Below are 57671 nucleotides of genomic sequence, written 5' to 3' on the forward strand. Positions count from 1 at the left end.
ATCAGAACTTTTATAATCATTGTTTAGAAGTAAATAAAATTGAGAATATAAAAAAGCCCTGTAGTCTCTCCCAAAACTACAAGGCTTAGCGGCTGTAAGTTTCCTCTTTATACACCTACGTCATTGTAAGTTCGCAGTCTCTCGACTTAAGCTATTATTATTGTGCGATTTTGCCCGACATTCCTTGCCAAGCTCTTTGTGCGTTTATAATCTCAAAAACGTGGGGTGTACTCTAGCAGCAAATATCTCGAATCTATGTAAGCTTTTTCTTACAAGGGTGAAAATATTAAGTTTGGCTTAACGAACTAACCGATTAACTTTCTGAACTAAACCACTTTTCCGTGTCGTACGAACTGTAAAAGACTGTAGTAAAGCTTCGGGATGAACCAAAAGACTTACTACTTTTTTAGCGCGTGTAATCGCAGTGTAAATAAGCTCTTGGCTTAATAAATTCTTTGCAGCCTGATCTAGAACGACAGCAGTGTGTGTAAATTCAGACCCTTGCGATTTATGAATCGTTAAAGCGAATGCACTTTGAATACTTTTAGGTAATCGATTTGCAGCGACCCATTTATTCAAACTTGGAAAATATACTTCAAACTGCTGAGGCTGAGTTCTATGTTCAAAACACAAACCAATGTCACCATTTGAAATACCAAGTTGATAGTCGTTATAAGTCATCATTACCGGACGGCCGACATACCATCCCCCAGCGGTAACTATTGATAACTGTTGCTGTATCCAACGCTGCGCATATTGATTTAACTGCTGCAACCCAAATGGACCATGACGAACAGCCGTTAAAATGCGGTAGTCATCAAATGCTTTTACTACGTTTTGGACCTGTTCAATCGAGCGTTCATCTTTTAAATAATTTTTTAGGCTTTTTACATATCCTTGGAAACCGAGCATGAGCTTCTGATAATAAATTTCAACTTCTGCGTGATTCCCTTCTGGCAAATACTCAAGCTGAACCACATCTGGCATGTCACTTTGTAAAACTATAGGCTTTAATTCAGCAACCTCAACAATATCAATTTCAAACCGCTGCAAAACCTGCTCATGATTGATCTGACTGGTTTGCATTTGAATAAAACGTGCCACCTGCCCAATTAACGCCCCTTCCGCAAAACGGCGACTGGTTTGTAATTGTACTCTGTTGTCAGCCAATGCCTGTATTTGTTGCAAGTCAGCAAGTACTGCACCTACATCAACGGAAGCGAGCTGATTTGCATCTCCTAATAAAATAATTCGACAAGACTCTGGCACAGCCTCAAATAGAAGAGTAGCCAGATTTAAATCCAGCATGGAAGCCTCATCCACAACAATCACGTCATAAGGAAGTGGCTGTTTTTGATTAAACCGTGGTGTTTGGCTATGTCCCATCCCCAATAATCGGTGAATTGTTTGTGTTCCTTGATTCCTTAGTTCTTCACTCACTAATCCAGACTCAAGCAATTTAGGGTCATTAAACGAGTTCTGTAAGGCCTCTTGCATGCGCTGTGCGGCTTTACCTGTTGGAGCAGCCATCGCCACACGAATATTCGGAATTGCTTGGCTAAGCACTGCAATAATACGTGCAAGCGTGTAGGTCTTACCCGTACCTGGCCCACCCGTAATAATACTCAGGCTCTGCCGAGCAACCATTTGTAAAGCTGCCTGTTGATGCGGGTCTGTGAGGAGGCTTATATAGTCTTCACAAGATACTGGTTGAATTAATTGTTGCTTTAATCGACAAATTTGTTCTGCAAGTCGTTGCTCTAGGTGCCAATATCGGTATAATGCCAACCCCTGCTCATCATAGACGCATGGGGCAACATTTGAGGTTGCTTGATCGGCAGATATAGCAAGCTGACCAAGTGCTGCAATTTGCTCAGAACTGACATCGATACAGCTATCGCCTTGTAAGCTCGCTTCAATAAGCTGCTGCAAGTAAGAAGTGGCTTCTGGCACTTGTGATTGCTCAGTAAATGGAGCCTGATTTAAGAAGTTACTCCACGTTGTTAACCAGCTTAAATCGGATTGTTCAGAGCTATTTATATTGTCCACACACTTATCCACCTAGTTTTCCACACGCTTGTCCACATGGTTGTAGACAGGTTTATCCACATGCCAAATATTTGTTAATATTAAAATTACATACTTTATCAGCATTTTTCATGCAATTTTATCCTCAGCAAAATACCCTAAAATGGCATCAAGACGCAGAATAAACTCAATGCTAGGCTGCCAGTAATAATAGCCCTGCTCAGCTTCACCATTCATGCCACGTAAATAAAGATAAGTTGCCCCGCCCAAGTGTTGCTCAATTTGGTAATCCTGCATTTTGACTTGCAAATAGCGATGTAATGCAACGAGATATAGACCTGCCTGTAGCCAATAACTTGCTAAAGACATACTTTGAGCAATGCTATCGCTACGATAATCTGCAAGATCATCCCCTAAATAATTACTTTTATAATCGGCAATGTGGTAACGCTGCCCATCAAAATAAACCAAATCGATAGAACCATTGAGATAGCGTGCCGAACGAGCTTCAAGTAATTCAGGCATATTCAAACCATACTCAGCAAAGAGTTGCTGAACACGTGTCATCGCTAGAACCCGATCTGACAAAGCCAAATAAAAAGGAAATTCTGACAAATGCTGTTCTTGTTGGAGCTGATTTAGTCGAAAACCTTGATAAAGCGGTGTTCGCAAGACATCTTTCAGCCACTCTGCAACTGACTGGTAAAGCAGATTCTCAGCATCTTCTTGCTCTGGGAAGCTCTCTATATATTTATTAAGTAAATCTTGCCAAAGACTACTATAATCATTTTTAAAACGACGACGTATTTCACTTACCCAGTCATCTGAACATTGAAAATCGATATGCTCAAATATTTCATGTAGGAAATTACCAGCAAGCGTTCCTCGAGGGAAATTGCTCTTGATCCAATCAATCGGCTGAGCACTGATTACTTCAGCAGTGTTGATTAAGTCCAACTCATCTTCTGCCAATACAGCATCATTGCTCTGACTCGCCAATAAATCTGTGCCAGCCTTATGTTTTAAATGCTGTGCCAAGTAACTGAAACTGGTTTTCCCTCTTGAATAAAAACGTTGTTCAGGAAACCGTTGTGCTTGTATTTCAATAATACTTGTTTGTTTGGCTAAATGAATTGCCTGTGGAATCTGCTCCAAAACCATTTCATCCGTGCAGCAACGGTGTTGAAAAGGCTCAGTCCTATTTTTCCAAAACGCGAGGCCTGATACTGATTTACCGTCTATATCTTGTAAAAGTGCATAGACGCGGTGACTTGCTCGCGTTAAAGCGACATACCAAAGGCGATTCTGTTCAGCAAGCGCTCGTTCTTCGTGTTGCTTAAGTTCAACTTCATTCAAATAAGTTTTATCAGCAATCGCAACTACACGTTGAGTCAAGGTCTGGCTTGAGTCTGGTTGAACTACATCTTGTGTCGAAAAATTCAGAGTTTTGTTATTTTCTCGAAAGGGCTTGTCTGCACCTAATAAGAAAACAATCTTAAATTCCAGTCCTTTTGACTGGTGAATTGTCATGAGCTGAACACCAGCTTCACTCGACAATTTACGTTCTAACTCCCAATCACGATCAAGAGGAGAACCCAACTGTTTAAGATACCAGTGATAGAGGTTTTGCGCGCCTGAGTATTTCTCACTGTGCTGACTCAAAATTTCAGTTAAATGACGCAAGTTCACCACAACCCGTTCATTATCTTTACTTTGGGCAGCGACCAAATTTTGCCATATATCAAATTGGATGAGACATTGCTGCCACGCTACTAAAAAGCCTTGAGCGGACCACAACTCTCTAATGCTATCAAAACCAGTCATAAACTGGCTTAACCCTTCGGCTGTCTGCTCAAGCTGTAAGAGTTGTTTTAAATCCATGGCAAATAGACGGCTAATTAAAGCTCGCTTCACTTTTGCCTCATCGTAAGGATGAAGTATAGCAGTCAACAAAGCACCAACATCTTGAGCAATCGTGCAATCGAAAACACTTCGTTTTGATGGCCTGTTAACCCGAATTCCTAAACGCTCTAGCTCAAATTGAACTTTATCAAGCCCATCATGATTACGAGACAATACCGCAATATCATCTTCATTTAAGGTTTGGGTCTGAGCATCTTTTTGAAAATATAGTTGTCCAGCATGTGACTGGTTGAGTAGATCTCGAATCTTCCAAGCAACTTGCTGAGTCTCTGTTTCTTTATCTTTGAGCAGGAGCCAGCGTAAAGGATGAGGATTATGATTGTTCTGCTCAATCAGTACTGGATGAGGCCGAGTTCCTGCTCGAATTGGGTCATATTGAACCTCTTCGCCGAAATCAATTTGTCGTTGAAATAAGGCATCGACCACTTCAACCAGATCAGCAACGGAACGATGGTTATGAATTAACTTATATTCGCGGCCGTGTTTAGCTTGAATATCTTTATAGGCATTTAAGAAGGTGAGCATATCCCCTCCACGAAAACCGTAAATTGCCTGTTTTCGGTCACCCACCATAATCATGCAGCCTTTTTGATAACGCTGCGGATGGCGCCAAATACTGGCGAGCATGTCGTCTTGATCTTGGTTAGTGTCCTGAAACTCATCGACCAAAATTAAGGGATAGCGCGCCTGAACAAATACTGCAAAACGTTGCCCCTGCTCGCCCTTTAAAGCATCAGACAGTGTACGGATTTGCTGAGAAAAGGTCGTTTCGCCTTTATTTTGTAAAACCTGCGGTAGTCGTTTTTTAACTTCGACACACAAATAAGCCTTCAAATAAATATGAAGCTGGTCGAACTGTTCGGCGTAGTTTTTCAATACACCAAAGAGTTGCTGGATCTGCTGAACTGTAGTGTGCTGATAAAACCCATCCGAAACTTCTGCCGGACATTTTTTAAAAACTTTCTGATCAGCAATTTGACCTAAAAACTTAAAAACAAGCTCACGCTGTGCTGATAGCGACCCATCAAAAACTAAAATACTGTCGCTTTGCGTTAAAACTTGCAGTAGCTGCGGTAAACATTCACTAAATAGTTTATTAAAAGCGCCGTTTCGAAATACCGTACCGCTCACATGCTTATAGTGTTCGCCATCGAGCTGGTAATAGTGCTCTAAAAGGCTTAAGTCAATTTCTGTGGCTAACTGTTTGAGCTGTGCAAGTTGTTCAAACTGAATGGTAGGTTTTTCGGGAAGTTTAAAATGAGCAGAACTAAAATTAAGTGAGTCTTCGACGAGTTTGACAAAACTATCAACACTCTTAAGTTCACCTGCCAGATACAAAGCATCAATTACAGTTTGAGGCTGAGACTGTATCCATTCACGTAGTACATCATGAATGAGTTGCCGGCTATAGGTTTTGGCATCATCGGTAATTTGAGCGCGTTCAATTTTGCCACTCTCAAAGGCAAACTCACGTAATAGTTTTTGGCTGAAGCTATCGAGTGTCCCTACAAATAGCTCATCGAACTGATCTATAACTAATTTTAAACGCTCACACGCATAGGCAATACGCGTCGCAAAGCTTTTTAAAATATGTTGGAGTAACAAATCAGGCTCTTGCTCGGCCTGCATAAGTAATTCATGTTCTGTAAAACTGCGTTTAGCATCTAAATAACGATACGTTTCAACCAAGCGGGCACGAATACGGCTTTTTAACTCGGCAGCGGCAGCACGGGTAAACGTGGTCGCAATCACTTGTCGAGGCAAGTACTTTTCAAGAAAAATACGGACCATCAAGCTCGATAAAGTATAAGTTTTTCCTGTACCTGCTGAAGCTTCAATTAAGTGTAATCCACTAAAATCAATATCAATAATAGGTTGATAAGACACCTGTACTCTTGAGTTCATGTCTTACTCCGAATGTTGAAATTGAAAAACTGGATGATACAAATCATACGCAAACTCATCACAAGCATGTTGAAGTAAAGCTTGTGCATCTTGTTCTTGTAAAATAAAGCTCCAATCTTTGTGCAACTTGCAAGCCTCATTTTGAGTCATATCCATCGTGGTAAATGACCCTGTTTCATTCCAGTATTTTAACAGCTCAGCATAGCTCTTCTCATCCAGTTTTGCTTTTTCTGCCTGATTTGTTGTTTCCCACTGATATGCTTTGGCTTTTTCTAATGGTTTTAATAATAAGGCTGCTGGTAGAACCAAGGGTTGTTGCTGTGCATGATGCCAGATTTTAAACCATGGTTGTAAATATTGCCGAGCCTGTTCAGAACTTACTCCACTACAAATCACGGTTTGATCGCTAAAAACTACAATACGGCGTTTTTCAGCTCCTGCACTTCCCTCATTAAGATAAGCTAACCAGAGTAGGTATTCTAACCAGACTTTCGCACGTCTTTTTGCCCGAGCGCTTGAAGGCTCCATACTGACCCAATCCTGATTTTCAGACTTTGGAACAGTAATATTCATATGAAGCTGTTTGGCAATTCGCCAAACTCGCTGGGTCGTTTCAGTTACCGCTGGCGCATAATGGTGAAGGCGTTCAAGCAAGCATTCTTGTTCAAAAACACCTTGTTGCCATGCGCTATATTTGACTTTGCCTACAGGCAATTGATCAATTAATACCTCAGGTTGTGCTTGTTGATCAGATTGCTGTAAAAAATGTCGAATTGCATAACGCCCTAAACCATCTAGTAACAAGGGTTCATTTTGGTCGAGCAGTCCGACACTTCCTAAGTTTTCGACACCCAAAGTTTTCAAATATAGTCGTGCGGGGAATGTCACATCCTGTATCCATTGCTGGCTATCTAAAACCAACATATCAGGGGCTTGTAGCGGATAGGTTGTATTTGCCCAAGGTTGACGGTTTCCTGAGACTTGCTGAATTTGTGAAGCAACCTTAAACCAATGATCTTGATAACGAACGACACTTTTTTCTACAGTAAAACCTTTCGGATCGAAGGGCTGTAAATGATGGAGGTGATACAGTTGTTTTAACTGAGCTGGAATCTCAATCCCTTCAACAACTACATTTTCAGGTACATCGTCTTCGGCTTTTACAATCAAAGCAAGGTGTTCACGGAACTCTTGAAGAATACTGGAAGGTTCCCTCACCTCACCATCATTCACATCAAATCCGTTATAAAACAGCCATAAATTTTCTTGGGCTAATAATAATGCATCTAAAAAAGCACCCTGATCATCTTCAAGACGAGAACGGTCTCCTAACTGTTGGCGCAATGCATCCATTAAATCAAATGGAACATGTGTATCACGGTTTGGGAATTGCCCTGCATCAAGATTTAACATCACCATTAAGCGATAAGGGAGCGGCCGAATATGTCCAATTTGAGCAAAGGTAATCTGCCCAGTCGGTTCCGCTTGTGCACTTTGGCTTTCTAAGGTCCGTTGAATTTCTTCAATAATATAAGGTAGAGGCAACGTAATTTTGCGCAAAGTTCCTGTTTCTGTCTCTGCGTAATAGCTTGCGAGCGTCAACATTCGCTCTTGTTTTTTTACGATTTCCCGAACAGCTTTTAAAGCAGCAATCCCAACCTGCTCAAATTCGACAATATCTTTACCCAACACTTGGAGCCAATATTCAACTGTATAAACTTGCCCCTGTTCATGCAAAGTTAACCAATCACGGCGCTCATTCAAATCTTGATAAATCTGAATGAGTGTACCCACCAATTCAAAATCACCTGGTTGAACTTTGGCATAACTCAGCACCTGATTAAATGTCGCATGCACAGGTACAGCAATGCCAAGAGCCAATCGCTCTAAAGCAAATTTAAAGCTATATCGGTAATCATCATCACCTTCACACAAACTGCGCTTGAGATGCTCTGCATCTAGCCCTCGTTTAAACCCTGCATCGGCCAGTAAATTTAAAATTCGTTCAACCTGAACATATTCAAGTTCGTATCGTTGCTGAGTCGCATGCAAGCTTAACCAGTCAGCAAAATCATCAAAGCTAAAACGTCCTTGCATTAGCTGAATACGCCCAATCACAGCACGCCATGCATTCAGTGCATCGAGCGATGCAACACCTGAAATTTTCACTGGTAAATGCACACCCTGCTCTGTGGCAGTGGCGGGAAATACACTCCGAATTAAAGGTTCTATGTCAGCCAAATTAGGAACTAAAACTAAAATATCATTTGGACGACGCGGCTGCTCATGTGCTTTGGCCAACCAACCAATCAATTGCTCTTTTAATACTTCAAGCTGACGTAAAGTAGAATGGCAAACATGGATCTGAATAGAGTCATCGTCTGAAGCAAGCTCATATTGCTTAGCTTGGGGTTCCACCAAATGCAAGATATCGGACTGAACTTTACCGAGTAAACTTTCAGGGAAATCATCCACAAAAGCATCTACCCATTTACCCTCTTCACCCGTAGATAAATTTGATAATAGTGAAAAGTGGTCGCGGGCTTGTTTACCCAATCTCGTTAAAAGCGGATGTCTGGACTCTCGCGCTTCAGCATTAAAATTAAGTGTGAATTTATTAAAGAAATCGCTAATTTCAGTATCAGTTGCCTTCGGATTTTTCGCAATAAAGCGCTCTTTCACCCCTAAGTCATACCGCTGTTTCCACAGTGGATCGACACTATCTGCCCAATATTCTTGTGAAGGATTATAGTGCAAAATTAGTACATCAATATATTGCCCTAAACGACGTAAGAACTGTAATTGGCTTGGCGGTAAATCCAATAATGTAAAGATCACTACCTGATGAGGTAAGCTTGAAATAGCGCGCTTACCGCGATCTGGATGTTCGATTTCTTGCCAAAACAACGCATCAATTTGCTGCATCTGTAAAAAGTCATCATGAAAATGTTGCTGCCACAACCACCGCTGCCAACGTTCTAGCTCTTGAGTTTGATGCAATACAAAAGCAGTCACTTCTTCATCTTTTTGCACAATATATTTTTCAATATCGAGCGCTCGCCCTTGCCCCCAAGCAGCCAACCAGTTTTCCGGACACGTACAGCTATTTTCACAACCACGCTGGCATTGCCCACGATAAATCATATAGTTGCTAAATAGGTCGGCAACCTGCTCAGCCACCCAATACAGCATTTTCTGTTTTTTTAATTGTTTATCTATACCTTGCTCAAGTCGGTCTGCGCTGTCATAAATGCGCTGAACAATAGAATGGAGAGGATGTGAGGTATCTATGCTAATTGCATCAGGTTGTATAAATTCATACAAAGCCTGATGAACCCGCCATTTAAAAATTAAACGTGGAATGTTCGCTTTACGGACCTGTTCTTTATGGGCAGTTAAAACTTGCTGATAGGCATACCACTGGAAACCTCGTACCCGTTGATGAAACTGGTAATTGGCACTCATGCCTTGCTGTTCTGCAAGTTTCTGTATTAGCCACTGCTCAACCGCAGGACTTGGAACAACAAAATGCTGTGTTTTCAAAACCTGTAACGGATGCGTTGAAGTTTGCGAGGTAGACGCTAATACACCTTGCAACAACACATCAATACGTTGACTTTGAATAACATGAATCCCCATTTATTTCATATCCTGCTTGCATAATTTATGCACAAAATCATAAACATTCATTACTATACAACTGAATCTGACTATGTCACGTTGGTTTAAACACAGCATAATTTAACTTTAGGTGTCACTTACACTTGGTTTGAATGACGCCATCAAGAAACTTACACAGGTAGACATTATGAAAATTGATAACATTCCTGACTATATTGATCCTAGCCTAAATCTGGAAAAAATTCGCGATGAGTGTCATGACCTCATCAAAAAAAGAGCTTACGTCTCAGCAGGAGCGGCAATTGTACCCATTCCTTTTTTAGACGTGGTGATAGATTTGGGAATTTTGTCGTACCTTATTCCAGATATCAATTCCCGTTTTGGTTTAGCACCTGAACACGTGAGTGTCTATGATCCAAAAACCAAAACAATTCATTGGGATGAATTACGCAAACGCGGTTTTGAATTTTCAGGCTTTGTGGTCGCACGGACTACCGTTAAAAAAACATTTAATGGCTTTTTTGGCAAAATCGTAACAAAGCAGGTGACTAAATTTATACCGCTAGGCGGACAAATTGTAGCAGCAAGTTTAGGCTATTTCATGATGAAAAAAATAGCAGAAACTCACATGCATGACAGTTACAATCTTGCAAAACGTATTCAGCAAAAAGATCGTAGCACCATTGTAAATTAATGCATGCGTTATGGCTGAGAGCTTAATCTGCTCTCAGCTGTTTTAAAACCGCCCTTAATACTTCTAAACGTGCCGTATATTTATCATCAGTTGCAACAACATACCAAGGTGCGTAGTCGGTACTGGTTCTCTCAAACATATCTGCAGCTGCTTTTAAATAATCATCCCACTTATCACGATTACGCCAATCTTCTGCGGTAATTTTAAAACGTTTATGCGGTGTCTCTTCTCTGGCTTTAAAACGTTGTTCTTGCTCATCTTTGCTAATTGCCAGCCAAATTTTCACTACAATCGTTTGACTATCAAATAAATCTTTTTCAAAACGATTTATTTCATCATAGGCACGCTGCCACTCTAAAGGCGAAGCAAAACCTTCAACACGTTCAACGAGCACTCGCCCATACCAAGTCCGATCAAAGATCGTGATTTTTTCAGCCTCATTAATACGGTTCCAGAAACGCCATAAATAAGGATGTCGTGCCTCGTACCGTTCAGGAGCGCCAATACAATGAATATCATATTCGCGCGGGTCTAAGTTTTTAACAATTCGCTTAATTGCTCCACCTTTACCGGCAGCATCCATTCCCTCAAAAGCAATGACGACATTTCGTTTATCGAAACGCATGGCATCAGCAATTTTTTTGCTTAATTTATCGAGCTCTTTTTTATATTCGGCTTTATCAAGTGGTTCATTAGAAGGTTTTAATAAACTCTCTGGAATTTTAGCCTGCTGCCATTTTCCTTTAACTTCGGTTTCATGATCAGGAAGTTGGCGCATGTGTTGTAAAAGGTACTGAGCAAAAAACTGATCACGCTGGTTTTCATCTTCACCATCAATAATGTACCAATCGTCGGTAAAGCGACGGCGTAACTTTTGCAAAGTGTCATATTGTTTTTTATTACGCCAGTCTAAGCCGTGAAGCTTATGCCAGTGTTGCTCAGACGGGTCAATTTTGTCTAACCGTTTTTGTAGTGATTTCCATGGAAGATCGAACCAGACTTTAACCACATCGACATAGTTATTTTTCAAATCTTGCTCAAATGCCCGCATATTTTCTACGTAAGCATCAAATCGCGCCTCATCTAAAGGTTCAGATACATGCGTTGCTGTGACGAGCAAATCGCTATACCAATTGCCAAACATCACCACAATTTGACCTTCGGTAGGAATAAAACCCGAATAAGATTGCCAAAATGCTTCTGTATCTGTGAGCACACGTGGCGCATCTGCTTTTACTCGCAAATATCTAGGGTCTAACCACTCGCGAAGCTGCTTAACCGCTTCCCCTTTACCTGCCAGCTCAATACCACTCATTAAAATCAGCGTGCTTTTAGCATTGGGCTTTCCCCGACTTTCTTTTAACGCATATTGGGCTTCAATCAAGTCAACTGAAAGCAGTTCTTCATCTCGAATTTCAAATTTTGGTTGTTGTTCACTCATAGTCCAAGGCTCTAATATTTTATTGTTTAATTTCGATGATCTTTAACTTATGCGGTTAAATGATGAATTGCTATACAAATTATGTCATTGCGACAAAATTCCATCTAAAAATTGACGCATGAATCATTTTTTTTACATCTTCTCGCCATAGTACAAGGTTACAATGCCTTTTATGATTTTTTGCAAATAGCCCAATATTAGAGCCTTAAATGTCTAAACTCGCTGCTTTTGATGAACTTTTACAACAATATAAAACATTTAATTATCACGACAATCCAGTGCTTGCCCAGCGTTTGCAAGATGTACAAACATGGCTAAAAGAGCGGATGAAAGATACGCATCACGACTTTTTTAATCTGCCTGAACACAAACTCATGTCAGAGTATTTTTTAAATCGTTTATATGGTGGTCCAGAGTTTGATGCTCTTGCAGCTCAAATTGAACGCTTATTGAAATATGCTCATAAAGCAGAAAAAGTATTGCCTGAAAATGCAATTAAAACTGGAACTAAATCGGTAAGTTTGGCTGTGCTTGCCACTCAGCTTGATGAACAAGTAGCGATACAGCTTCTTGAGGATTATCCAGCAGATACAGTGTTAACCGATGAGATTATGCGTTTAACGCTAACCAAACTTGATCAGGCAGAAGCGCGTTATCAACAACTTGCTCTTCTTGATGATTTAGGCGCAGCACTAGATAAATATATGCGCTCATTTATGATGTTTACGGCTTTTAAAATGTGTAAAGGTATTGCCCAAAAATATCATTTCGAATTGATGTATGATTTTATCCAAGATGGTTTTAGCGCAATGAAACCGTTAAAATCAGCCGAGAACTTTATCAAGACTTTTACTGAAAAAGAACGCCAGATTATTGAAAATGTACATTCAGGGCATCCGAATCCGTTTAGAGTGTGATAAGGTCGGCACAGAGAAAAAATCAACCTTACGAAGTTGAGATTTTATTCATTATATTTGCATGATGATGCCTGTAAAAATAGACAAAATCTGTCATCATGCAGAACTTATTCCGTTTCACTTGAGTTTGAGTCTAGGAGAGACAATATGTCTAACGAAAACCAAAAGCCAACATCTCCAACTGAGCAGGCACAAAGTTCAGACAAAGTTAGCCCATTCCTAAGCTCACCTTTACCGCAAGGTACCCCTCAAGGGCAACAACAAACTTTACAACAAACCCTAACTGATACACCGGTTAACGGTTCTGTACCAAAATATAATTTACCACGTGGTGCTAGCAATACTGGCAACGTGGGAGAAACCACACACTTTGGTTTCTCGACTGTTAAAACTGAAGATAAAGCTCAAAAAGTTGCAGAAGTATTCCACTCGGTTGCAAGTAAATATGACTTGATGAATGACTTAATGTCATTTGGTATTCACCGTCTATGGAAACGCTTCGCAATTAACATGTCTGGCGTACGCCGTGGTCAACACGTATTGGATATTGCGGGTGGTACAGGCGACTTAGCAAAAGTATTCAGCCGTGAAGTTGGTCCTCAAGGTCATGTCGTTCTTTCAGACATTAACGAATCTATGCTCAATGTGGGCCGTGACCGTCTAATTGACGCAGGCTGTACAAATGTTGACTTCGTACTTGCCAATGCAGAAACATTAGAACCTTTTGCAGATAACAGCTTTGATCTACTCACCATTAGTTTTGGCCTACGTAACGTGACTGATAAAGATGCAGCGCTTGCATCTATGTTCCGTGTGTTGAAGCCAGGTGGTCGTTTACTTATTCTTGAGTTTTCTAAGCCTGTATTTGAGCCATTTTCAAAACTTTATGACCTCTATTCATTCACTGCGTTACCAATTATGGGTAAGTTGGTTGCCAATGATTCAGAAAGTTATAAATATTTGGCTGAATCAATTCGTATGCATCCAGACCAACGTACCTTAAAAGGTATGATGGAAAATGCTGGCTTCCAGAACTGTGACTATCACAACCTTACTGCTGGTATCGTTGCCGTTCACCGTGGCTTTAAACTGTAAGGGATAACGATATGTGGTCGATTCTGGCACTCGGTGCAGTCGAACGTATCATTCATCATCTGATCGATCTGGATGCGGTTACGCGCATTCAGCTTAATCAGTTACAGGGCAAAATGTTGCGTGTTGTGATTGATAGCCCGCAACTTTCTGTCGATGTATTCTTTGACCAAGAAAAAGTACGTCTTGAACCTACTGCAACAGGGCACAGTGAAAAGCCTTCTATTTTTGAACAACGCCCTTTTGATGCGCAATTCAAAATTTCTGAAGCAACAGCAACTTTGCATGTTAAAGATGTCGTCGAACTGATTAAATTATTGGTCAGCGATCCAGATCAGATTGGCAATATTCCATTGCAAGGTGACTACCACCTACTACAAGATATTCAAAAGATTATGCAGCAAGCTGAACCAGATTTAGCTGCGCACTTATCAAGATGGGTAGGTCCTCAACTCGCCCACGAAATTGGCAAGATTCAACTTGCACCAAAACATTTAAAACGCTCTCTTCAAAGTCATCTATTTTTTGCAGAAGATGCATTAAAAGAAGATAGCGGTCTATTTGCCCCTCGTTGGGAAATGGATGATTTAACTCAAGCAACTCGCAAGCTTAATCAAGACATTGACCGTCTAGAAGCAAGATTGCAGCAACTCAACACACAACTACAACCCTCTCAATACTAGGTAAGACTGTATATGATTCCGCACGTTTCACGGTTACTCGAACTTTGGCGTATTGCAGCGCACTATAGACTCGATACGTTGTTCCCTGCGGATGAATTACCAGTTAAAGCTCAACGTGCATTAAGTGTTATTAAAATGCACCCAGCTGCATGGTCTAGTCGCGAACGTAAAAATCCTTTAAAGCTCAAAGAAGCTTTAGAAGAGATGGGGCCGCTCGCAATTAAGCTTGGACAATTACTGTCAACTCGACGTGATTTGATTCCACCTGAAATACTTGCTCAATTGGTCTTACTTCAAGATCAGGTAAAACCGTTTGATATCAATGTTGCCAAACAACGTATACAAGAATCGTTAAAAGCTGACGTAAATACCTTGTTTGCACGATTTGATGACCAGCCATTAGCAGCTGCTTCAATTGCACAAGTTCATACTGCTGCTTTACACGATGGTCGAGAAGTTGTTGTTAAAGTGACTCGCCCCGACATTCGCAACCAAATTTTGCAAGACTTTGAGATTTTGGCATGGTTAGGCAACACACTAGAAAGTCGCCTTGAAGCTGCTCGTGCCTTACATCTCTCTGAAATTATTCAAGACTACCGCCAGATTATCTTAAATGAGCTGGACTTGAGTATCGAAGCAGATAACACTCGTCGTATGCGCCATTATTTTACTGGCTCAACCATGATGTATGTGCCTGAAGTCTACATGGACACCAAAGATGTCATGGTGGCAGAGCGTATTACAGGTGTTCCTATTTCAGATACGGCGACTTTCGACCGTCTAGGCATGGACCGTGCACAACTTGCAGAAAAAGGATTAACCATTTTCTTTACGCAAGTATTCCGCGATAACTTTTTCCATGCCGACATGCACCCCGGCAATGTCTTTGTAGAAACAATTAACCCAAGCAATCCACGCTTTATTGCACTCGACTGTGCAATTATGGGCGAGTTGTCTAAGCATGACCAGATGACCATTGCCCGCATGTTGCTTGCTGTAATGAACAGCAACTTTATGCAGCTCATTCAAATTGTGCATCAAGCTGGCTGGATTCCACCGGGTACAGACCAAGATGCGCTATCGCGTGAAATGCGTCGCACCGTTGGTCCAATGGTATCTAAACCAATGGATCAACTTGATTTTGCTGGCATCTTGATTCAAGTGATGGATATTGCCCGTCGATTCCATTTAGAGATTCCACCACAACTCATGTTGTTGTTAAAGACTTTAGTGCATGTCGAAGGCCTAGGGACCGATCTTTACCCGCAGCTCGACATCTGGAAATTGGCAAAACCAATTTTGACTGAATGGGTCAAGGCCAACATGAATCCAGTCAAAAATATAAAAGAGTTAGGACAGCAACTACCTGACCTGCTTTTAGGTGCTCAAGATTTCCCAAGCTTAATTGTCGATAGTTTAAATGGTTTAAAAAATCAGTCTGCTTGGCAAGACCGTCAGTTACGCGAAATGCAGCAACTTCGTTTGCAAATGGAACATCAACAACGCCGCAGCTGGATGTTCGGCAGTAGCATGCTAATTTTACTTACCATCGCGATTATTAGTCCTTGGTTTGTTTCTATTATTTTAATTGTGCTAAGCAGTTTATTGGCTCTTTGGCGTATATTGAAATAACTTCTAAATCCCTTGTAAGTGCAAGGGATTTTTTTATGGCTAACTTTAATTTTTAAAAAATATAGATCGCTTATTCGTTCATTGCTAAATTAGCGCTCATAAATGCTTGAAAAGAACAAACAATGAAAACACCTCATTTTGCCATTATTGGTGCAGGTACTGCAGGTTTAGCCACTGCGATTTTGCTCGCCCGTGAAGGTAATAACGTTACTATTTTTGAACAAGTTGATGAGTTATCTCCAGTAGGTGCAGGTTTATTACTACAACCTGCGGGCTTAGCAGTATTTGAACATTTAGGTGTGCTCGATAAGGCTCTAACATTAGGAGCCACAGTAACGGGGCTAGAGGGGCAACTTCCCAACAAGCGTCTTTTAGTTAACAGTCACTATCATGAAGCTTCAACAAATCTTTATGGTTTAGGTATTCACCGTTCTACTTTATGTCATGTTCTCACCCAAAAACTTAGTGAATATTCAAGCCAGATTACTTGGCGCATGAACCATTCTGTTGAAAGCTTTGAAGAACATAATGATGAAGTTCGACTATTCGGAATTCATCAAAGTCAAAAGTTTGATGCTCGTTTTGATGCCGTACTTATTGCCAACGGTGCGCGTAGCCAATTACGCCCCAAAGCATGGGTAAAGGTTGACCAAGCCTACCCTTGGGGTGCGGCGTGGAGTATCGTACCTGAGTGCCAAGTACTCGATTCTGAAATTCTGCATCAATTTTATGATCGCTCGAAGATTATGATGGGAATTCTTCCTACAGGAGCGATTCCAACAGAACCTAAGCAGCGCCTTTCAAGTATCTTCTGGAGTTTACCTACTCCACAATTACAAAGCTTCTTGCAAGATGAGCAAGCTAAACAAACTTGGTTAAAGCAAGTGTCAGAGCGTTGGCCCAAAGTTGCAGAATGGCTAAAAGAGATTTTATATGACAGTCAAACGCAACCTAAATGGCTATCTGCAAACTACCGTGATGTAGTTATGACTCAATTTGGTCAAGGCAGAATTGGTGTGATTGGAGATGCAGCTCATGCAATGAGTCCACAGTTGGGGCAAGGTGCAAATATGGCTTTATTGGACGCTTGGGCTTTTTCCCAGTCATTGCAACAAGCCAAGAAGAACCAGAATATTGACTGGCCCCTGCTCTGGCAGCATTACCACCAGCTTCGGCGCTCATCCACCCAGTTTTATCAATTTTTTAGTCGCCTATTAACGCCCCTTTATCAATCTGACCATTGGTGGGCTGGAGGCTTAAGAGATCTTGTTTTTCCTTGGATGTATCAAATTCCTTATTTTCGAAAGGAAATGGCAATCACGATTTCGGGCTTAAAGACTGGTCCATTCCAGCAAATTGATTATGATCAAATCGCACAAGCACCTAAAGAAAGCCGTGCGTTTCATTTAAAAAGTGAATCTTTGTCTGACTATTAACCCCACCAAATGATAGTGAGTAACACATGAAAATTAGCCATCTTGATCATCTTGTTTTAACTGTTGCAGACATTGAAAACACCTGTAATTTCTACCAAACCGTGCTGGGGTTTAAGGTCATCACCTTTAAAGGTGATAGAAAGGCTCTACAGTTCGGAAATCAAAAAATAAATTTACACCAGCAAGGTAACGAGTTTGAACCTAAGGCATTACAGCCGACTCCCGGATCTGCTGACCTATGTTTTATTTCAGAAACTCCCATTTCCGAAGTGATTGCGCACCTTAATCAATTAAATATTACAATTGAAGAAGGACCCGTTGAACGTACGGGTGCAATGCATCCTATTCTTTCAGTTTATATTCGCGATCCAGATCAAAATTTAATTGAGATTTCAAATATCCTCACGTCTTAGCCATTTGAATAAGATACCGACTGGTAAGCGTTACAAGATGTTCATTACTCTGACAAAGACAAAAAGCGCAAAGAATTTTTCCGCAAAGCGACGTTGATGCCGTACACTATACAAGCTATTTTTTAGCATCTGATTGAAATCAATTTATAGTTCATATTTCTTTGGTGATTCCTCATGAATAACACGCAATGGCTCGATGAAGTAAAATTTAACGAACAAGGTCTTATCCCTGCCATTGCTCAACATCATCAAACCGGACGTATTTTGATGGTGGCGTGGATGAACCGTGAAGCACTCGCGCTCACAGCAGAAAAAAATCAGGCTGTTTATTTCTCTCGCTCTCGCCAAAAACTTTGGCACAAGGGTGAAGAATCAGGACATTTCCAAACAGTTTATGAAATTCGTCTGGACTGCGATGCCGATGTCATTGTCTTACAAATTGAACAGCACGGCGGTATTGCATGCCATACAGGTCGTGAGTCTTGTTTCTACCGTAAACTTACCCCACAAGGCTGGGAAATTGTCGATGCACAGTTAAAAGACCCTACTGCAATTTATGGTGACAAAGCTAAAACTGAAGCACACAATCATGCTCACACCACAGAACAAGTCGATGTACTTGCTCACTTAGGGCAATTGATGCAAGAGCGTAAGCAAGCTGAAGCTGATACTTCATATGTTGCAAGCCTCTACAAAAAAGGCATCAATAAAATCTTAGAAAAAGTAGGTGAAGAAAGTGTAGAAGCAATTATTGCTGCTAAAGATTTTGCCGCCCAAGATTCAGAAGCACACTTAAACGATCTCGTTTATGAAACAGCAGATTTGTGGTTCCATACTATTGTCATGTTGGGTTATTTCGATCTTAATCCACAACTTATTATTGAAGAATTGGCCCGTCGTCAGGGTTTATCTGGTTTAGTTGAAAAAGCTAACCGCAACAAGGTATAAAATCACTCAGTGTCGAATATTGAAAAACCTAAAGCCACCTATGAGCAAGCGATTGCCATAGACAACGCACGTCTTGGGCAATCATTTAAAGTGATTGCCTATGCAGGTACAGGTAAAACTACTACTTTACAAATGATTAGCGATGCCATGCCTGAGCGGCGCGGTATGTATTTGGCATTTAATAAAGCGATTGCTGGTGAAGCCCAAAACAAATTTCATCGCAATGTCGACTGCCGTACTTTTCACTCACTTGCTTTTCGTAGCGTGCCACGTGGCGTAACTGACAAATTACGTCTACCGCGCTTAAGTCCAAGTTTTATTGCTAAAGAATATCGACTAGAGCCGATTACTTTACGACGCATGATGGGTGGGCGTTACGAGAAATATGTCTTAATGCCAAGCCGACTAGCAAGTCTTGTCGCAAATGCGGTGGGTTACTTCTGTTCAACGAGCTCTCAATATCCGGCACCTCGACATATTCAGGCACCCAACTGGTTGCATCAAGACGATATTATCGAATTACAAAATCACCTTTACCCTGCTGTGGAACGACGTTGGTTAGAATCGATTGACCAAAACCATCAAGCTGGTATTGGGCATGACATTTATCTCAAACTTTGGGCATTGTCTGAGCCAAACATTCCTACTGACTATGTATTGTTTGATGAAGCACAAGATGCTGACCCTCTAATGCTAGGCATTTTGCTTCGCCAAAAAAATACTCAAGTTATTTATGTCGGTGATGCACATCAACAAATCTACGCTTGGCGTGGTGCAATTAATGCCATGCAACAATTGCCCTTGCCGGAATCTCGATTAACCACTTCTTTTCGTTTTGGCGAAACGATTGCCGATGTAGCCAATGCACTGCTTGGTGGTTTAAATGAAACTGTTCCCTTGCTTGGTAATCCAAACCAGAAATCAAGTGTAGTGAATAAACCGCATACCAAAATGCGTGATGCGATTTTATGCCGCACCAATGCTCGTGCAATGGAACTTTTACTGGCAGGCTTAGTTCACGGCGATAAAGTGAGTTTGCAGGCGGATCATCAAAAACTAAACCGTTTTGTAGACGCCGCAAGCCTCTTAAAGCAAGGCAAACGAGTTACTGACGTTCCTGAATTGGCGTGGTTTAACTCATGGCACGATGTACATGAGTACTGTGAAACCAATGAAGGAAGCGATATCAAACCATTGGTTAAACTGGTTGATGATCACGGCACTGACCCACTAAAAAAAGCACTTGCAAAGATTACTCCGCTTGAGCAAGCTGATTATGTCATCTCCACAGCTCATAAAGCGAAAGGGTTAGAATGGAACCGTGTTCATATTGAAGATGACTATCAATTTAAAATTAATGGCTTAGAACACAAGATTACAGATGAAGAGTTAAGATTACTTTACGTTGCCTGTACTCGTGCTAAAGTAAGTCTAAATATCCATCATCTTTATGATCTGATACAACAATTAAAACTAAGGGCGCCTTTAAGTCTTCGTCAATCGGTTGGTTGAAGCGCTCATAATTAGGTGAGCCTATGCAACTTGAATCTATCCAATTTAAACATATTGCTCTGTTTCACGATCTTAAAATACAGTTTCAATATGAAAAACAGCCGATTACCTTAATTTTAGGTGAACAAGCAACGGGTAAAAGTATGTTACTCAAACATACTTACCATGCTTTAACTTGGTTCCCAGCCCGTTTTAAAGATTTACGTAGCCCCGGTATTGTTATGCCTGACCAAGACATTACTCAATCGCGTCTACAATCAAAAATCGAAGTAACCGTTCAGGTCCCACCAGAAATTGGCTCTTTACCTGAAAGTACCTCTGCTCAAGAGGTAGATTCTTCGCTGTGTAGCTGGAAACTTTTTAAAACTCTAAATTCAAGTGGCTTTGGAATCAGCCAAGTTGAAACTCAGCAACTTGACCAGACTACGGCTCTTTATCAACAAGTTATCAAAAAAGATCCGTTACAAGGATTGCCCTTAGTCGCTTACTACCCAGCCGAGCGATTTGTAAATGATATTAATCTACTCAATAAAAACTTACCCGGCATTACTCAAGCCATTTCAGCCTATGATATTAGTCCAGTTCCGTTCACAACCTTCACGCGTTTTTTTGAATGGTTACGTGAAATTAGTGATATCGAAAATGCTCAAGCTGCGCATCTCGTACAACGTATTATCTCTAAGCAATCAGATTTACAAGATCAGACAGAACTATTAAATGAACTTCAAAAAGAGTTAGCTGGGCAGCCTCAACAGCTCACTTCACCTAATCTCTACGCACTTAAAAATGCATTAAATATTGTTTTGCCCGAGCTCAAAGACTTATATTTGCAATATCAGCCTAGGCTTCAACTCATGGCTGACTATGATGGCCAAACCCTACCTTTTCAGCAACTTTCCAACACCACAAAAACATGGATTGCTTTAGTAGGCGATATTGCCCGCAGGCTCTGTTTACTCAATCCGTTAAGCCTAAATCCTTGCCTAGAAGGTGAAGGAATTTTACTAATTGATCAAATTGATGCACAACTTGACGCACAGCATTGTTCAGAAATTTTAAACAAACTCCATCAAGCATTCCCACGCTTACAAATTATTGCAACTGGAAGCCGTGAAGAGTTACTAGAACATGCCTCAGCCTATCAGTGTTTAAAATTAGAGCATGGTAAAATTAGCCATCTTGATTTAAATACCACCAAACAACAGCTTGAACACATCTATACATTACTCCAAAGAAGCGAGGCATTAGTTCCACATATAGAAACACAACTTCCAAGCTTAATAGACCCGACTCCCTCTCCTGCACAGGTTGATATTTTATTTCAGCAGATTCAGGGTTTAAATGAACAACAAAAAAATGAATTGCTACGCATGATTCATGCAGGAGACACACCAGAAGAAAGTCCTTCTGTTTAAATTTTATAATCAATCGACTCTGTTTTGAAAATTAAAAAGCAGGGCCACAAAATATATGGTTGAGTCAGATTTTTTAGCTTCAAAAATAACTAGATGTTGTTACTACATGTAATAACATCAGATTTTTACTGCTTTTTTAGTGTACAATAAATTTCATTTTGCGTTTTTATTCTTCAAGTTGCGCAATACAACTTGTTTCTCGCTTTATTTTCTAATTTGGTTGGGTTTTCAGAATAACAAAGCCTTGGAACTCTCTTTGAATTCCTATCTATTCTGAAATTAAAAATTCACCTTTAGGTTTCGGCCTAAATCACATATGGATACGAGTGTGCTACCGATAATTATCTTATTACCGTTAATATTAGGCACCACCCTTGTTTCATTGCTTCAACGATTTTCGCGTGGAGTAACGGCTTTAGGGGCAATTGGAGTCAGTTTAACCAGTTTTGGTTTATTACTGGCTCAAGCTAAAACTGTGCTTGGTGGTGCAAGCATTCAACAAAGCTGGGATTGGTTACCTCAATTAGGAATTAATCTAAGCTTCCGACTCGATGCTCTTGGTTTACTATTTTCTTTACTTATTACCGGTATCGGTACCCTCATTTATATATACGCCTACTACTATCTTGGCCCTAAAAATTCTTTAAGCAAACTATATGCTTTACTCATGCTGTTTATGGCAGCAATGCTGGGTATTTCGCTCTCTAATAATCTTATTATTTTATTAGTCTTTTGGGAGCTCACCAGTATTTCATCTTTTTTATTAGTGGGTTACTGGAGTCATTATGAAGCTGCTCAACGCGGCTCTCGAATGGCACTCACCATTACAGGGATGGGCGGTTTGGCGTTGTTGGGTGGATTTGTTCTATTAGGACAAATCACTGGAACCTATGAAATTAATGACATCATGGGTATGAAAGATGCCATTCAAGCCCATTCCCTATTTATTCCAATGTTATTGCTTATTTTGCTTGGTGCATTTACGAAGAGTGCTCAGTTTCCATTTCATTTTTGGTTACCCAACGCAATGGCTGCACCCACTCCGGTGTCTGCATACCTGCACTCTGCAACCATGGTAAAAGCTGGGATCTTTCTGCTTGCCCGCTTACTGCCAATTTTTGTAGGCGCTGCGATCTATCACAATATCGTGACGTTTGTCGGCCTGTTTACACTTTGTATGGCAGCATGTTTTGCCATTTTTAAAGAAGATTTAAAAGGGCTGTTAGCCTATTCAACGATTAGCCATTTAGGTCTTATTGTCTGTTTACTTGGTATCGGTTCACCTTTAGCAGTTGCTGCTGCCATTTTTCATATTATTAACCATGCAACATTTAAAGCTGCACTCTTTATGATTGCAGGGATCATTGACCATGAAACGGGTACACGTGATCTTCGAAAACTCAGTGGTATTTGGCAATTACTTCCTTTCACTGCCACATTAACCATGATCACCGCTGCCTCTATGGCAGGTGTACCACTCACCAATGGCTTTATTTCTAAAGAGATGTTCTTTACCGAGCTATTGGCGAATCTTTCAGGTTCAGCAGTTATCTTTGCCAGTATCATTGCAACGCTTGCTGGTATTTTTGCAGTGAGTTATTCCATTCGCTTAGTGCACGGCGTGTTTTTTGACGGTCCGATTGGTAAACAAGTGCCAAATAAAGATGCACATGAACCGCCAATGGGCATGCGCGCACCTGCTCTTCTTCTTGCTGTGCTATGTATCCTAGTCGGCGTTTTACCTTCTTTGTTGGTAGAACCATTAGTAAATAGCGTAACGAGAGCAAGCTTGATGCAACCAGAATTTGCAGGAACTCATCTTGCGATCTGGCACGGATTCAATGCTCCTCTGGTGATGAGTATTATTGCTTTAGTGGGCGGCTCACTGTTCTATTTTGCTTTGGCAAAAGATGGCATGATTCGTAAAATTGACCTTGACCCACGTCTTGGCAAATTTCAAGGCCGCATTTTATTTGATTTATTTTTAAAACATCTGTTGCTCACTAGCCGAAAAATCAAACAAAAAACTGAAAATGGCTCATTGCAAAGTTACTTGTTCATGATCATTGCTTTTAGCGTCATCATGGTAACTATGCCGCTACTTAATCAAGGGCTCACCACAGGCACACGTGAACTTACTCATGCCCCATGGATTGCCATCGTTCTCTGGCTGACCCTGTTCTCAGGTTGCTGGATGATGCTGTGGTTCCACCATGAGCGTATTAAAGCCGTCCTTATTAGTGGTGCAATTGGTCTGGTTGTAACGATGGTGTTTGTCACCATGTCGGCTCCAGATTTGGCACTGACTCAAATTACCGTGGATGTTGTAACCACTGTTCTTTTATTAATGAGTTTATCTTTACTTCCACAGCTAACGCCGTATGAATCTCTTCGCTCTAGACGTTTAAGAGATGCTGCTTTAGCGATTATTGGAGGCTTAGGAATAGGGTGGATTGCGTGGCTGATTTTAACTCGTGATCATAATTCGATTTCATGGTTCTTTGCCCAGCAGTCTTTACCACTTGGCGGTGGCTCAAATATTGTAAATGTCATTTTAGTTGACTTCCGTGGCTTCGATACCTTTGGTGAAATTACGGTGCTAGGCATTGCTGCTATTGGTTCACTTTGCCTCATGGATGGTATGCGTGTACATGGTACAACCATAACCCAAGGTCTCACCTACCGTTTTAATCCATCTCCGCTCATGTTCCGTATAACAGCTTCTTGGGTATTGCCATTGGCGCTTGTCGTGAGTGTTTATATCTTTATGCGGGGCCATAACTATCCGGGTGGTGGCTTTATTGCAGGTCTAATCACCTCAATGGCATTAATCATCCAATATATAGCGCTAGGTCAAGACCAAACTGAACAATTGCTCAAAGTAAAATCAGGCCGTCTTTATGAAGTTTGGATTGGTTCAGGTTTAACCATTGCTGGGCTTACTGGTGTAGCTGCATGGTTCTGGTTACGCCCATTCCTGACTAGCGCACATGTGTATGTTGAGTTACCCATTCTAGGAAAACTACATTTGGCTTCGGCTGCAAGTTTTGACTTAGGCGTTTATATCACCGTAGTTGGTGCAACGATGTTGCTCATCTCGGTATTGGGAGACTCTCGCCACTCAAGCATGGCTGGTCCTGTAGTACCACATCGGGAGGAATCATCATGATCAGTTTAGAATTCTTATTAGCTTCTGCTATTGGTTTACTTGTTGCCACAGGTATTTATCTGATTTTGCGTGCTCGTACCTTCCCTGTCGTGCTTGGATTGGCTGTAATTGGCTATGCTGTAAACCTATTTTTATTTGCGATGGGCCGGTTACAAATCAGCTCACCCGCAATTTTAACTGAAACAACAAAAATAACCGATCCACTTCCTCAAGCGCTGGTATTAACAGCCATTGTGATCGGTTTTGCAACCACCGCTTTTATTGTACAACTGGCGCTGCGTAGCCGTTATGAATCAGGTAGTGATCATGTTGATGCTAAAGAAGACATCTCTCCAACATACGACCCACGCGAGGATGAGCCGTAATGTTTGATTTTTTATCTTTCTGGCAAGAACATGCGCCGATTTTTAGCATTCTTATTCCGGCATTTACTGCTTTTATCTTATTACTGCTAGGTAATCCAGGAGCAGGTGCTTTAAAAGATGACTGGCGACAACCATGGCGTCGTGGCATTAGTCTTGTTTCCGCAATTGCTGGATTAGTTACCGCAATTGTATATTTAAGCTTTGCAAGCACAGGCCAAATTACCACTTACCAGCTAAGTGAATGGTCAGCACCGTTTGGTATTGTACTCGTATTAGATCGTCTTTCTGCTTTTATGCTGGTACTGACTTATGCGTTAGTAGTTCCAGTTTTATGGTATGCAAGCGACAATTGGGATACCCGTGGTCGCTATTTCCATGCCATGGTGCATTTCTTGTTAATGGGGATCTGCGGAGCATTTTTAACAGGCGATTTATTTAACCTTTTCGTCTTTTTTGAAATATTGTTGATGGCTTCGTATGTTTTGCTTTTACATGGACAAGGCAAGCCACGCTTTCAGCTGGGTGTTCACTACGTCATTATCAATCTGTTAGCATCTGCCCTATTCTTAATTGGCCTTGGTATGATTTATGGTAGTGTGGGTAGCCTCAACATGGTGGATGTTTCACGTCTTATCCCCACACTCGAAGCAGATCAACATAAATTAGCTGTAGCAGGTGCCTTACTTTTATTTGTAGTATTTGGCATTAAAGCAGCCATGCTTCCTGTAGGTTTTTGGCTACCAAAAACTTATGCTATTGCAAGTACACCTGTAGCTGCAATTTTCACCATTATGACCAAGGTCGGTATATATTCGATTTTGCGTGTGAATGGAACTGTATTTGACGATGCGCTTAGCCAAGAAATCTTAAAAAGCTGGTTACTTCCTATTGGTTTAATTACATCACTCTATGGTGTGATTGGAGCAATTGGAGCAGATCGATTACGTCGCTTTGTCGGGTTTATGGTGCTTTCTTCAATTGGCACCTTGCTCACGGCAATTGCCATGTCGAATACACAAGCATGGTCTGGCGCATTATATTACTTAGTGCACAGTACGCTGATTGGAGCAGCTTTTTATCTATTTTGTGGATGGATAACTTCACAACGTGGAGATTTTAAAGATCATTTAAAAGTTGCTCCAAGAATCAAACAAGAAAAAGCGGCTATGCTGACTTATTTCTTGATTGCCATGATGCTCGCGGGTTTACCACCTTTTAGTGGTTTTCTTGGAAAGGTATTTATTTTACAAGCGACAGTCGAAGCCAGCTATCAAGGCTGGATCATTGGTGTTGTTCTTGTTGTGAGCTTATTAAGTATTATTGCTCTAACACGAGTTGGTTTTATCTTATTCTGGCGAGCAACACCACCAGAGGAAGATCCAATTCATCCGGCTTATATTCTTTATCGAGCATTACCAGAACGCGCGCCACCACGTAATGATCAAGTGATTTATGTCTTACTTGCCGGCTTAATCGCTTATGTCGTTTTTGCTGCACCTATTCAGCATTACACATTAAGTACCGCTCAGCAGATTCAAGATCATGCACTTTACCAACGCACTATTCTTAAAGTAGATAAAAATGGTGAAGCTATCAGCGTACAACCATTTGACCCTGCTTACCTACCAGAAACTAAATATGGTGGTGAGGTTGAAGATCATAATGCTTACCTCGTTCCAGATATTATTTCGAAAGATACCTTCAATGGTGAACATATTTCGGAATATAAACTTCGACAAATTCAGCAACAGGACAAACTACAAACGCCTACCATTGTTGATGAAAGTCAATTGAAACCTATGGAGCCATAAAAATGCAGTTATCTCATTTGCTTGAACGCTGGTTTCCACATCCATTTGTTTCCGTTCTTATCATTTTATTTTGGCTAATGCTGTCACATAGTCTTGATGCTAGTGACATTCTGACGGCAGTACTGTTGGGTTTAATTATTCCTCGTTTAGTTAAACCGTTTATCACCCGTACACCGCATATTCATTGGAAACCAGCTATTAAATTATGCTTTGTGGTTCTTTGGGATATTGTTATTTCTAACTTTCGAGTAGCAAAACTCGTTTTGGGACCTACCAAAAATTTACATCCTAAATGGTATCGAGTGCCGCTAGAAACGGAACATGAACAGGTTAATACCTTACTGGCAATGATCATCACGACAACACCTGGTACGGTTTCTGCGGGCATTGATCAGGAACGTGGAGATATTCTGGTTCATGCGTTGAGCACAGATAATACCGAATCTGATATTGAAGACATCAAACAACGTTATGAAATTCCACTTATGGAAATTTTTGATGTAAAAAGCAAAACGGAGGCAAGTGCATGACCATCCTACCCTATGCTCTAGGTATTAGCTCAATTGCCATTACGATCTCTATGCTACTTTGCCTCTTCAGATTGGTCATAGGCCCATCAATTGTAGATCGGCTTTTAGCACTCGATACTCTCTTCTTAAATGCAACTTGCCTCATTGTTGTTTTAGGCATTTATTGGATGACGACCTCTTTATTTGAAGGAGCTCTACTGGTTGCGATGCTAGGTTTCGTATCTACAGCAGCCTTAGCACGTTACTTCACAACTGGTCACGTAATCGATTAAGGAGAGATCAAAATGCAGTTCGTAATGGAAATTATTGTTTCGGTCTTTCTGGTTTTTGGTGCTTTCTTTATGTTAGTCGGCTCGATTGGTATGGTGCGCTTGCCTGACTTATTCATGCGTTTACATGCACCCACAAAATCAAGTACGTTAGGATTAGGCAGCTTTTTGATTGCGTCCATGATCTTTTTTGCTTTTCAAGGCCGCTTTGGTTTTGCCGAGCTACTGATCACACTTTTAGCTTTTATTACCGCACCGGTTTCAGCAAATTTAATTGCTCAAGCTGCGCTACATTTACGTTTGCGCTCATTGAGTGGAGAAGTTCCTGAGTCAATTGAACGCCCCTTACCTTGGGACCGTTATAAAATTGGACAACGTTTCTCACAAAACAAACCGCCTATGGACCCTCCTAAAGACTAGAAAAAACTAACCAATAAAAAAGCCACCCGAAGGTGGCTTTTTTATTTTTTATATTACTGTTCTTCATCTGATTCGCGTTTCGGTAAATCATTTACCGCTTTTTCGATCAGACCAAACATATAGTTACCATACGCATTAGTCTTGTCATAATGGAAACGCAATCTTGGCGTAATACGTGTCTTGATACGACGGCTCAATTCATGACGCAAGAAACCAGAAGCTTTATTTAATACCTCTAAAGTTTCTTTATTTGCTGCTTCACTTTGCTCATCACCAAGCTCACGTCCCATTACGGTGACATAAACTTCAGCATAACCCATGTCTGCACTGACTTTCACCGCAGAGATGGTCACTAGACCACCTAAGCGAGGATCTTTAAGCTCCTGACGGATCAGCTCAGACAACTCACGTTGTACTGTATCCGCCATGCGCTTTAAGCGTTGGCTACCCGCCATTAAAGACTCCGTTTAATCAATTGAACATCATAGACTTCAATTTTATCTTTCACTTTGATGTCTTTATAACCTTTCACCGCAAGACCACATTCCATACCGGCACGAACTTCTTCAACCACTTCTTTATAGCGACGAAGAGATTCAAGCTCACCTTGGAACACAACCACGTCATCACGTAATACGCGAATCGGTTTATTACGATGCAATACACCTTCAAGTACCATACAGCCTGCTGCTGCACCAAACTTACTTGAGTGGAATACTTCACGTACTTCAGCAACACCCAAGATAGTTTCCCGATGTTCAGGAGCAAGTTTACCGCTCATGGCATCTTTCACATCATCAATCAATTCATAAATGATGCTGTAGTAACGAATATCGATACCGTCTTGGTCACTTCTCTGACGAGCAGTCGTATCAGCACGAACGTTAAAGCCCAACAATACAGCTTCTGAAGATTCAGCAAGAATTACATCAGACTCAGTAATCGCACCAACACCCGAACTAATTACACGAACTTTTACTTCATCAGTAGATAATTCAAGTAAAGCTGCATTCAATGCTTCTAAAGTACCACGTACGTCTGTTCTTAAAACAACGTTCACTGTAGGAACATCTTTTTTGCCCATTGACGACATGATATTTTCAAGACGCATTGCGCTTTGACGATCAATACGTTTTTGACGTTCACGGTCAGCACGAGCATCAGCAACTTCACGTGCTTTCTTCTCGTCATTTACAACTAGAACTTCATCACCTGCCATTGGAGCTTCTGGAAGACCCAGAATTTCTACTGGAATAGATGGTCCTGCTGATTTAATAGGCTTACCATTTTCATCAGACATTGCACGTACACGACCATATGATGAACCTGCAAGAACAAGGTCACCAATGTTTAATGTACCGTTTTGAACAAGAATAGAAGTTACTGCACCACGGCCTTTATCAACACGCGCTTCAATAACAACACCTTGTGCAGCACCTTCAGCAGATGCTTTTAATTCCATCAATTCTGATTGAATAAGAATTAAGTCAAGGAGTTCATCAATACCTTGTCCACTGTGTGCAGAAACCTTAGCAATCGGAACATCACCACCCCATTCTTCTGGAACGATTTGTTTCGTTGTTAATTCATTTAACACACGGTCTACATCAGCAGATTCTTTATCCATCTTGTTGATTGCAACAATAATTGGAGTTCCTGCTGCACGCGCATGGTCAATTGCTTCTGCAGTTTGCGGCATTACACCATCATCTGCTGCAACAACCAATACAACGATATCCGTTGCTTTAGCACCGCGTGCACGCATTGAAGTAAATGCAGCATGTCCCGGTGTATCAAGGAACGTAATAATTCCTTTGTCTGTTTCAACGTGATATGCACCAATATGCTGGGTAATGCCACCTGCTTCGCCTGCCGCCACTTTCGAACGACGGATACGGTCAAGCAATGATGTTTTACCATGATCAACGTGACCCATAATGGTAACAACTGGCGGACGAGTTGTTTGCTCACCACGTGCTTCTTCAGCCGCTTCAAGCAAGTTATCTTCCGCTTGAGTATCGGAAACTAAAACAGGGTTATGGCCCATTTCTTCAACAACAAGTGCTGCTATATCTTGATCAATAGCTTGTTCCTGATTAACCAACTCACCCATTTTCATAAGTGATTTGATAACTTCACGTACTTTAATCGCCATTTTTTGAGCAAGATCGGCAACAACAATGCTTGAACCGATTTCTACATCATAAACTTGCTTTTTAACTGGCTTTTCAAATCCATGCTTATTTGCCTGGCTTGATTTTAAACCACGTTTATTATGGTTAACAAAGCTTTGCTCTTCTTGACCACGACGACCACCTTTTTTACCCGCACGAGGGTTAGTGGTTGCACTACCGCGTTTAATTTCACGGTCTTCTTGCTTAAATGAATCTTCATAAGCTTGGCCAACTAGACCCGAAGCAAGTGGAGAATCATCAATCACACGAATTGTTGTAGTAGCTTCGTCACTTGAATACTTAGACGCCATTTTGCGCATTTGTTCAAGTGTACGTTGCTGAGCTTCTTCAGCCGCTTTACGACGCGCAGCTTCTTCAGTTGCTTTTAACTGAGCTGTTTGTGCTTCACGTGCTTTCTTTTGCTCTAATGTTTCTGCTGGTTTTGGTGCAGGTTTTACTGTACCACCACCACGTCTTTTCACTACTACAGCAGCTTTAGGAGCTGTCTGCGCAGCGCTATCTTGTTGATGAGCAACACGCATCGCATCTAAAGTTGCTTTTGCTTTTTGCTCTGTTTGAAGACGCGCGTTTTGCTGTGCAGTGTCACGCGTTTGTTGTTCTACACGTGTTTTAGCATCAGCTTCTACACGTGCTTTAGCTTCAGCTGCAATTTGTTCAGGGTTTGGTTTAGCAAAAACTTGTTTTTTACGTACTTCTACGTTAATTGTTTTTGCTTTACCTGAAGTACTTGCAACTTTAGCGGTACTGGTTGTTTTACGTTTCAACGCAATTTTTCCTGTGTTACCACTTTCCTGACCATGCACTTTTTTCAAATGATTGACTAAAGTATTCTGTTGTTCAGTGGTAATAATATCGTCTGCTGTACGTTGAGGCAAACCTGCTTCACGAGCCTGTTCTAGGAGCTTCTCAACAGGACGTTCTACACTGAGAGCTAACTCTTTAATTGACTTGTCCGTCATATTTCATCTCCTAGTTAAACCATGATTCGCGAGCTTTCATGATCAATTGACCTGCTTTTTCATGATCAAGTCCTTCAATATCAGAGATATCGTCAGTAGCCTGATCTGCCAAATCATCGACAGTAATAATACCGCGAGCGGCAAGCGAGTAAGCGATCTCAGAAGTCATGCCTTCCATTGTTAGAAGGTCTGCACTCGGTTCTTGAATATTTTCTTGCTGTTTCAAAGCATCAGTAAGTGTTGCTTCTTTTGCACGACTTTGCAATAACTCAACCAATTCGGCATCAAGCTCAATTTCGTCAAAAGTTTCAGCTGGAACATAAGCAATCTCTTCTAAAGAGGTAAAGCCCATTTCCACCAATGCCATTGCTAAATCTTCTTCAATATCGAGACGTGATACAAACATGTCAAGATATTGCTGAGCTTCATTTTGCTGACGAGCACGATACTCTTCTTCAAGCATCATGTCGAGTTTGTAGCCAGTTAAATCAGAAGCCAAGCGAACATTTTGGCCTTGTGAGCCAATCGCACGAGCCAATTGATCGCTGGTTGCAAAAATAATATCGGCACTTCTTGCATCTTCATCAAGCACGATGCCTGAAACATCAGCTGGTTCTAATGCACTTGCAATGTACTGAGCTGGATCATCAGACCAGACCACTACATCAATACGTTCACCGTTTAACTCTTGTTGTACTGCTTGAATACGCGTACCACGCATACCAATACATGCACCTACAGGGTCAATACGATGGTCATTTGTTTTCACTGCAATTTTAGCACGAACGCCTGGTTGACGTGCCGCTGCTTTAATTTCAATAATTTCTTCAGAAATCTCAGGAATTTCTTTTTTCATTAAAGCAATTAACATTTCAGGCTTAGCGCGTGATAACAACAACTGAGCGCCACGACCTTCACGGTTCACATTGTATAAAATAGCGTTCATACGTTGTTTCGGACGAAGAATTTCTTTAGGAATCATTTCTTCGCGCGCAAGATAAGCTTCAGCGTTGTCGCCTAAATCGATAATAAAGCCATCTTTGGTTTGTTTTTTCACTTCACCGTAAATCAACTCACCAACTTTAGACTCGTATGCATCAGCGACCAAAGCACGCTCAGCTTCACGAATTTTTTGTACGATAACTTGTTTTGCAATTTGTGCAGCGATACGACCAAACTCAATAGATTCTACTTCGAGTTCACGTACATCACCAATTGACCATTTAGATGGGTCAAGGTCAGAAATCGCATCTTGGCAAGCTGGCATTTCATGATCTTCATCTGCCACAACAGTCCATTGACGGAACGTGCTGTAATCACCAGTTTTACGATCGATTTCTACACGAAGCTGAGCTTCTTCAGCATGTGTACCTTCGTAAAATCTTTTCTTCGTTGCAGCAACTAGAGCTTGTTCTAAAGCCTCGAAGATCGCTTCACGACTAACACCTTTTTCATTACTAACCGTTTCAACAACGGTAAGAATTTCGCGGCCCATAAGTCACCTACCGATTTCTTATAAAATTTAATAAATTTAATCTTGATAGATCAAGTTTGCTTTATCGATATTGTTGCTGTCGATCTCAAGCACGTGCTTCCCATCAACTTCAACCTGAATTTCTTCATTTTCAAGGTCTACTGAGATAAGTTTTGCTTGAAATTTACGACGGTTTTCTACTGCTGCAATCAAACGCAAAGCAATTTGTTGTCCAATGTAGCCTTGTAACTGTTCTAATTGAAAAAATGGACGATCCCAGCCCGGTGAAGAAACTTCTAATGAATACTCACCTGAAATTGGATCATGAACATCCAGCATTGCGCCAACTTGTTGTGTTACACGCACACAATCTTGTACACCAATACCACGGCCTTGTTCTACTTCGCCATCTTCATTAAGTACAGGCTCAGCATTCTCTTCACTTACCGCTTTGTCGATATAAATACGCAATAATGAACGTTTGCCTTGTGGGATAAATTCGATTCCCCAAAGGTCGACACCACATGCTTGTACTGCAGGAACAATTAAGTCATGCAATGCTTGGGATTTATTTGATAATTTCATTTACTCTCGTCATTCTCGTGCGATTCAATCGGTTGTTTTAACCGACACAGACCTACTATAGTGAAGCATGACTATTTGACCAATTGATGTCGAAACTACACGATAGCGATACGATAACCAATAAAAAAGGGCGTTAATCGCCCCTATCTTGCACAGAAAACAATAATCCACTGTGCAAAAAGGCCCACTTGTCTGTGAGCCTCTTTTAAGAAACTTGGTAGCGGGAGCTGGATTTGAACCAACGACCTTCGGGTTATGAGCCCGACGAGCTACCAGACTGCTCCATCCCGCATCAACGTGCAAAAATTATATACAAATATCAAATAAAGTCAATGTAAACTTACTAGATATTTGCCTGATTAAGTTGCACCTTAATCAAATTGGTAGCGGGAGCTGGATTTGAACCAACGACCTTCGGGTTATGAGCCCGACGAGCTACCAGACTGCTCCATCCCGCAACAAAAACAAACTACTCGCATCAACTTTCTGGTTAAAAGCTGGTGCGGAAGGGGGGACTTGAACCCCCACGCCCGAAGGCACTACCACCTCAAGGTAGCGTGTCTACCAATTCCACCACCACCGCAGCTTGTGGGACGCATTCTAGTGCTTCCCATCACAAAAGGAAAGCCCTATTTCGAATTATTGACTCGTTTTTGGTGCAGTTGGTGAAGTTTCAGGCAATTTGACTGGTGTTGGTGCAGTAGTTTGTACAGTTTTCAAACTATAAGCCTCTGTAGTTTGCTTTTTCGCAAAAACAGCCAAGGTTAAACTAGTCACAAAAAACAAGGCTGTTAAAACAGCAGTGAGGCGAGTAAGGAAATTAGCTGAACCTGATGCGCCAAATACAGTTGCTGCTCCACCGCCACCGAAAGAGGCACCAGCATCAGCACCTTTACCGTGTTGCACTAGAATCAAGCCAATCATCAGTACCGCTAAAATAATATGTACGATCAGTACAAAAGAGTGCATACCCTATCCTCGTTATTTACTTTGTGCAAAGGCTTCTACGATTTGATAAAAAGATGCTGCATTTAACGAAGCACCTCCAACCAACGCGCCATTAATATCTGGACATGCTGCCAATTCAACTGCATTTTCAGCTTTTACACTACCGCCATATAAAATCGCAATGTCTGGACCCGCAGAAGTAATCTGACTTAAACCTTCACGGATTTTAGCATGCATTGCCTGTGCATCTTGTGGTGAAGCAGTTTTACCTGTACCAATTGCCCAGATTGGCTCATAAGCAATTACAATTTGCTTTTGCCATTGCTCTGCGGTCACGATAGGAGCTATATCACAGATTTGTTGCAATACAACCTGCTCTGCTAAATCTTGTTCACGCTGTTCAAGACTTTCCCCCACACAATAAATAACAGTTAAGCCTGCATTTAAAGAGTTTTGGAGTTTAGCCTTCAAAATTTCAACGTTATCACCTAATAAATCACGGCGTTCAGAGTGACCCACCAATACAAAATTAATTTGGCTATCTTTTAATAATTCTGCACTGACTTCACCCGTGTAGGCGCCTGTACCTGCTACACGCGATACATCTTGTGCAACTGTATATACTGTTTTTGCAGCATCTTGCAATTGTGTTTGTACCATTGCAAGTGCAATAGAAACTGGAGCAACCCCGACATGGCAGCTTTCATCTGCAATTTCGTTTTGTTGCAATAGTTGTTTAAATTCTTCTATAAGTTGTTTGGCATTGGCACGCATTGGGTTCATTTTCCAGTTGCCAACTACCCAAGGCGTAATCGTCGAACCCGACATACGGCTCACCTTTCATCAAAAATGCAGCACATTCTACACGCATTTCTACAAATTTCAGATACTTTTCTTTAACAGGATTGCTCATATCTTTTCTACTATTTGAAAACAGTAATAAAACTTTATTGAGTCAAAAGCTCCGCCTTTTAAAAATTAATGAATAAAAACTTCGACTGGTTCAAGCTTTGACAATCGGACCAAGACGAGAGCATCATTTTCTCAGGTAGTAATTTTAGATAACAAAAGTATAATTTTTTATATACCAATTATAAACATATGAGCACAGGTAGGCAGATGTCAGTCATACATACATCTCCAAAATTTTCGGGGTTTTTTCGACGATTAGTCGAAGAAAAACATGTGTCGGTAGCGACCATGCAGGCAGCATTAGATGCAGCAAAAAGAGCTAAACAGGATACTGTTGCGTACCTGATTGAAGAGGTTCATCTATCCCCTTCTTTATTAGCTGAAACAATCTCTATTGAATTTGGTGAACCATATTTTGATCTGGATGTTTTCGATACCAGCCAGATTCCTAAAGATTTGGTCGACCAGAAACTGATTTTAAAACATCGGGTCTTGCCTCTCGTACAAAGAGGACAGATTTTATATGTTGCAACCAGCAATCCCAGTAATATTGAAGCTATTGATGCTATTCGCTTTAACAGCAAGCTTATGGTTGAACCGGTTATTGTCGAGCACCATAAACTTGAGAAAATTCTGGCGCAGCAATTTACTGAAGAAAGTAGTTTCGAGTTTAGTGATGAAGAATTTGATCTTGATGTAGATCTTGATACCTCAGCTGCTCCTGAAGAGGATGATGACACTCCTCAAGGCGATGAAGCACCTATTGTTAAATATGTTAACAAGTTATTAATAGATGCGATTCGTATGGGGGCTTCTGATTTACATTTCGAACCTTATGAGAAATCGTATCGGGTCCGTTATCGGGTCGATGGCGTTTTGCGTCAGATTGCAAATCCACCATTACAACTCGCAAATCGTTTGGCTTCACGCTTGAAAGTAATGTCTCAGATGGACATTTCTGAAAAACGTGTTCCCCAAGATGGTCGTATCAAGCTCAAGCTATCGAAATCTAAAGCAATTGATTTTCGTGTGAACTCTCTTCCGACCTTATTTGGTGAAAAACTAGTTCTACGTATTCTCGATCCATCTAGTGCCATGCTGGGAATTGATGCTTTAGGATATGAAGAAGAGCAAAAAGCGCTTTTCATGGAAGCATTAGATAAGCCACAAGGTATGCTTTTAATTACTGGCCCGACAGGTTCTGGTAAAACAGTATCTTTATATACGGGCCTCAACATTTTAAATACTGAAAGCTCCAATATTTCTACTGCCGAAGATCCAGTCGAAATTAACCTTGAAGGTATTAATCAGGTTAACGTAAATCCGAAAGTAGGTCTTACTTTTTCGGCTGCGCTTAAATCATTTTTACGTCAGGACCCTGACATTATTATGGTCGGTGAGATTCGTGATTTAGAAACAGCTGAAATCGCGATTAAGGCGGCTCAGACAGGTCATATGGTGATGTCCACACTACATACCAACAGTGCCCCTGAAACACTGACTCGTCTACGCAATATGGGAGTTCCATCTTTCAATATTGCAACATCGGTCAATCTGGTGATTGCTCAGCGTTTGGCACGTCGCTTATGTCCACAATGTAAAGTACCTACTGACGTTCCCAAACAAAGCCTATTGGAAATGGGTTTTACCGAACAAGATCTAACCAATCCCGATTTTCAAGTTTTTCAACCAGTCGGTTGTCCAGAATGTCGTGAGGGTTACAAAGGTCGAGTTGGTATTTATGAAGTAATGAAAGTCACACCTGAGATTTCCAAGATTATTATGGAAGATGGCAATGCTTTAGAAATCGCTGCTGCTTCTGAAAAACTGGGGTTTAATAATCTGCGTCGCTCAGGTTTAAAGAAAGTCATGCAAGGTGTTACTTCTTTACAAGAAGTCAACCGCGTGACCAGTGAATAAAAGACAATTTAAAATAAGGATAATGTCATGACTGTCAAAAAGGCACAATTGATGCCGACTTTTGCTTATGAAGGGGTTGACCGTAAGGGCGTAAAAATTAAGGGAGAACTTCCGGCTAAAAATATGGCTTTAGCCAAAGTCACCCTACGCAAACAAGGTGTAACTGTTCGTAATATTCGAGAAAAGCGTAAAAATATTCTTGAAGGTATATTCAAGAAAAAAGTATCGACGCTCGATATCACGATTTTCACCCGACAACTTGCAACCATGATGAAAGCTGGTGTCCCACTGGTACAAGGCTTTGAAATTGTGGCTGAAGGTTTAGAAAACCCAGCTATGCGCGAAGTGGTACTCGGCATTAAAGGTGAAGTTGAAGGTGGTAGTACTTTTGCCTCAGCTTTAAGAAAGTATCCTCAGCACTTCGACAAATTGTTTTGCTCTCTTGTAGAGTCCGGCGAACAATCGGGTGCACTTGAAACCATGCTGGACCGCGTGGCAATTTACAAAGAAAAAAGTGAATTGCTCAAGCAGAAAATTAAGAAAGCTATGAAATACCCTGCAACGGTTATTGTAGTCGCTGTAATCGTTACCATTATTTTGATGGTTAAAGTAGTTCCCGTTTTCCAAGGCCTATTTTCTTCGTTTGGCGCAGATTTGCCTGCCTTTACACAAATGGTCGTAAATATGTCGAAATGGATGCAGGAATACTGGTACATTCTGATTTTTGTGATTGGTGCAATCATTGCCGCATTTCTTGAAGCTAAAAAGCGTAGTAAAAAATTCCGTGATGGTTTAGACAAACTTGCCCTGAAACTACCTATCTTTGGTGATCTGGTTTATAAGGCGATTATTGCCCGTTACAGCCGTACTTTAGCAACAACTTTTGCAGCTGGTGTTCCTCTCATTGATGCGCTTGAATCAACTGCTGGCGCAACCAATAATATTATTTATGAACAAGCTGTAATGAAAATTCGTGAAGATGTTGCTACAGGTCAACAACTCCAATTTGCGATGCGCGTTTCAAATCGTTTTCCATCTATGGCTATACAAATGGTCGCAATTGGTGAAGAATCTGGTGCACTAGACAGCATGCTCGATAAAGTTGCAACGTACTATGAAAATGAAGTTGATAATGCCGTTGATGGGTTAACTTCAATGATGGAACCTTTAATTATGGCAATTTTAGGGGTACTTGTAGGCGGTTTGGTGATTGCTATGTATCTTCCAATTTTCCAAATGGGTTCAGTCATATAATGCAAGAAATAATGGCTTATTTTATTCACAACTTAACTGCACTTTATATTGCAGTTGCATTATTGAGCCTGTGTATTGGTAGCTTTCTGAATGTGGTGATTTATCGTACCCCCAAAATGATGGAACAAGATTGGCAGCAAGAATGTCAAATGCTACTCAATCCTGAAGAACCAATCATTGACCATGAAAAGCTGACATTAAGTAAACCGGCTTCATCATGTCCAGAGTGCCATCAACCCATTCGTTGGTATCAGAATATTCCTGTTATCAGTTGGTTAGTTTTAAAAGGTAAATGTGGAAATTGTGGGCATGCGATTAGCATACGCTACCCAGCCATCGAACTATTAACAATGGCATGTTCACTGGTTGTGGTCATGGTGTTTGGCCCAACCATACAAATGCTTTTGGGACTAGTCCTGACTTGGGTTTTAGTTGCTTTAACATTTATAGACTTTGATACTCAGCTGCTACCCGACCGTTTTACCCTGCCTTTGGCAGCACTTGGCTTAGGCATTAATACCTTTAGTATATACACCACACCCACTTCAGCCATTTGGGGTTACTTAATCGGTTTTTTATGCCTGTGGATTGTGTATTACCTGTTTAAAGTCATTACAGGCAAAGAAGGTATGGGTTATGGCGACTTTAAGTTGCTCGCCGCATTAGGTGCATGGATGGGGCCATTGATGCTGCCATTAATTGTGCTATTGTCATCTTTACTAGGTGCAATTATTGGCATCATTTTACTAAAATTACGCAATGACAATCAGCCCTTCGCCTTTGGGCCGTATATTGCCATTGCAGGCTGGGTTGCCTTTTTATGGGGTGACCAGATTATGAAAATCTATTTGGGAGGTTAAGATGGCTTTTATTCTGGGAGTCACAGGTGGTATTGGTAGCGGAAAATCTGCTGCAACACAATGGTTTGAATCCCAAGGAATACAAGTTGTCGACGCCGACATCGTTGCTCGCGAAGTGGTTGAAAAAGGCCGACCTGCCCTTCAAAAAATCCAACAAACTTTTGGAGATTGGGTGCTTCAATCCGATGGAAATCTAGATCGTCGTGCCCTACGCGAATATATTTTTCAAAACCCTGAAGCAAGACAATCACTTGAGCAAATCACACATCCTGAAATTCGCCAATCTATTATTCAACAATTACAAAATGCGCGTAGCGCCTATGTGATTTTGGTTTCGCCATTACTCTTTGAAACCAACCAACATCAACTGGTTAATCACACGTTATTAGTTGATGCAAGTGAACAAACTCAAATTCAGCGTGCCAGCCAACGCGATGGACAAAACCAAGAACAAATCCAAAAAATTATCGCGGCGCAAATGCCACGTGAGCGAAAACGTGAACTTGCAAATGACGTAGTATTTAATGACGGATTACTCGAACATTTACATCAACAATTAGAGCCTTTACATCAAAGTTATTTGAAACGCTCAAACTAATTTGGTTTATTTTGCTGTTTAATTTTTTGTGCCAAGCTATCTGGTCGAAACCATCGCCAAGGTTGTAAGGCACCCACTCCCATTCCAACCAAACCCACCACAATAGATGGGCTTAACGCCTCCCCTAACAGAGGTACTGCTAATATTGCAGCAATAAAAGGCGCCAAAGTGACAATGCTTCCAGTTTTAAAAGCACCAAGTCGTTGAATCGCTGCCACATAAGTCAAAGTTGCAATAATAACGACAAACACACCGTGGAAAATGCCTTGTATTGCTAAATGAACAGGACTGACTTCAATAAAATGCTTAGGCAAAAATAAAACATAGATGGGCAAATAAATAATTGCAGACCAAATCGCAACACTTGCCATTGAGTGCCATGCAGATAGTTTCCACTGTTTAAGTAACACAGTGAAAATACCCCACCAAATCGCACTAATAAAAAGGAGTAAATCACCTATTCCAAAAGCAGAGGCATTACCTTGCAACATCAAAGCGCTCATAAGGGCCAAAGCCGCTATCATGATTGCGAGACTAGCCCATGTATGTTTATCAAATGGCTGCCTAAATAAAATATATGCTGCGAACGCAGTACAAATCGGAATACAGCCATTTAAAAAAATTGCAGCATGAGCGGCGGGAGCATAGAGAAAAGCGGTATAGACAGTGAGACAATAAATGACCCCGCCAATCAGAGCCAAAATAACCGCATGCTTACTCCATAAAAAAGCGAGATCTTTTTTATAGATCAAAATAGGCATTAAAATTAGGAAAGCTATAGCGAAGCGCAGTGCGGCAATATCCCAAGCACTGATGTGCCACTGTGCATTTAAACGGGCAAAAAGCGTAAACCCGCCCCAAATGCACATGGTCACCAATACAAAGAAATAGCCTTGCTTACGGGGAGACATATCAAGATGACTTAAAACTAGAAAGGCAGCTAAATTATACCTCAGAACGCTGGCGGCAAGCCTCATAAAGAGCCATACCAGTCGCTACACTGACATTTAGACTTTGTAGATTTCCTGACATCGGAATATAAACTTTATGATCACACTGTGCCTGTGTAATAGGACGTAAACCGGTATCTTCAGCTCCCATTACAATCACAACTGGGCCAGAAAAATCGCATTTTCGAAGTGGTAATGCGCTTTCATCAAGCATGGTGCCAATCACACGTACATGCGTTGTTTCTTTAAGATGAGCCAATGTACGAGCTAAATTTGTGACTTGAATGAATTTAACTTTCTCGGCTCCACCCGCTGCAACTTTACGAGCAGTTGGCGTTAAACTTGCCGCACGATCACGAGGCACAATGACGGCTTGCACACCCATCGCAGCGGCGGTACGGATACAAGCCCCTAAGTTATGTGGGTCTGTCACCTGATCCAATGCCAACAACAAGGCATCTGGAGTTTCACTTAAAATTTGATCAAGATCTTGCTCATTTAAGACAGGATGTGGACGCACTGCTGCCACCACGCCTTGATGAAATGGTAGGCCTGCAAGTTTTTCAAGACTATCGCGGCTTGCTTTTTGTACACTAATTCCAAAAGGCTCTGCCAATTGCAAAATCTTTTGCAAACGCTGATCATCCCTTCCTTTTAAAGTAAACAGGGTTAGCACACGCTCTGGCTCAAGCTCTAGCAATGACTCCACTGAATGAACGCCATAATAATATTCCTGTTTTGCCATGCATGACCTCTAACAACGTTTGAGCAAAAAAATAAAAATCCTGCAAAGCCAACTTCGCAGGATTTCTTTGGGCATAGTGTACCCGATTTGAACAGGAATTTCTTAGCCTTCTAAATGGCACACGTAATCGAGCACTTCATCAGTTTCGATTTTAAAAAGACTACTGCCTGGCACATAAAATGATTGGCCCGCACGGAACAACTCACTTTCATTGCTGTCTGCAATTGTTACGCGACATTCACCTGAAATAATTTCCATACGCTCAGGAACATGCGTTTCAAAAGTTAAAGGTTGCTCAGTCGGCAAAATAACACCTAGTGTTTTTTTCGTTCCATCTTCAAATTGCACGGTATGGCTGATACATGCTCCACCAAAATAAACGTTTGATTTTTTGATGACCGTTACATGATCAAATTGGTTTGTACTCATGCACATTCTCCAGATAATGCCATATTTATATAAATTATGATGAATGTAGTTTAATTGTGCCTAAATAACTAATCAATCAGTTTTCATACGGATAGACTTGTAATTTCCACTGCTCTGCCTGAATTTTTTTGGCAAAAGCATGAGGTAAGTTAATCTCAATATTTCGACCACTCGACACAATTGCATCGTATCTGCAAACTTCGACCTGATTTTCATCCAGAAGTACCCAACTCACTCTTTGTGCTGTTGGATGGGCGACTGCGGTGGTCACTACCGGTAAACCGTCATTCATTCCTACATGAAAATTTTCACTGTCGTTTTGTATTAACGCCAGATCGTAAGTTGGAAAATCGCTAGCATCTGAATCAAATTGCTGGCTATCGTGTATAAGCACACTCTGTTTTAAAGTCGGCCAAATACAGTAGCGCAAATAATGCTGATCCATCACCCGATTATCCAGATAACGTCCGGTGGCAACATAATCTCTGATATGTGCTTCAATATTATGAAAAATCCCTGTACATCCGCCCCACATTCCAGCCAAAATTAGTTCGGTATGAGAATAACTATCTCGCATTAAATGAAACCATTTATCACTCTTGAGCCATGCATCTACAGCCGCCTTTTCACGGTACGATACAATAGAGTCGGCATCACGAATCAGAAAACGCTTAACTGTTGGATCATCCATCACAAAAAAACGCCAGAACAGCCCTGATAATTGCTTTTGAGAGTCCGTCACCTGTACCACTTGCGCCCCCTTCTCTTTTAAGCGCTGTTGTACCAGTAGTGGCACAGTATCATCGACATAAAATCGACACGTCCATTCCGGATAAATCTGTTTGGCTAGCTGAGTATTTAAAATAGAGGTTTCACAATAACGCGGATTGGCTCCAAACAAAGAGAAAGCAATAATATTTTCTTCAGGATTTGAACTAAACTCAGGTGGCGTATGACTTGGAATCGGTAAAACAGGTTCACTCTTAACGAGTTCTTTTTTGGTTGCAATTGCCAAGCGTCCAAATTTGATTGTTTCTTCTTTTTTATTTAAATGATGGCAAACCTCTGTGAGTCCGTCATATAAATTTGTATTTACGTTAGATCCACTTGCCTGAATCGCTTGTAAATAATGTTGGTAGGCATCGGTATAACGACCTAAGCGTAGTTCGGTATAAGCCAAGTCAGATAAAGCTCCCGAATGCTTAGGAACTAAACTAACAGCTTGTTTAACATGTTGATAAGCTTTGGCATAATTGCCTTGTGCGGCTGCTTGTTTAAAGGCATTAAAATGTTGATTTAAAATTTTATTCATTTCCGCAGGATTGTTTTTTTTATGACGATTGACCATTCCTATGGGCGCTTTCGGTAAGCTTAATGTTTTTTTCATTGTAAATATCCGCAATCTTGCTGTTCTATAATTTCAGTTAGAATAATAGATCACTTGTAGCAAATTCAAAACTTCTCTATCTTTAACCCATAATTTGGCGCGTTGGATGCGTTTATGCTCACACATTTAACTTTAATTAATTTTGCATTAGCTGATCATTTAGCTATTGATATAGAACAGGGATTTAATGTTCTAACAGGCGAAACAGGTGCCGGAAAATCATTATTACTGGATGCACTTTCTGCCTGTCTAGGGGATCGCACAGATACAAATTATGTCCGTTATGGTTCGGACAAAGCGGATATTACCGCTGTTTTTACCTATCAAAATAATAGTCCTGAAGCAAAATGGCTCCAAGAACACGAGCTAGATGATGATTCTGGGGAAATTCATTTACGTCGCGTTATTTTTGCAACTGGACGTAGTAAAGCATGGGTCAATGGCCGCCCGAGCAGTTTATCTGAACTCAAAGAGTTGGGGCGCTTGCTCGTTCAACTTTATAGTCAGCATAGCCAGCAGCAACTTCTTGAACCACCTTACCCAAAGCATTGGTTAGATCGTTATAACAATTTTTACGTTGAAGCGAATGATGTCCGTGAAGCCTACAGCTCATGGCAACGCACGATTCGTTTGCATCAGGCTGCCTTAGATGCACAAGCAACACGTTTGCAACGCATTGGCACTTTAGAGCATCAAATCGAGGAACTCGAAGAGGTCATTCAAACCGACTATAAAGAAATTGAGCAAGAGTTTGATCGTCTTAGTCATCATGAACATATCATGCAAGACTGTAGCTATAGCTTAAATGTTTTAGATGAAGCTGAGCAAAATATTACTCAAGAAATGTCTTCGATTATTCGCAGATTAGAGTCCCACGCCGGCCGTAGCGAACACCTTTCTGAGATTTATAATTCTTTATTGAATGCCAAAAGTGAAATAGATGATGCAACGGCAAACTTACGTCAATTTATTGATCGTCAAAGTTTTGATCCCGAGCGAATGGAAGAACTCAATACTAAACTTGAGGTTTTTCATCGTCTGGCACGTAAATATCGAACTCAACCAGAAACACTTAAAGAAGAATATGAAGGTTGGCAACGTGAGCTTGAGCAATTGCATCAACTTGAAGACCCAGAAACACTGGCAGAGCAAGTTGAAAAATCGCATGAGGAGTTTTTAGAAAAAGCTCAGCATTTAGACAATATACGTCGTGAAGCTGCCGCGCCACTTGCTAAACAATTAACTGAACAAGTGAAACCTTTAGCTCTACCAGAAGCACACTTCGAGTTTAAGTTCGAACCATTAGAACAACCAGGTGCAGAGGGTTTAAGCTTTATTCAACTTTTATTTACTGCAAATAAGGGTATCCCTCCACAACCATTGGCACGCGTGGCCTCAGGTGGTGAGCTTTCTCGTATTGCACTCGTCATGCAAGTCATGAATGCTGAAAAAACCGAATCTGAAGTTTTGGTGTTTGATGAAATTGATGTCGGGATTAGTGGCGGCACTGCAGAAGTTGTAGGCCGTTTACTTGCTGACTTGGCACAACATGTCCAACTCTTATGTATTACTCACCAAGCGCAAGTTGCTGCACAGTCTGATCAGCATTTATTAGTGAAAAAACAACAAACTGACCCAGCCAGCAGTACAATTGTAGAACTTGATGAAAATCAAATCATCTATGAGTTAGCTCGCATGTCAGGCGGTGTTGAAATTAATGAAACAACCTTGCAACACGCAAAACAATTACGTCAACTTAAATTTCAGGCTTCTTCAAATTAATAAAGAAAATGAGAGAAAAAGATTGGCGAAATCCGATTAACTCTTGTATGTTGATAAAAAGAACCTATATAGATAAAAGGGTCGAGAGGCCCTCTAGTGACATTTTTTGAGGGAGAACCGCTTAGGTGACCAAACAATATCTGACTCACCGTTGTCTGATTGCCCCGCCAGAAATGGCAGATGACTTTTTTGCAAACACTGTAATTTATCTTGCCCGTCATGATGAAGAAGGTGCTCAAGGCATTATTATTAATCGTCCTTCTGGTATTCAAATTAAAGAATTACTCCATGACCTCGACATTGAAGCAGACAATGTAAATCCACATGCGGTTTTACAAGGTGGCCCTTTACGTCCCGAAGCTGGATTTGTTCTTCATACTGGACAACCAACATGGCATTCATCTATTGCTGTAGGTGAAAATGTTTGTATTACCACCAGTAAAGATATTCTTGATGCAATTGCCCATAACGAAGGTGTAGGTCGATATCAGATAGCTCTCGGCTATGCGAGCTGGAGCAAAAATCAGTTAGAAGACGAAATTACACGTGGTGACTGGCTCATTTGTGATGCCGATATGGATCTGATTTTTAACCTGCCTTATGACGATCGTTGGGATGCAGCTTATAAAAAAATTGGTGTAGACCGCGCGTGGCTAGCATCTGAAATCGGACACGCTTAATGACCGAGACACAATCAAAATCGATTATGGCTTTTGACTTTGGTACTCAAAAAATGGGAATGGCGATTGGCCAGTCTTCAATTGAAAGTGCCAATCCTCTCCCTCTATTTGTCATGAAAGATGGTATTCCAAACTGGGATCAGCTCTTAAAAATTGTGAAAGAATGGCAACCCGATTTATTCTTGGTTGGGCTGCCGTTAAATATGGATGATAGCGAGTCAGAACTCTCTACACGTGCTCGCAAATTTGCGAGACGTTTACGCCATCAAACCAACATAGAAACGTTGATGGTAGATGAGCGTTTAACTACACGTGAAGCGCGAGAAGAGCTAGGCTTTTACCAAGAACAAGGCCGAGCAAAAAAGCTCTCGGCCGATAGTTTTGCTGCTGCACTACTCATTCAGAGTTGGTATCGAAATCCCGTTGGATTAACGCCATAAAACAAAAAAGCATGTAATTAAAACTACATGCTTTTTTAATTAAATCACTTCGATTTTATTTTTCAACGATATGCACAGTCGCAGTTCGTCCAGAGACAAAAGCAAGTTCATTCTTCGGTGTTTCATCTAACACAATCTTCACAGGCACACGCTGCGCTAAACGAACCCAACTAAAAGTTGGATTTACATTGGCAAGAAGTTTAGAGCTGCTTGAGCGCTCACGATCTTCAATACCCGATGCAATACCTTGTACATGACCTTTAATTTTCTGGTTATCACCCATTAATTGCACAGTAGCTTGATCGCCTACATGAATACGATTTAACTTCGTCTCTTCAAAATAACCCACCACATAGAGCTGTTTACGATCAAGCAATGCTGCAACAGCCTGCCCAACTTGAACATAGTTACCTGGACGCATATCAAAGTTAGATAACGTACCGTCGGCTGGGGCAATTACCGCGGCACGATGCATATTAAGCTCGGCCAAATGTACATTGCTTGTTGCAACCTCAATAAGGGCTTGTTGTTGCTTAACAGTTGCTTCCGCCTGCTGAATTGCTGCTTGGAGTTGCTCATGCTCTGCAAGGGATTGATCACGTGTGGCAAACACTTGGTCTTGTTCTTGTTTAGAGATAGCGCCATCCATTAGGTTCGAGTAACGACCGGCATTTTTCTCGGCCAATTTGATATTACTGGCTGATTTAATCAAGTTCGCTTTTGCTTGTGCCAAACCCGCCTGCGCTTGAGCAAAGGCTGCGTTTGCTTTTGCTAAATCCGATTTTGCCTGTTCGACATCTAAAGCACGGCGAGAAACGTCAATTTTAAAGAGCACCTGACCTTTTTTCACACTCTGGTTATCTTGAACCAATACTTCTGTGACAAGACCAGCGACATCCGAAGATACTTGAATAACGTCACCACGCACTCGACCATCGCGTGTCCACGGCGCTGCATTATAGTAGTTCCACAAATGCACAATGGTATAGACCGCCACCATTAATGCGACAATCAAAATTACTGGACGGATGACCTTTTTCAAATCCACCTGATTCATTTCACTCACCTAACTCAATCTTTAATTTCGCAATCATCTCTATGCACCCACCCCAACAAAAATTTGATGTATGACCAAAAGCAATAAAAGGTAAAAGCACAAATTGAAAATACTCGGTAATGCAATCCAGCCTTGTGCAATCCACTTGTTGGTCAAAGGACTCAACCCACGGAAACATATATATGCCAAGAGGGCTTGAACGAGCAAAGAAGGCACGTAAATACCATAAACGTTAAACTCACCCATTTGCTGTGGCTCCTCTCAAGGTACTGTTCTCATTCATTTGATCTGATGAAACATGACACATGCTATAAGCAATATTGTTAAGTGAAATGAGTAATCTTTGTCGCATCGTCATATCTTCAATATTTGAAGCAAGCTGTTTTAATTCAAATAAAGAGCGATGGATTTGCTCAACCAAAGCCGCCGTATTATCTACATCATTTTCTTTGGCTCTAAACAGTTCATCTAGATTTTGTTGCAGATTTCCAATGTGATGAGCCAGCTCTGAATTTTGAGGAGACAGATTTGCCAGTTCTTGTAATCTACTTAAATCAACAATACTGCTCGACTCAATCAATGCTTGATGAATTGAGGTTTTAATCTCATTAGATTGGACTACTTTACTGTTAAGAATTCCAATTCGGTCTAGCATGCTGCGTAGATGAACTTTAAAATCGAGGCCATAAGGCAAATAGATCGCCTGTCTCATTGCACGATAATGCAACGCTAAAATACGGCTCGCACTCGTGTCTGGAGACATTGCCCGAACAACGTCGATGACAACTAAAGACACTAAAACACCTAAGATCATGGCAAAAGAACCATCAAGATAAGACACTGCATCCATGCTATAAGCATTATGTAGATTTAGCCCCATCATGGTGTTAATCCCCAAAACCATACCAACTGGCATAAGCATTTGATTGGCCATCATAGACACTGCAAACAGGAACATCGGTAATAAAACCAGTCCAAGTTCCCAGAATGTGGTGACATGAGGAAAAATACCAAATGCATAAACAAAGACTAAAACTGCTGAAGCAATACTGCCCCAGATAAAAATACGCAAAACTGGAACGGGATTATCTAAGGCCGTTAAAATACAGGCTGTTACTGCGCCCATTTGCGCCATCATAAATCCAGCTTTCCAGCCAGAAATAATCCAGACCCCAGTCACAATAAATGTAATCAGGACTGCACTAATACCGCCTCGGATGGCCACACCATGGTCGCGGTGTAAACTTGGATATTTGGTGGTCATTGGCGTAATGTTGTCAGGGATTTCTTTATTGCCTTGCTGAATTCTTTGCCACAAGACTTTAACCGCTAAAACATTACTAATGAAATGGCGTACATCCATTTTCATAGCTGCGACCAAAACTTGCTGATGTGTAGAAGCCGATTCCATCAAACTCAAGAAATCACTTTCGAACTCATCTGGTAACTGCAAAATATTTTCATCAATAATTAAATCTTTTTGCTCCAGAAAATGTACAACATGCGCTGAGAGCTGTTGCAGTTTTTCTGAATGCGTTTCGATAAACCGAAGTTCTTGAAGCTGTTTAATACGCTCAGATAAAGCAACCAGATTAGCTACCACCATTGAGATTTGATGAAGCATTTCCTGCAAGGGTTTAGTCATGCCATGCAACTCACCCTTTTCATAACTCAAATGTACTGCCAAAGCATGAATATCTGTGGTGTCACGAGTAATGGTCGCTAAAAGCTGAGTATTATTCTGCTGCGGGTCAGCCTTTAATAAATTAGCAAATAGATTTTCTGTATCTTTAAGCGTTTTGATGACTCGCTGCTTAATCGCAGAACCAATGTGCATTGGAAGAATAGTGGCAGAAACTACAGCACTTGAAATCACCCCAATCGAAATCTCGATGACTCGAGCTAAAGCAATATCAAAAATATTGTATTGATCAATATACGTAATCGAATTGAAGACAATCATGGCTGTCGAGTAACCCGCCAGCATAAAAGCATAACTGCGTGGAGTCCGGTCAAGTAAAGACACATAAAGCGCAAAACCCACCCACAATGACAACACCACGGTAAACAACCAAGGTGTATTAATGAGATGTGGTGTTAGCGTTAAGGCAACCACTGCCCCACCCATCGTCCCTATAACACGGTAGACACACTTAGAAGACACCATTCCTGAATAAGGGTTGGCAATAATCAGGACTGTACCAATCGACCACATCGGGTTAATCAGATCTAATTCAAATGAAACAAATAACGCCAGCATTCCGGCAATAAATGTTTTTAAGGCAAAGATCAGATCAAGCCTACTCGGGCGAAACGCCAGTATTTGCTTTAATAACATGAACTCATCTCAAATACAGATTTGAACTGATGAGCATGCTCTTCAATGTTAAATTGCCTTTCTAGAGACAACAAAACTGTGACATTTGCCTAAAAGCAAATGAGATGAGGAGCATCCTTCAATACAATGATTTTTCCACATCCTGCCTGATTGGCCCAGATGATTTCAATTTGAGCGTTATTTAAACGGCCAAACTTTGGAAAGAAGAGGTATCAAGAAATTTGCCTAGAACCGACCAATTTCTCGATTAGATATTTTGTTTGGCAATTTTTTCAAAATAAAGCGATTTAGTCAACTAAAATATCTCTATTTGATAATTTGATATGTTTTTTGATTATCGTATATGATGTATAAGCCAAGAGAAGTTTTCTCTTTGTCAGAGTAAAATACTCAAATCAGGCATTTATTTTAGAATTGAGACAAATTTTCTTTTTTTCTGTTATAAAAACTCAAAGATGATTCATTGTTAAAGGATACGAACAAGACACTATGGCAATTTCAAGTTTTGGCAAAATTTTAACCGTATTGGACCTATTTTCAGTTTCGCGTCCAATAATTAATGTCGATATTATTTGCGAAGAACTTGGCTTGTCTAAACCAACTAGCTACCGTTATCTCAAAGAACTAGTGTCTACCGATCTATTAAAACGCATTAATGGAACCTCTGGCGATTATACCTTAGGCTCAAAAATTGCAGTTCTTGACTATGTATCAAGAACAACAGACCCTCTGGTTCAAATCAGCACACCATTTATGCGAAATATTGTAGAGCGTACTGAACTGTGCTGCTTGCTCACCTATTTAAACGATGACTATTGCATCGACATTCATCATGAAATTTTCAAAGACACCGAATTACTTTCATATGGCCGAGGCTGCCCAAGACCGATTTACGTTGGGTCATCTCCAAAAACGATGGTTTCACATTTAAGTAAACAACGAATGCAGGACTACTATCATCGTTATCAACAAGAATTAAAACAATCCGGTTTTGCTGAAGATGAACCGAGCTTTATTCAGCGTATGCGTAAAATTAAAAAACAAGGGTTCTATTTCTCACAAGGTGAGATTGACCCAAATGTTTCTGGCCTTGCTGTCCCTGTTCGTTTTTCGAACAAAGAAGTGCCTTTAGCTTTAACTTTGGTAGCTTCTAAAAATCGTTTTGATTTTTTAAATGTTGAAAAGCTCATCGAAATTTTGCAAGAAAATGCAGCACTTATTGAGCAACGTTTTATGGAGTTATCTGAAAAAGGTGAAATCTAAAACTCCGCCTTATGATAATTTAACCTTTTCTTACATTTTAATACATTGAATATCCCGTAATATTCTCATATTATGATTTTAGCTCCTATTGGTGATTCTTTTCATCAGCAGCTCATCAATAGAAGCATCCCCCTCAGAGGAATAAGCTCATGTTGCCATCATGGGCTTTTTTCTTGCCCAATTTTTATAAAAACTGAAACTGCCTAAAAGTAAGATTAATACGCGGCTGTAAAATCTTTGTTGAGCGATTTAAATGATGTTGCCAATGTTGTTGCGTCTCGCCACGCATTACGATGAGTTGACCTGGTTGTAGCCACAATTCGACTTTCTCTTTACTCTGAATGTGCCTAAAAGAAAATTTACGGGTAGCTCCAAAACTCAAAGATGCAATTGTTGTGGTTCTTGCCAAAGACACATCCGAATCACTATGCCAAGCCATGCCTTGCGTTCCATCTTCATAAAGATTTGCTAAACATGAGTTAAATTTTTCTGAAAGTCGCTGCTCTACCTGTTGTTTGAGTTTGGCAAGTGCTCGATCCCAAGGCAAAGAATCACGAATGACACCCGAATATTTATATTGATAATAATTATCCCCATACCATGCCACTTTTCGAGGGGTGATAAAGTGCTTGCCATACAACTTAGCCTCGTCATGTTTCCACGCGAGATGTTGGTAAAGATAGTGAAAATATTGTTCAGCTTCTTCTGGGCTTAAAATACAACCATAGTCCTGAACTTCACCATCATAAGGTAATAAATTTTCACAAGGCTCTGGAGAAAATAAATCCAAGGTCATACGGTCTCTCCATGTTGCTTTGACATCTCCCAAGCCAACAATGCCAATTTACGCCCCTTTTGCCAATGATATTCTCCGACCATTCCGGTTGCGCGGATCACTCGATGACAAGGAATCAAATATGCAATCGGGTTTTGTCCAATTGCTGTAGCAACAGCTCGAACTGCTTTAGGCTTGCCAATCTGCTCTGCAATATCTTGATAGGTCCGCAATTGCCCTTCTGGAATGGTCAGTAACGCTTCCCAGACTTGTAATTGAAATGGGGTTCCACCCAAATTAATAGGGAGTTTCTGCTGTAAGTGTTGTGAAAAATCCTGTTCGAACCACTCTGCAACTTGTTGATGCCAAATTGGCGACTGATTTTTCAATTGAGCTTTTGGAAAATACTGCTTAATTAAATCTTCAATATTTTCACTCGACTCTATGAAACGAATCGAACATATACCCTTTTCACTACTTACAACTAACAACTCACCAAACGGGCTTGTCTCAACCGAATAATTAAGAATAACCCCTTCGCCTTGCTGTTTATATTCACCAGGTGTCATCCCTTCAAGCTGAATAAACAGATCATGTAACCGGCCGGTACCAGACAAACCCGTGTTTAAAGCAGTTTCTAATAAGCTTCGCTTTTGTAGCAGATAATATTTAGCCTGTTGCAAACTCATATATTGCACAAATTTTTTCGGGCTAATACCCACCCATTCTTGAAACTGACGTTGGATATAACCTGAACTTAAATTCATATGACTCGCAACATCCTCCAGACTGGGTTGCTGGTCTAGATGTTCATATAAATATTCAATCACAGTGGCAATTACAGCAAATTGCCGAGAAGAAAGCATTTGCATGTGTCACCTCCTTAGCACTTTATCTTACATTAAAGTAGCTAAAGCCCGATGACGACCCGATTCTTGCACTTTTGAAAATAAAAAAGCCTTTCATTATAGAAAGGCTTAATCATTCAATCTAAAATTAAGGTTGCTTTAAATAAGGCCAAGCTGCTCTTAGGTAAATAAACATTGACCATAAAGTCAGAATGACAGCGGTATATAACAACGCGTAAGCCAACATTTCTAAAGGCTGCCAATTGAGTAAAAACACACTGATGGCAATCATCTGAAAAGCTGTTTTATATTTGCCTACTGTCGATACAGCCACACTCGTTCTTGCGCCAAGTTCTGCCATCCACTCACGTAAAGCAGAAACTGTAATTTCCCGTGAAATAATGACAATTGCCGCAAAAGCCATTGATATGGTTGGATTCCACTGCACTAAAACAATCAGTGCTGCGGCCACCATGAGCTTATCTGCAACTGGATCTAAAAAACGGCCAAATGCTGAAGTCTGGTTTAAAGTTCGTGCCAAATAGCCATCAAACCAATCGGTAATAGCAGCAAACACAAAAATTGCAGTCAAGATAATATGACGACTCATATTTCCTGCTTGCTCACCAATACCCATTGCAGGCGGCCAATACACAATCACCAAAAATACAGGAATAAGCGCTATACGCGCCAACGTTAGGATATTTGGGATATTCAGGATTCGCCCTGTGGTCATAAACACCGCCAATTTAGTCTTCAAGCATCTTGTAACAGACAAAAATACTTTCTTCAATATTGTATCTATCTGTAACAGCCACTTTATACGAAATATATGAATCGAGGAAGTGGACTGCTTAAGTAAATACCGTAACAGTTTGCCGTAAAATTGCAATTAAATGATCATTTTGGTCCCAAAGATGGGCATATTCTGTGGAATAACCTTCACCGGCATATTCAGTCACCACTTTATATTTAAACCAGTCACACAATTGATGTCGAAACGGATGGACATAGGTAATGTGCCAAGTTAAAGAACTTGCAGGAGCAACTTGTTTAAACATGGGCAATACACCAGGTGGCCAAATATCCATCAAAACAATTAAATCTGGCAAAGTCATTTGACGATTTTCATACTTCTCTGGAGAAAACCTTGACCATCCTCCAAAGTCAGGATAGTGACTTCCTGTAACAGGATGATGACCTTCTGCCCAGCATACATCAAAATGTTGATAGCATTCTGGCATTTGTCTGGCAAAAGGAAGAGGTTGTAACTCTTCAGGCTGCCTATAAACTGGAACCATCGGTTCTTGGAGTACTTCAATATTCGACGTACGAGGCACACCAAAGCTTGCAACCAAAATAGTTTGTACTGCGCCATCTTGCCACAAACGGGTTTCAAGCGTAGTGACCGACTTCCCTTCCCTTAAAATTTCAATAGTCAATCGAGCTGGTCCCTGCTGTACAGGCCCCACAAAAGTGATACTACAACTTAATAATCTTTTGTTGGGATCTTGAATATTGCAGCAGGCTTTTTGCATCAGCAATCCCGCAACAAGACCACCAAACACCGTCCGTCCTTGCAACCACCCTTCGGGTATTTCAATCCATTCCTTTTGTTTTATTTCTTCAAATAATCGCAGCAAAGACATTCCTTTCCCTAAAACGAAAGTGTTATTAGAAACGATCTTTCCTCATTTTGATTGGAATGTGAATGGTCAATCCTCTAGTAATTGGCGAGTTATTTTGTCACTCCACCTTTAAAACAATGCTTACTCATGCAGAATTTTATAAATCGTTCTGGCCATCATTTCACCAAAACCGGGCACAAGCGTAAGCTCTTTTTCAGATGCTTTTAAAACACCTTGAATCCCACCAAAATGAGTTAATAAATCTCGACGGCGCTTTGGTCCCAGCCCCGGAATTGCTTCTAAAACCGATGTACTACGGCGTTTATCACGTTTAGCCCGGTGTTTAGTAATTGCGAAGCGATGGGCTTCATCACGCACCTGTTGAATCAAGTGCAATGCTTTATTGTCTTCGGGTAACTGGATTTTCGTGCCATCTGTAAAATGCAGGGTTTCAAGACCCGGTTTACGCCCTTCACCTTTCGATACACCCACCATAAAAGCATCAAGCCCAAGCTCTTGCATGACATCCATCGCCATGTGAAGTTGGCCTTTACCACCATCAATCAACAGTAAGTCAGGCAATATGGCTTTTTTATAACGTCGTGTTAAGGCTTGGCGCATGGCAGCATAATCATCGCCACCAGTAATATCTTGAATGGCAAATTGGCGGTAATCACGCTTACGAGCACCACCTTGGTCAAACACCACGCACGACGCAATTGGAGCTTCGCCCATAGTGTGACTAATATCAAAACATTCGATACGATCGACAGGCCTTCCCACCACTTGCTCTAACTGATGGAAACGTTCATTGAGTTCTAAATGGTTACTCAACTGGCCCTTAATGGCATGCTGAACATTCATTTCGGCTAGCTCTAGCCATTCGGCACGAGTTTCTCGAACATTATTCTTAATCTGAACTTTTTTACTAAACTGCTGTGCCAACCCTTCTTCTAATTCTTTACGGTCAGGCAATTCAATGTTCACAATAAGTTCATTTGGTACTTCATCTGCAACTTGAAAGTAAAAGTTTGCCATAAAGTCACTAAGCATTTGGCCAAGGTCATCACCTAGCATGTCAGGGAAATAGCTTTTTCCACCTAGCATTCGCCCATTGCGTACATACATAATCTGCACGCATGTCACGCCTGCCTGATAAGCAATGGCCAGTATATCTGCCTCACCTTTGACTTTAAAAACAGCTTGTTGGGCTTGAACTTCACGAAGTAAAGATAGTCGATCACGGTAAAAAACAGCTTTTTCGAATTCAAGTTCAGCCGCCGCTTGTTCCATTTTGGCAATAAGATCTTGATTGAGCTCCTTTGTATCGCCTTGCAAAAAGCGAATACTATTATTAATGTCTTCTTTATAATCTTCGGGTGAAATCAGCCCTACACAAGGTGCAGAACAACGCTTGATCTGATATTGCAAACACGGGCGCTTGCGCTGTGCAAAGTAGCTATTTTCACACTGACGTACATTAAAAAGCTTTTGTAGAACGAGTAAAGTATCACGAGCACTATAGGCACTTGGATAAGGTCCAAAGAACTTACCAATTTGATGCTTCCCTTTGCCGCGACCACTAGCAAGCCGAGGATAGGGTTTATCTGCCGACACAAAAATATAGACATATGACTTATCGTCCCGCAGCATGATGTTATAAGGCGGACGATGTTCTTTAATTAAATTTTGCTCAAGGAGTAGCGCTTCGGTTTCTGAACGAGTGACTAAAGTTTCAATATCATAAATTCTGGCAACTAAGGCCTGAGTTTTAGGATGCTCAATAGTTTTAACAAAATAACTCGATACCCTATTCTTTAGGTTTTTTGCTTTGCCTACATATAACAATTCGCCCTCTTTCCCTAGCATTTTATAAACGCCTGGAAGTTGGGTCATATGGGCTAAAATTTTTTCAATATGGGGACGAGCGTTTTGATTCACTATCGGCAGACATGGCTTAATACTGAATACCTAATGTGATGTTTCCCCTCCTACTTTTCAAGTGCGTTACTGTGCCAGAAGCCAAATTTGGAAACAGATTTAGATATGTCCCGACAAACTATGTCGTACTCGCTTAAGAATCGAGACGATAGTAGCTATATTTAACGTCTTTTTCTTTATAGACCGCATAGGTTTTTTGGCGAAAATCTGAGAACCAGCCATTCCCTGTATATCCAGCAATATGACCATATGTGTGGCCACTTGTCCGCTCAATAATATAAATATCGCCTTCTTGAGGACGATTAAAAGCAGGTTTAATTTTCTTATAGCCATTCTTCTCAAGCGTATGCCCCCAGTCTGAAGCTGCTACTGGATGCTTAGACACATCGGCGCCTGCTGCTTGTAAAGCAATGCGAATATTTTTGGCACACTTCTCTTTACTATGGTCGGCAGACATACTTTCAAGCTTACTTGAGAACTTATGCAAATTAATATTTTGATCTTCAGATTGATGACTTTTCGTATCAGATTTTTTATGCTTTTCAATTGTCGAAGCTGATTGTCTTAACATCACTTTCATTTTTAAATCATCTTGAGAACTTTCTTCTTTTCTCTCTTCGATATGATGAACATGTGCATGAACTGCGTGATGAGCATGAGCCATTTTAAAACCTACTTCCGCTAACCAGTCTTCGAAAAAACCGCGCCATTGTAGAATCAAAATTGCCTTTTGGCTTTTAATAGTTGTAACAAATTGCCAGCACTGTGAAGTGAGTCACAAAATCTATTAAGTACTGTACAGCATAAAAAAACGCCCTTTCGGACGTAATAAAAATACTTATTTATCTATAATTACTGGGTTAAAGATTCCCCTCTCCAAGTCTTAAGCATAGCATCCGCAGCATTTTCAGTGACAAAGTCACAATATTTACCGGCATAAGGTGGAACATATTCGTCCATACCAGAATTATGGTGGTACTGCCCAGAATATTCGGTATCGTTTATTGTAAATTTCATTGCTAATAATAACTCATCGCGCGACCAATTAATGCCTTGCCATGTTCCCATTACAGGTGCAGTACGATTTGAATCAACATATAAAGGCGCAGTACCGTCACTAGAGAACCCAATATAATCTTTATTGCTATAGGTTTTATTAATCATCCAACAGGTTGAACCTTTTGGAAACTTCACTGAATCTTCTTCTAATAATGCCTTGTAATAAGCTTCAAAAAAGCCCTGCTGACTAAGTGGCAATGATTCATAAATCCACTGGCCTAAATATTTAGTCACTGGTTGACCTGAAATATCAATTTTAACTAAATCTTGATTTAAGAATAAATTATCACCTTTCACTAAGTTGGCGGGTTGATAGTTTAAAGCTGTATCAGAAAACTGGACTTGAGAACCCAATAAATACCATGTGCCATCAGTTGTTTTAATCGGATCTAAGGTCACTCCCTGATCCGTAAAATAATG

At 40.8% G+C, this 57671-nt stretch carries 48 protein-coding genes, 3 tRNA genes and 1 pseudogene (1 of these 52 running past the window's edge); 24 read left to right on the forward strand and 28 right to left on the reverse strand.

Features of this window, described 5'->3' with window-relative positions; translation table 11 throughout:
- Positions 1-297: 297 nt before the first annotated feature.
- The 3 genes from recD to NL42_RS08805 all read right to left on the reverse strand — a co-directional run bounded on the left by recD (position 298) and on the right by NL42_RS08805 (position 9495).
- Positions 298-2049, reverse strand: coding sequence for an exodeoxyribonuclease V subunit alpha (gene recD / locus NL42_RS08795; RefSeq protein WP_461312480.1), 1752 nt, complete (start codon positions 2047-2049; stop codon positions 298-300).
- Positions 2050-2157: 108 nt separating this feature from the next.
- Positions 2158-5856 (reverse strand): UvrD-helicase domain-containing protein, encoded by a 3699-nt coding sequence (locus NL42_RS08800; RefSeq protein WP_461312481.1) that lies wholly within the window; start codon positions 5854-5856, stop codon positions 2158-2160.
- Between the two features lie 3 nt (positions 5857-5859).
- Positions 5860-9495, reverse strand: coding sequence for an exodeoxyribonuclease V subunit gamma (locus NL42_RS08805; RefSeq protein WP_461312482.1), 3636 nt, complete (start codon positions 9493-9495; stop codon positions 5860-5862).
- A 169-nt stretch (positions 9496-9664) separates the two neighbouring features.
- On the opposite strand from NL42_RS08805, the gene NL42_RS08810 reads away from it, so the two are divergent.
- Complete coding sequence (locus NL42_RS08810) at positions 9665-10171, forward strand: hypothetical protein (RefSeq protein ID WP_461312483.1); 507 nt, start codon at positions 9665-9667, stop codon at positions 10169-10171.
- Between the two features lie 22 nt (positions 10172-10193).
- Here the strand turns inward: NL42_RS08810 and pap are convergent, their stop codons facing one another.
- Positions 10194-11612, reverse strand: a complete 1419-nt coding sequence (gene pap, locus NL42_RS08815; protein WP_461312484.1) for a polyphosphate:AMP phosphotransferase — start codon at positions 11610-11612, stop codon at positions 10194-10196.
- A 209-nt stretch (positions 11613-11821) separates the two neighbouring features.
- Between pap and NL42_RS08820 the strand changes: the two genes are divergently transcribed.
- The 15 genes from NL42_RS08820 (at position 11822) to NL42_RS08890 (ending at position 28224) form a co-directional block, all read left to right on the forward strand.
- Positions 11822-12529: an FFLEELY motif protein gene (locus NL42_RS08820; protein ID WP_461312485.1), complete on the forward strand. Its 708-nt coding sequence runs from the start codon at positions 11822-11824 to the stop codon at positions 12527-12529.
- 147 nt (positions 12530-12676) lie between these two features.
- The gene (gene ubiE, locus NL42_RS08825) at positions 12677-13624 is read left to right on the forward strand and encodes a bifunctional demethylmenaquinone methyltransferase/2-methoxy-6-polyprenyl-1,4-benzoquinol methylase UbiE (protein ID WP_016139421.1); all 948 of its coding nucleotides are present in this window, start codon (positions 12677-12679) and stop codon (positions 13622-13624) included.
- Positions 13625-13635: 11 nt separating this feature from the next.
- Complete coding sequence (locus tag NL42_RS08830) at positions 13636-14304, forward strand: ubiquinone biosynthesis accessory factor UbiJ (RefSeq protein WP_461312486.1); 669 nt, start codon at positions 13636-13638, stop codon at positions 14302-14304.
- 12 nt (positions 14305-14316) lie between these two features.
- Positions 14317-15936 (forward strand): ABC1 kinase family protein, encoded by a 1620-nt coding sequence (locus tag NL42_RS08835; RefSeq protein WP_461312487.1) that lies wholly within the window; start codon positions 14317-14319, stop codon positions 15934-15936.
- A gap of 122 nt (positions 15937-16058) precedes the next feature.
- On the forward strand, positions 16059-17372 hold the full coding sequence (locus tag NL42_RS08840; protein WP_461312488.1) for an FAD-dependent oxidoreductase: 1314 nt from the start codon (positions 16059-16061) through the stop codon (positions 17370-17372).
- 26 nt (positions 17373-17398) lie between these two features.
- Positions 17399-17785, forward strand: coding sequence for a VOC family protein (locus tag NL42_RS08845; RefSeq protein WP_461312489.1), 387 nt, complete (start codon positions 17399-17401; stop codon positions 17783-17785).
- Between the two features lie 174 nt (positions 17786-17959).
- A complete protein-coding gene (gene hisIE, locus NL42_RS08850) occupies positions 17960-18733 on the forward strand; it encodes a bifunctional phosphoribosyl-AMP cyclohydrolase/phosphoribosyl-ATP diphosphatase HisIE (protein WP_461312490.1) in 774 nt (257 codons plus the stop codon).
- A 9-nt stretch (positions 18734-18742) separates the two neighbouring features.
- A complete protein-coding gene (locus tag NL42_RS08855; protein ID WP_461312491.1) occupies positions 18743-20245 on the forward strand; it encodes a UvrD-helicase domain-containing protein in 1503 nt (500 codons plus the stop codon).
- Positions 20246-20268: 23 nt separating this feature from the next.
- Positions 20269-21660 (forward strand): AAA family ATPase, encoded by a 1392-nt coding sequence (locus NL42_RS08860; protein ID WP_461312492.1) that lies wholly within the window; start codon positions 20269-20271, stop codon positions 21658-21660.
- Positions 21661-21976: 316 nt separating this feature from the next.
- A complete protein-coding gene (locus tag NL42_RS08865; RefSeq protein ID WP_461312493.1) occupies positions 21977-24829 on the forward strand; it encodes a monovalent cation/H+ antiporter subunit A in 2853 nt (950 codons plus the stop codon).
- Entirely contained in the window at positions 24826-25194 is a 369-nt protein-coding gene (locus NL42_RS08870; RefSeq protein ID WP_003654595.1) for a Na+/H+ antiporter subunit C, read from the forward strand. Before NL42_RS08865 ends, NL42_RS08870 begins: the two co-directional genes overlap by 4 nt.
- Entirely contained in the window at positions 25194-27005 is a 1812-nt protein-coding gene (locus NL42_RS08875) for a monovalent cation/H+ antiporter subunit D (protein WP_461312494.1), read from the forward strand. The genes NL42_RS08870 and NL42_RS08875 overlap by 1 nt, the downstream gene beginning before the upstream one ends.
- A gap of 2 nt (positions 27006-27007) precedes the next feature.
- The gene (locus NL42_RS08880) at positions 27008-27535 is read left to right on the forward strand and encodes a Na+/H+ antiporter subunit E (RefSeq protein WP_005301847.1); all 528 of its coding nucleotides are present in this window, start codon (positions 27008-27010) and stop codon (positions 27533-27535) included.
- On the forward strand, positions 27532-27807 hold the full coding sequence (locus NL42_RS08885; protein WP_004795001.1) for a monovalent cation/H+ antiporter subunit F: 276 nt from the start codon (positions 27532-27534) through the stop codon (positions 27805-27807). Before NL42_RS08880 ends, NL42_RS08885 begins: the two co-directional genes overlap by 4 nt.
- 12 nt (positions 27808-27819) lie before the next feature.
- Positions 27820-28224, forward strand: coding sequence for a Na+/H+ antiporter subunit G (locus NL42_RS08890; protein ID WP_005301841.1), 405 nt, complete (start codon positions 27820-27822; stop codon positions 28222-28224).
- Between the two features lie 53 nt (positions 28225-28277).
- On the opposite strand, the gene NL42_RS08895 is transcribed toward NL42_RS08890, so the two are convergent.
- From NL42_RS08895 to tpiA, 9 genes are all read right to left on the reverse strand, one after another.
- Positions 28278-28679, reverse strand: a complete 402-nt coding sequence (locus tag NL42_RS08895; protein ID WP_461312495.1) for a ribosome-binding factor A — start codon at positions 28677-28679, stop codon at positions 28278-28280.
- Complete coding sequence (gene infB, locus NL42_RS08900) at positions 28679-31378, reverse strand: translation initiation factor IF-2 (RefSeq protein WP_336165849.1); 2700 nt, start codon at positions 31376-31378, stop codon at positions 28679-28681. Before infB ends, NL42_RS08895 begins: the two co-directional genes overlap by 1 nt.
- Positions 31379-31388: 10 nt before the next feature.
- Positions 31389-32873, reverse strand: a complete 1485-nt coding sequence (gene nusA, locus NL42_RS08905) for a transcription termination factor NusA (RefSeq protein ID WP_016139435.1) — start codon at positions 32871-32873, stop codon at positions 31389-31391.
- Between the two features lie 36 nt (positions 32874-32909).
- A complete protein-coding gene (gene rimP / locus NL42_RS08910) occupies positions 32910-33437 on the reverse strand; it encodes a ribosome maturation factor RimP (RefSeq protein WP_461312496.1) in 528 nt (175 codons plus the stop codon).
- Positions 33438-33652: 215 nt separating this feature from the next.
- Positions 33653-33729, reverse strand: a tRNA-Met gene (locus tag NL42_RS08915).
- 89 nt (positions 33730-33818) lie between these two features.
- A tRNA-Met gene (locus tag NL42_RS08920) sits at positions 33819-33895 on the reverse strand.
- A 40-nt stretch (positions 33896-33935) separates the two neighbouring features.
- Positions 33936-34020, reverse strand: a tRNA-Leu gene (locus tag NL42_RS08925).
- Between the two features lie 56 nt (positions 34021-34076).
- On the reverse strand, positions 34077-34406 hold the full coding sequence (secG, locus tag NL42_RS08930; RefSeq protein ID WP_461312497.1) for a preprotein translocase subunit SecG: 330 nt from the start codon (positions 34404-34406) through the stop codon (positions 34077-34079).
- Between the two features lie 12 nt (positions 34407-34418).
- Positions 34419-35213: a triose-phosphate isomerase gene (gene tpiA / locus NL42_RS08935; RefSeq protein WP_461312498.1), complete on the reverse strand. Its 795-nt coding sequence runs from the start codon at positions 35211-35213 to the stop codon at positions 34419-34421.
- Between the two features lie 291 nt (positions 35214-35504).
- Between tpiA and pilB the strand changes: the two genes are divergently transcribed.
- Genes pilB through coaE form a run of 4 tightly spaced genes read left to right on the forward strand, consistent with a single transcriptional unit; the run spans position 35505 to position 39929 of the window.
- Positions 35505-37217: a type IV-A pilus assembly ATPase PilB gene (gene pilB, locus NL42_RS08940; RefSeq protein WP_461312499.1), complete on the forward strand. Its 1713-nt coding sequence runs from the start codon at positions 35505-35507 to the stop codon at positions 37215-37217.
- 27 nt (positions 37218-37244) lie between these two features.
- The gene (locus NL42_RS08945) at positions 37245-38471 is read left to right on the forward strand and encodes a type II secretion system F family protein (protein ID WP_461312500.1); all 1227 of its coding nucleotides are present in this window, start codon (positions 37245-37247) and stop codon (positions 38469-38471) included.
- Positions 38471-39331, forward strand: a complete 861-nt coding sequence (locus NL42_RS08950) for a prepilin peptidase (protein WP_461312501.1) — start codon at positions 38471-38473, stop codon at positions 39329-39331. Before NL42_RS08945 ends, NL42_RS08950 begins: the two co-directional genes overlap by 1 nt.
- 1 nt (position 39332) lies before the next feature.
- Complete coding sequence (gene coaE / locus NL42_RS08955; protein ID WP_461312502.1) at positions 39333-39929, forward strand: dephospho-CoA kinase; 597 nt, start codon at positions 39333-39335, stop codon at positions 39927-39929.
- On the opposite strand, the gene NL42_RS08960 is transcribed toward coaE, so the two are convergent.
- The 4 genes from NL42_RS08960 to NL42_RS08975 all read right to left on the reverse strand — a co-directional run bounded on the left by NL42_RS08960 (position 39926) and on the right by NL42_RS08975 (position 43440).
- Positions 39926-40840, reverse strand: a complete 915-nt coding sequence (locus tag NL42_RS08960; RefSeq protein WP_461312503.1) for a DMT family transporter — start codon at positions 40838-40840, stop codon at positions 39926-39928. The genes coaE and NL42_RS08960 overlap by 4 nt on opposite strands.
- Before the next feature lie 34 nt (positions 40841-40874).
- A complete protein-coding gene (gene rlmB, locus NL42_RS08965; protein WP_461312504.1) occupies positions 40875-41624 on the reverse strand; it encodes a 23S rRNA (guanosine(2251)-2'-O)-methyltransferase RlmB in 750 nt (249 codons plus the stop codon).
- A 102-nt stretch (positions 41625-41726) separates the two neighbouring features.
- Positions 41727-42053: a pyrimidine/purine nucleoside phosphorylase gene (gene ppnP / locus NL42_RS08970; RefSeq protein WP_461312505.1), complete on the reverse strand. Its 327-nt coding sequence runs from the start codon at positions 42051-42053 to the stop codon at positions 41727-41729.
- Positions 42054-42129: 76 nt separating this feature from the next.
- Positions 42130-43440, reverse strand: a complete 1311-nt coding sequence (locus NL42_RS08975) for a tetratricopeptide repeat protein (protein ID WP_461312506.1) — start codon at positions 43438-43440, stop codon at positions 42130-42132.
- 114 nt (positions 43441-43554) lie between these two features.
- On the opposite strand from NL42_RS08975, the gene recN reads away from it, so the two are divergent.
- The 3 genes from recN to ruvX all read left to right on the forward strand — a co-directional run bounded on the left by recN (position 43555) and on the right by ruvX (position 46342).
- The gene (recN, locus tag NL42_RS08980; protein WP_461312507.1) at positions 43555-45222 is read left to right on the forward strand and encodes a DNA repair protein RecN; all 1668 of its coding nucleotides are present in this window, start codon (positions 43555-43557) and stop codon (positions 45220-45222) included.
- Between the two features lie 125 nt (positions 45223-45347).
- Positions 45348-45902 (forward strand): YqgE/AlgH family protein, encoded by a 555-nt coding sequence (locus NL42_RS08985; RefSeq protein WP_016139447.1) that lies wholly within the window; start codon positions 45348-45350, stop codon positions 45900-45902.
- The gene (gene ruvX / locus NL42_RS08990; RefSeq protein ID WP_002115066.1) at positions 45902-46342 is read left to right on the forward strand and encodes a Holliday junction resolvase RuvX; all 441 of its coding nucleotides are present in this window, start codon (positions 45902-45904) and stop codon (positions 46340-46342) included. The genes NL42_RS08985 and ruvX overlap by 1 nt, the downstream gene beginning before the upstream one ends.
- A 55-nt stretch (positions 46343-46397) precedes the next feature.
- On the opposite strand, the gene NL42_RS08995 is transcribed toward ruvX, so the two are convergent.
- The 4 genes and pseudogenes from NL42_RS08995 to NL42_RS09010 all read right to left on the reverse strand — a co-directional run bounded on the left by NL42_RS08995 (position 46398) and on the right by NL42_RS09010 (position 49859).
- On the reverse strand, positions 46398-47399 hold the full coding sequence (locus NL42_RS08995; RefSeq protein WP_446091037.1) for an HlyD family secretion protein: 1002 nt from the start codon (positions 47397-47399) through the stop codon (positions 46398-46400).
- Positions 47400-47438: 39 nt separating this feature from the next.
- A complete protein-coding gene (locus NL42_RS09000; RefSeq protein ID WP_004795042.1) occupies positions 47439-47645 on the reverse strand; it encodes a DUF1656 domain-containing protein in 207 nt (68 codons plus the stop codon).
- A complete protein-coding gene (locus tag NL42_RS09005) occupies positions 47638-49737 on the reverse strand; it encodes an FUSC family protein (protein WP_461312508.1) in 2100 nt (699 codons plus the stop codon). The genes NL42_RS09000 and NL42_RS09005 overlap by 8 nt, the downstream gene beginning before the upstream one ends.
- A pseudogene (locus NL42_RS09010) lies at positions 49728-49859 on the reverse strand (hypothetical protein). The gene NL42_RS09005 and the pseudogene NL42_RS09010 overlap by 10 nt, the downstream one beginning before the upstream one ends.
- A gap of 367 nt (positions 49860-50226) precedes the next feature.
- Between NL42_RS09010 and NL42_RS09015 the strand changes: the two are divergent.
- Positions 50227-51000: an IclR family transcriptional regulator gene (locus NL42_RS09015; protein WP_016139450.1), complete on the forward strand. Its 774-nt coding sequence runs from the start codon at positions 50227-50229 to the stop codon at positions 50998-51000.
- A gap of 184 nt (positions 51001-51184) precedes the next feature.
- Here NL42_RS09015 and NL42_RS09020 read toward each other — a convergent pair whose 3' ends face one another.
- The 7 genes from NL42_RS09020 to NL42_RS09050 form a co-directional block, all read right to left on the reverse strand.
- Positions 51185-51796, reverse strand: a complete 612-nt coding sequence (locus NL42_RS09020; protein WP_461312509.1) for an alpha-ketoglutarate-dependent dioxygenase AlkB family protein — start codon at positions 51794-51796, stop codon at positions 51185-51187.
- On the reverse strand, positions 51793-52647 hold the full coding sequence (locus NL42_RS09025) for a methylated-DNA--[protein]-cysteine S-methyltransferase (RefSeq protein ID WP_461312510.1): 855 nt from the start codon (positions 52645-52647) through the stop codon (positions 51793-51795). The genes NL42_RS09020 and NL42_RS09025 overlap by 4 nt, the downstream gene beginning before the upstream one ends.
- A gap of 124 nt (positions 52648-52771) precedes the next feature.
- Complete coding sequence (gene pgsA / locus NL42_RS09030) at positions 52772-53359, reverse strand: CDP-diacylglycerol--glycerol-3-phosphate 3-phosphatidyltransferase (RefSeq protein WP_461312511.1); 588 nt, start codon at positions 53357-53359, stop codon at positions 52772-52774.
- 118 nt (positions 53360-53477) lie between these two features.
- The gene (locus NL42_RS09035; protein WP_461312512.1) at positions 53478-54272 is read right to left on the reverse strand and encodes a thioesterase family protein; all 795 of its coding nucleotides are present in this window, start codon (positions 54270-54272) and stop codon (positions 53478-53480) included.
- Positions 54273-54392: 120 nt separating this feature from the next.
- Positions 54393-56192, reverse strand: a complete 1800-nt coding sequence (gene uvrC, locus NL42_RS09040; RefSeq protein WP_461312513.1) for an excinuclease ABC subunit UvrC — start codon at positions 56190-56192, stop codon at positions 54393-54395.
- A gap of 133 nt (positions 56193-56325) precedes the next feature.
- Positions 56326-56856, reverse strand: a complete 531-nt coding sequence (locus NL42_RS09045; RefSeq protein WP_461312526.1) for a CHAP domain-containing protein — start codon at positions 56854-56856, stop codon at positions 56326-56328.
- A 188-nt stretch (positions 56857-57044) separates the two neighbouring features.
- On the reverse strand, positions 57045-57671 hold the 3' portion of the coding sequence (locus NL42_RS09050) for a hypothetical protein (protein WP_461312514.1). 231 nt of this gene lie beyond the right edge of the window; 627 of the gene's 858 nt are visible here — the last part of the coding sequence; its start codon lies beyond the right edge, outside the window; it ends in the stop codon at positions 57045-57047.

This window comes from Acinetobacter sp. GN11 (assembly GCF_054823985.1).

Bases quoted from the DNA above. Each gene is read 5' to 3' on its own strand.
- NL42_RS08800 (WP_461312481.1), bottom strand. From the start codon at position 5,856: ATGAACTCAAGAGTACAGGTGTCTTATCAACCTATTATTGATATTGAT.
- NL42_RS08805 (WP_461312482.1), bottom strand. From the start codon at position 9,495: ATGGGGATTCATGTTATTCAAAGTCAACGTATTGATGTGTTGTTGCAA.
- NL42_RS08810 (WP_461312483.1), top strand. From the start codon at position 9,665: ATGAAAATTGATAACATTCCTGACTATATTGATCCTAGCCTAAATCTG.
- pap (WP_461312484.1), bottom strand. From the start codon at position 11,612: ATGAGTGAACAACAACCAAAATTTGAAATTCGAGATGAAGAACTGCTT.
- NL42_RS08820 (WP_461312485.1), top strand. From the start codon at position 11,822: ATGTCTAAACTCGCTGCTTTTGATGAACTTTTACAACAATATAAAACA.
- ubiE (WP_016139421.1), top strand. From the start codon at position 12,677: ATGTCTAACGAAAACCAAAAGCCAACATCTCCAACTGAGCAGGCACAA.
- NL42_RS08830 (WP_461312486.1), top strand. From the start codon at position 13,636: ATGTGGTCGATTCTGGCACTCGGTGCAGTCGAACGTATCATTCATCAT.
- NL42_RS08835 (WP_461312487.1), top strand. From the start codon at position 14,317: ATGATTCCGCACGTTTCACGGTTACTCGAACTTTGGCGTATTGCAGCG.
- NL42_RS08840 (WP_461312488.1), top strand. From the start codon at position 16,059: ATGAAAACACCTCATTTTGCCATTATTGGTGCAGGTACTGCAGGTTTA.
- NL42_RS08845 (WP_461312489.1), top strand. From the start codon at position 17,399: ATGAAAATTAGCCATCTTGATCATCTTGTTTTAACTGTTGCAGACATT.
- hisIE (WP_461312490.1), top strand. From the start codon at position 17,960: ATGAATAACACGCAATGGCTCGATGAAGTAAAATTTAACGAACAAGGT.
- NL42_RS08860 (WP_461312492.1), top strand. From the start codon at position 20,269: ATGCAACTTGAATCTATCCAATTTAAACATATTGCTCTGTTTCACGAT.
- NL42_RS08865 (WP_461312493.1), top strand. From the start codon at position 21,977: ATGGATACGAGTGTGCTACCGATAATTATCTTATTACCGTTAATATTA.
- NL42_RS08870 (WP_003654595.1), top strand. From the start codon at position 24,826: ATGATCAGTTTAGAATTCTTATTAGCTTCTGCTATTGGTTTACTTGTT.
- NL42_RS08875 (WP_461312494.1), top strand. From the start codon at position 25,194: ATGTTTGATTTTTTATCTTTCTGGCAAGAACATGCGCCGATTTTTAGC.
- NL42_RS08880 (WP_005301847.1), top strand. From the start codon at position 27,008: ATGCAGTTATCTCATTTGCTTGAACGCTGGTTTCCACATCCATTTGTT.
- NL42_RS08885 (WP_004795001.1), top strand. From the start codon at position 27,532: ATGACCATCCTACCCTATGCTCTAGGTATTAGCTCAATTGCCATTACG.
- NL42_RS08890 (WP_005301841.1), top strand. From the start codon at position 27,820: ATGCAGTTCGTAATGGAAATTATTGTTTCGGTCTTTCTGGTTTTTGGT.
- NL42_RS08895 (WP_461312495.1), bottom strand. From the start codon at position 28,679: ATGGCGGGTAGCCAACGCTTAAAGCGCATGGCGGATACAGTACAACGT.
- infB (WP_336165849.1), bottom strand. From the start codon at position 31,378: ATGACGGACAAGTCAATTAAAGAGTTAGCTCTCAGTGTAGAACGTCCT.
- nusA (WP_016139435.1), bottom strand. From the start codon at position 32,873: ATGGGCCGCGAAATTCTTACCGTTGTTGAAACGGTTAGTAATGAAAAA.
- rimP (WP_461312496.1), bottom strand. From the start codon at position 33,437: ATGAAATTATCAAATAAATCCCAAGCATTGCATGACTTAATTGTTCCT.
- secG (WP_461312497.1), bottom strand. From the start codon at position 34,406: ATGCACTCTTTTGTACTGATCGTACATATTATTTTAGCGGTACTGATG.
- tpiA (WP_461312498.1), bottom strand. From the start codon at position 35,213: ATGTCGGGTTCGACGATTACGCCTTGGGTAGTTGGCAACTGGAAAATG.
- pilB (WP_461312499.1), top strand. From the start codon at position 35,505: ATGTCAGTCATACATACATCTCCAAAATTTTCGGGGTTTTTTCGACGA.
- NL42_RS08945 (WP_461312500.1), top strand. From the start codon at position 37,245: ATGACTGTCAAAAAGGCACAATTGATGCCGACTTTTGCTTATGAAGGG.
- NL42_RS08950 (WP_461312501.1), top strand. From the start codon at position 38,471: ATGCAAGAAATAATGGCTTATTTTATTCACAACTTAACTGCACTTTAT.
- coaE (WP_461312502.1), top strand. From the start codon at position 39,333: ATGGCTTTTATTCTGGGAGTCACAGGTGGTATTGGTAGCGGAAAATCT.
- NL42_RS08960 (WP_461312503.1), bottom strand. From the start codon at position 40,840: ATGTCTCCCCGTAAGCAAGGCTATTTCTTTGTATTGGTGACCATGTGC.
- rlmB (WP_461312504.1), bottom strand. From the start codon at position 41,624: ATGGCAAAACAGGAATATTATTATGGCGTTCATTCAGTGGAGTCATTG.
- ppnP (WP_461312505.1), bottom strand. From the start codon at position 42,053: ATGAGTACAAACCAATTTGATCATGTAACGGTCATCAAAAAATCAAAC.
- NL42_RS08975 (WP_461312506.1), bottom strand. From the start codon at position 43,440: ATGAAAAAAACATTAAGCTTACCGAAAGCGCCCATAGGAATGGTCAAT.
- recN (WP_461312507.1), top strand. From the start codon at position 43,555: ATGCTCACACATTTAACTTTAATTAATTTTGCATTAGCTGATCATTTA.
- ruvX (WP_002115066.1), top strand. From the start codon at position 45,902: ATGACCGAGACACAATCAAAATCGATTATGGCTTTTGACTTTGGTACT.
- NL42_RS08995 (WP_446091037.1), bottom strand. From the start codon at position 47,399: ATGAATCAGGTGGATTTGAAAAAGGTCATCCGTCCAGTAATTTTGATT.
- NL42_RS09000 (WP_004795042.1), bottom strand. From the start codon at position 47,645: ATGGGTGAGTTTAACGTTTATGGTATTTACGTGCCTTCTTTGCTCGTT.
- NL42_RS09005 (WP_461312508.1), bottom strand. From the start codon at position 49,737: ATGTTATTAAAGCAAATACTGGCGTTTCGCCCGAGTAGGCTTGATCTG.
- NL42_RS09015 (WP_016139450.1), top strand. From the start codon at position 50,227: ATGGCAATTTCAAGTTTTGGCAAAATTTTAACCGTATTGGACCTATTT.
- NL42_RS09020 (WP_461312509.1), bottom strand. From the start codon at position 51,796: ATGACCTTGGATTTATTTTCTCCAGAGCCTTGTGAAAATTTATTACCT.
- NL42_RS09025 (WP_461312510.1), bottom strand. From the start codon at position 52,647: ATGCAAATGCTTTCTTCTCGGCAATTTGCTGTAATTGCCACTGTGATT.
- pgsA (WP_461312511.1), bottom strand. From the start codon at position 53,359: ATGACCACAGGGCGAATCCTGAATATCCCAAATATCCTAACGTTGGCG.
- NL42_RS09035 (WP_461312512.1), bottom strand. From the start codon at position 54,272: ATGTCTTTGCTGCGATTATTTGAAGAAATAAAACAAAAGGAATGGATT.
- NL42_RS09045 (WP_461312526.1), bottom strand. From the start codon at position 56,856: ATGGCTCATGCTCATCACGCAGTTCATGCACATGTTCATCATATCGAA.